Annotated in this window: 40 protein-coding genes (1 of these 40 running past the window's edge); 23 read left to right on the top strand and 17 right to left on the bottom strand. The window is 51.3% G+C overall.

What is annotated here, in order from left to right:
• A protein-coding gene (locus AQS70_RS17905) for an RHS repeat-associated core domain-containing protein (protein WP_055104091.1) crosses the window boundary here: on the bottom strand, window positions 1–4,349 show its 5' portion. The gene continues 640 nt to the left of window position 1, outside the view; only the first 4,349 of its 4,989 coding nucleotides appear in the window; the start codon lies at window positions 4,347–4,349; its stop codon lies off the left edge, out of view.
• Window positions 4,350–4,603: 254 nt separating this feature from the next.
• Here AQS70_RS17905 and AQS70_RS17900 point away from each other — a divergent pair, with 254 nt between their 5' ends.
• From AQS70_RS17900 to AQS70_RS17880, 5 genes are all read left to right on the top strand, one after another.
• Window positions 4,604–6,406 (top strand): molybdopterin-binding protein, encoded by a 1,803-nt coding sequence (locus AQS70_RS17900; RefSeq protein WP_055104090.1) that lies wholly within the window; start codon window positions 4,604–4,606, stop codon window positions 6,404–6,406.
• 53 nt (window positions 6,407–6,459) lie between these two features.
• On the top strand, window positions 6,460–8,814 hold the full coding sequence (locus AQS70_RS17895) for a hypothetical protein (RefSeq protein ID WP_055104089.1): 2,355 nt from the start codon (window positions 6,460–6,462) through the stop codon (window positions 8,812–8,814).
• A 73-nt stretch (window positions 8,815–8,887) separates the two neighbouring features.
• Entirely contained in the window at window positions 8,888–11,851 is a 2,964-nt protein-coding gene (locus AQS70_RS17890) for a hypothetical protein (RefSeq protein WP_055104088.1), read from the top strand.
• On the top strand, window positions 11,848–12,984 hold the full coding sequence (locus tag AQS70_RS17885) for a hypothetical protein (RefSeq protein ID WP_055104087.1): 1,137 nt from the start codon (window positions 11,848–11,850) through the stop codon (window positions 12,982–12,984). The genes AQS70_RS17890 and AQS70_RS17885 overlap by 4 nt, the downstream gene beginning before the upstream one ends.
• 86 nt (window positions 12,985–13,070) lie before the next feature.
• Window positions 13,071–16,757 carry an RHS repeat domain-containing protein gene (locus tag AQS70_RS17880; protein WP_055104086.1) on the top strand — a complete coding sequence of 1,229 codons (3,687 nt, stop codon included), beginning with the start codon at window positions 13,071–13,073 and terminating at the stop codon, window positions 16,755–16,757.
• A gap of 110 nt (window positions 16,758–16,867) precedes the next feature.
• On the opposite strand, the gene AQS70_RS23670 is transcribed toward AQS70_RS17880, so the two are convergent.
• The 4 genes from AQS70_RS23670 to AQS70_RS17865 form a co-directional block, all read right to left on the bottom strand.
• On the bottom strand, window positions 16,868–17,521 hold the full coding sequence (locus AQS70_RS23670; RefSeq protein WP_156355200.1) for a hypothetical protein: 654 nt from the start codon (window positions 17,519–17,521) through the stop codon (window positions 16,868–16,870).
• Between the two features lie 228 nt (window positions 17,522–17,749).
• Window positions 17,750–18,421, bottom strand: a complete 672-nt coding sequence (locus AQS70_RS17875; RefSeq protein ID WP_156355198.1) for a response regulator — start codon at window positions 18,419–18,421, stop codon at window positions 17,750–17,752.
• Between the two features lie 205 nt (window positions 18,422–18,626).
• A complete protein-coding gene (locus AQS70_RS17870; RefSeq protein WP_055104084.1) occupies window positions 18,627–19,415 on the bottom strand; it encodes an MlaA family lipoprotein in 789 nt (262 codons plus the stop codon).
• Window positions 19,408–20,706 carry an alpha/beta fold hydrolase gene (locus AQS70_RS17865; RefSeq protein WP_055104083.1) on the bottom strand — a complete coding sequence of 433 codons (1,299 nt, stop codon included), beginning with the start codon at window positions 20,704–20,706 and terminating at the stop codon, window positions 19,408–19,410. The genes AQS70_RS17870 and AQS70_RS17865 overlap by 8 nt, the downstream gene beginning before the upstream one ends.
• A 233-nt stretch (window positions 20,707–20,939) precedes the next feature.
• Here AQS70_RS17865 and AQS70_RS17860 point away from each other — a divergent pair, with 233 nt between their 5' ends.
• Window positions 20,940–21,308 carry a hypothetical protein gene (locus tag AQS70_RS17860; protein WP_055104082.1) on the top strand — a complete coding sequence of 123 codons (369 nt, stop codon included), beginning with the start codon at window positions 20,940–20,942 and terminating at the stop codon, window positions 21,306–21,308.
• 189 nt (window positions 21,309–21,497) lie between these two features.
• On the opposite strand, the gene AQS70_RS17855 is transcribed toward AQS70_RS17860, so the two are convergent.
• A complete protein-coding gene (locus AQS70_RS17855) occupies window positions 21,498–23,060 on the bottom strand; it encodes a glycoside hydrolase family 17 protein (RefSeq protein ID WP_055104081.1) in 1,563 nt (520 codons plus the stop codon).
• Window positions 23,061–23,342: 282 nt separating this feature from the next.
• Between AQS70_RS17855 and AQS70_RS17850 the strand changes: the two genes are divergently transcribed.
• The 3 genes from AQS70_RS17850 (at window position 23,343) to AQS70_RS17840 (ending at window position 26,386) form a co-directional block, all read left to right on the top strand.
• Complete coding sequence (locus AQS70_RS17850) at window positions 23,343–24,197, top strand: glycine betaine ABC transporter substrate-binding protein (RefSeq protein ID WP_055104080.1); 855 nt, start codon at window positions 23,343–23,345, stop codon at window positions 24,195–24,197.
• A gap of 222 nt (window positions 24,198–24,419) precedes the next feature.
• Complete coding sequence (locus AQS70_RS17845; protein ID WP_055104079.1) at window positions 24,420–24,731, top strand: DUF485 domain-containing protein; 312 nt, start codon at window positions 24,420–24,422, stop codon at window positions 24,729–24,731.
• Window positions 24,728–26,386, top strand: coding sequence for a cation acetate symporter (locus AQS70_RS17840; RefSeq protein WP_055104078.1), 1,659 nt, complete (start codon window positions 24,728–24,730; stop codon window positions 26,384–26,386). The genes AQS70_RS17845 and AQS70_RS17840 overlap by 4 nt, the downstream gene beginning before the upstream one ends.
• 305 nt (window positions 26,387–26,691) lie before the next feature.
• Here the strand turns inward: AQS70_RS17840 and gltA are convergent, their stop codons facing one another.
• Window positions 26,692–27,981: a citrate synthase gene (gene gltA, locus AQS70_RS17835; protein ID WP_055104077.1), complete on the bottom strand. Its 1,290-nt coding sequence runs from the start codon at window positions 27,979–27,981 to the stop codon at window positions 26,692–26,694.
• A 350-nt stretch (window positions 27,982–28,331) separates the two neighbouring features.
• On the opposite strand from gltA, the gene sdhC reads away from it, so the two are divergent.
• The 10 genes from sdhC (at window position 28,332) to brnQ (ending at window position 41,630) form a co-directional block, all read left to right on the top strand.
• Window positions 28,332–28,718 carry a succinate dehydrogenase, cytochrome b556 subunit gene (sdhC, locus tag AQS70_RS17830; RefSeq protein WP_019408939.1) on the top strand — a complete coding sequence of 129 codons (387 nt, stop codon included), beginning with the start codon at window positions 28,332–28,334 and terminating at the stop codon, window positions 28,716–28,718.
• Window positions 28,712–29,080, top strand: a complete 369-nt coding sequence (gene sdhD, locus AQS70_RS17825; protein ID WP_003446906.1) for a succinate dehydrogenase, hydrophobic membrane anchor protein — start codon at window positions 28,712–28,714, stop codon at window positions 29,078–29,080. Before sdhC ends, sdhD begins: the two co-directional genes overlap by 7 nt.
• Before the next feature lie 3 nt (window positions 29,081–29,083).
• A complete protein-coding gene (gene sdhA, locus AQS70_RS17820) occupies window positions 29,084–30,859 on the top strand; it encodes a succinate dehydrogenase flavoprotein subunit (RefSeq protein WP_055104076.1) in 1,776 nt (591 codons plus the stop codon).
• A gap of 11 nt (window positions 30,860–30,870) precedes the next feature.
• On the top strand, window positions 30,871–31,575 hold the full coding sequence (locus tag AQS70_RS17815; RefSeq protein ID WP_055104075.1) for a succinate dehydrogenase iron-sulfur subunit: 705 nt from the start codon (window positions 30,871–30,873) through the stop codon (window positions 31,573–31,575).
• 256 nt (window positions 31,576–31,831) lie between these two features.
• The gene (locus tag AQS70_RS17810; RefSeq protein WP_055104074.1) at window positions 31,832–34,663 is read left to right on the top strand and encodes a 2-oxoglutarate dehydrogenase E1 component; all 2,832 of its coding nucleotides are present in this window, start codon (window positions 31,832–31,834) and stop codon (window positions 34,661–34,663) included.
• A gap of 41 nt (window positions 34,664–34,704) precedes the next feature.
• Complete coding sequence (odhB, locus tag AQS70_RS17805; RefSeq protein ID WP_055104073.1) at window positions 34,705–35,922, top strand: 2-oxoglutarate dehydrogenase complex dihydrolipoyllysine-residue succinyltransferase; 1,218 nt, start codon at window positions 34,705–34,707, stop codon at window positions 35,920–35,922.
• 170 nt (window positions 35,923–36,092) lie between these two features.
• Window positions 36,093–37,529, top strand: a complete 1,437-nt coding sequence (lpdA, locus tag AQS70_RS17800) for a dihydrolipoyl dehydrogenase (RefSeq protein WP_055104072.1) — start codon at window positions 36,093–36,095, stop codon at window positions 37,527–37,529.
• Between the two features lie 227 nt (window positions 37,530–37,756).
• Window positions 37,757–38,923 carry an ADP-forming succinate--CoA ligase subunit beta gene (sucC, locus tag AQS70_RS17795; protein ID WP_055104071.1) on the top strand — a complete coding sequence of 389 codons (1,167 nt, stop codon included), beginning with the start codon at window positions 37,757–37,759 and terminating at the stop codon, window positions 38,921–38,923.
• Entirely contained in the window at window positions 38,923–39,804 is an 882-nt protein-coding gene (sucD, locus tag AQS70_RS17790) for a succinate--CoA ligase subunit alpha (RefSeq protein WP_055104070.1), read from the top strand. The genes sucC and sucD overlap by 1 nt, the downstream gene beginning before the upstream one ends.
• 512 nt (window positions 39,805–40,316) lie before the next feature.
• Window positions 40,317–41,630 carry a branched-chain amino acid transport system II carrier protein gene (gene brnQ / locus AQS70_RS17785; RefSeq protein WP_055104069.1) on the top strand — a complete coding sequence of 438 codons (1,314 nt, stop codon included), beginning with the start codon at window positions 40,317–40,319 and terminating at the stop codon, window positions 41,628–41,630.
• A 210-nt stretch (window positions 41,631–41,840) separates the two neighbouring features.
• On the opposite strand, the gene AQS70_RS17780 is transcribed toward brnQ, so the two are convergent.
• Window positions 41,841–42,095, bottom strand: a complete 255-nt coding sequence (locus AQS70_RS17780; RefSeq protein WP_055104068.1) for a hypothetical protein — start codon at window positions 42,093–42,095, stop codon at window positions 41,841–41,843.
• 221 nt (window positions 42,096–42,316) lie between these two features.
• Between AQS70_RS17780 and htpG the strand changes: the two genes are divergently transcribed.
• Both htpG and AQS70_RS17770 read left to right on the top strand, forming a co-directional pair.
• On the top strand, window positions 42,317–44,221 hold the full coding sequence (htpG, locus tag AQS70_RS17775; protein ID WP_055104067.1) for a molecular chaperone HtpG: 1,905 nt from the start codon (window positions 42,317–42,319) through the stop codon (window positions 44,219–44,221).
• 59 nt (window positions 44,222–44,280) lie between these two features.
• Window positions 44,281–45,009, top strand: a complete 729-nt coding sequence (locus AQS70_RS17770) for a dienelactone hydrolase family protein (protein ID WP_055104066.1) — start codon at window positions 44,281–44,283, stop codon at window positions 45,007–45,009.
• Between the two features lie 123 nt (window positions 45,010–45,132).
• On the opposite strand, the gene trhP is transcribed toward AQS70_RS17770, so the two are convergent.
• The 8 genes from trhP to AQS70_RS17730 all read right to left on the bottom strand — a co-directional run bounded on the left by trhP (window position 45,133) and on the right by AQS70_RS17730 (window position 53,740).
• Window positions 45,133–46,473, bottom strand: a complete 1,341-nt coding sequence (trhP, locus tag AQS70_RS17765) for a prephenate-dependent tRNA uridine(34) hydroxylase TrhP (protein ID WP_055104065.1) — start codon at window positions 46,471–46,473, stop codon at window positions 45,133–45,135.
• Window positions 46,474–46,567: 94 nt separating this feature from the next.
• The gene (locus tag AQS70_RS17760; protein ID WP_055104064.1) at window positions 46,568–47,485 is read right to left on the bottom strand and encodes an EamA family transporter; all 918 of its coding nucleotides are present in this window, start codon (window positions 47,483–47,485) and stop codon (window positions 46,568–46,570) included.
• 99 nt (window positions 47,486–47,584) lie between these two features.
• Window positions 47,585–48,865 carry a TRAP transporter large permease gene (locus AQS70_RS17755; protein ID WP_055104063.1) on the bottom strand — a complete coding sequence of 427 codons (1,281 nt, stop codon included), beginning with the start codon at window positions 48,863–48,865 and terminating at the stop codon, window positions 47,585–47,587.
• Window positions 48,866–49,393 (bottom strand): TRAP transporter small permease, encoded by a 528-nt coding sequence (locus AQS70_RS17750; protein WP_055104062.1) that lies wholly within the window; start codon window positions 49,391–49,393, stop codon window positions 48,866–48,868.
• 62 nt (window positions 49,394–49,455) lie between these two features.
• Window positions 49,456–50,439, bottom strand: a complete 984-nt coding sequence (locus AQS70_RS17745) for a TRAP transporter substrate-binding protein (RefSeq protein ID WP_055104061.1) — start codon at window positions 50,437–50,439, stop codon at window positions 49,456–49,458.
• 51 nt (window positions 50,440–50,490) lie between these two features.
• On the bottom strand, window positions 50,491–51,384 hold the full coding sequence (locus tag AQS70_RS17740; RefSeq protein WP_055104060.1) for a glucurono-1,5-lactonase: 894 nt from the start codon (window positions 51,382–51,384) through the stop codon (window positions 50,491–50,493).
• A gap of 46 nt (window positions 51,385–51,430) precedes the next feature.
• Window positions 51,431–52,258 (bottom strand): NAD-dependent epimerase/dehydratase family protein, encoded by an 828-nt coding sequence (locus tag AQS70_RS17735; protein ID WP_055104059.1) that lies wholly within the window; start codon window positions 52,256–52,258, stop codon window positions 51,431–51,433.
• A gap of 213 nt (window positions 52,259–52,471) precedes the next feature.
• On the bottom strand, window positions 52,472–53,740 hold the full coding sequence (locus AQS70_RS17730) for an OprD family porin (RefSeq protein ID WP_055104058.1): 1,269 nt from the start codon (window positions 53,738–53,740) through the stop codon (window positions 52,472–52,474).
• A 472-nt stretch (window positions 53,741–54,212) separates the two neighbouring features.
• Here AQS70_RS17730 and AQS70_RS17725 point away from each other — a divergent pair, with 472 nt between their 5' ends.
• Complete coding sequence (locus tag AQS70_RS17725; protein ID WP_055104057.1) at window positions 54,213–54,959, top strand: FadR/GntR family transcriptional regulator; 747 nt, start codon at window positions 54,213–54,215, stop codon at window positions 54,957–54,959.
• Between the two features lie 176 nt (window positions 54,960–55,135).
• A complete protein-coding gene (locus AQS70_RS17720) occupies window positions 55,136–56,215 on the top strand; it encodes an AI-2E family transporter (RefSeq protein ID WP_055104056.1) in 1,080 nt (359 codons plus the stop codon).
• 24 nt (window positions 56,216–56,239) lie between these two features.
• Here AQS70_RS17720 and AQS70_RS17715 read toward each other — a convergent pair.
• The coding region (locus AQS70_RS17715) for a TonB-dependent receptor (RefSeq protein WP_055104055.1) at window positions 56,240–57,671 on the bottom strand (1,432 nt) is incomplete at its 5' end.

Below are 57,671 nucleotides of genomic sequence, written 5' to 3'. Positions count from 1 at the left end.
CCGGCGGTAATGGCTGTACTAACAGCAATAACAAGTATGCCGATCCAGTTAAACCCCGCAATTGGCTCTGTGCGAGCATACATAGGGTTGCCCGGATCCAATTGCTGCCCATAAGAGTAATGCCCGGTCGGGTCGCGGAATCGAAGGGGGTTGCCCAAACAATAAACATAGGGATTAACCCCGCCTACACTAAACGGGCTATAAGAATCGGGGCTATGAAAACGCTTAAGCGAAGGGTTGTAAGCGCGATACCCTTTACCCAGCAGGTACCAACCACTGCCAGGTTCACGAGCCTCTCCGTTGAATGCTAACAAACTGTCCAACGGCCAGTCCCCTGTCTCACCATAGGCATTGTAATTCGCACTAGTGATTGTTTCTTGCTGACAGTGTGCAATGACGCTTCTGTTGGCATCGGTCATAAATAGTAATGTTTGATCAGCATTGTTTGAACGTTGCTGACCCAATGCCCGATCCGTGTTGCGAAAGAGTTGGGTGTGAATGCTGTCCTGTAGAGTGCCCGCCAGTTGCAGTCCCTCATACATACGTAGGCATTCAGTTTCAGTTGTTTGTTGAGAAGCGATTAATTGATTATGGCTGTCATAGCGATAACTCGAAACAAGGGCACCTGTGCTTTCATCCTCTGCGCACAGCAATCGACCGAGGCTATCGTACTTCAGTAGGTTGCCAAATTCATCATTCAACTGATGACCGTCTTCATCAAAAGTGAATTCACAAAATGCTCTACCATCTGCAACATAGCGCGGATGGCTGTGGCTTACAGATTTTAGTTGGCAAGGGTCATCAGGATGGTAACTGAATGAGCAAACATCTTGCGAGTCATCATCAAAGAGGGTTAAAGACATAGTGATGTTATCTAAACCATCGAAGTCAAATATTTGCATGACAATTGCTTGACCATAGTCATCTTTAGGCAAGGATTCGCCCTTGCAGTAGTACTCTGTTAAGCGATTTCTAGAATCATAAGCAAAAGTTTCTTTCAGTAGTGTTTTTCCATCGAGCTGTAGATGCCGTGATTCGAGTAACCCTTGTATATCCCAGGTTTGAGTAATGATACGCAAAGGTTGATCGTTAAGTGACATGCTGCGTTTGACCTCACGGCCCATAAAGTCATATTCCAGCGTCGTCTGTAATACACTTTCTTCTGTCGCGTGTGTGTCTTTAGTCGTCGTGGTGTGCAAACGTCCAAATGGGTCGTAAGTGAAATTGGCTTCAAGTACACCTTGTACCATACGGCTCATACGGCCTTTATCGTCATATTGATAGGTGGTATTAGAAATGGCACTTGTTATGTCGTTGATTTTTTCAACACGGCTGAGCTGCCGCCCAAGTAGACTACTGGTAAGTAGGGTATGGATGACGTTGCCGCTGCGATCATTCCACGTTTCTTCTTTTAATTGGCAGGCGTCGTTATAGATATATTCTCGAATACCTTCGCTGTTAGCAGAACGAGTGAGAAGAGCCGTCGTTTTGTCGTATTCGAATACCGCGTCTTCTTCAGCTGTCGTGCGGACCGGTGAGTCGGTAAGGTTGAAGTTGTATTCATAACTGATTGGGACGTTCTTTAGCGTTTTGCGTTCGCTGACATGGTACTGGCTATCCTTGTAAGCGCGCGTTTCGCGACGTCTTCCAACAAGGGATTCAGTGATGCGATCTATTCCGTCATATACCAGCGTACCGAGCACCACACGAGATTTGCCGTTAGTGTCTACTTCAATTTTTGCAAGCAGGGTGTCATTAGTGTGAGCTGCATAGGTATGTTGCACATGGGTTAAATCAGGCAATAGGTTAGCGGTGAGTCTACTCAAGGCATCATAAGTGAAGTGAGTTTCATGCCCACGCATATCAATTTCCGTCACACAATTGCCTGCACCGTCATAACGATACTCGTAGAGGCCGACGATATTTTCATCTGCGTCAAACTGCTCAATGGCCAGCGGTTTACTCATTGCAGACAACCGGCTGCGTGTAAGACCTTGTTTAATAGTTGGGATACTTTGTGCTTGGGTCCACTGAGTGACTGTACGCTCTCTTAAACCATCACTGTTTCTTAAACCTATGGGGTCCATGACCTCATAGTGTTGAACTCCGTCGGGCCCAATTGTGCCGATGAGTTGACTCCAGTCGTCGTAGATGAAAAGAGTGGTGAGGTCTAATGAGTTAGACTCGTCAATCCAGTCGTAGTGGGTTTCTTCAATCAGATGACCTAGGCAGTCATAGCGAGCTGAATAAGTTTTGCGAAAGTCACTGGATCGTGATGCGCTGTTGGTGTTTAGTCGTTCTTTGAATATGACTCGGTTCGAACCATCGAATAAGAGCCGAGTCATGACACCCTGCGCATTCGTAATGATCTGTTCTGTGACTAATCCTTCGGCCACTGCCAATGAGTATGAAATGTTCTGAGTGGCTGCGAATTCGGTATTAGGCGCTATACATTCATATGTTTTACGCCCCAGGGCATCATATAAATAGACGGACTCGACACCATGTTCATCGCACAAAAATATGGTTTGCCCAGAGAGATAAGACGCCCGCATTAGCCAATGGCGTGATGTCGCGTCGGAATTGTTGGTGGTTGTTTGTCGTGATTCTAAATATGGCTGACCCTGTTCGTCAGTGCCTTCTGCGTATTCGAAATGGATATAACGGGCGTGCTGATTCACGTGGGTTGTTTGGCAGTTTAGTCGCCCATGAGTTAACAGGTTTTCGGGTGTGTCGTAGTAACTGAGTTCAATCATTTGTAACGGTATATAGATTTCTGTTTGCCGTCCAAAGGGGTCTAGTTCAGTTGTAACGTGTAAGCGTCTCTCTGAGACCTGTACTATACTGTCCGGGATTTGCGGATTAAGGGATTTAATGGTGTTATAACAATATTGAAATAATAATGTAGGGGCGTTGCCATAATCAGAAGGTGCAGGAATTATTTTTTTAGTTTTGAGAGAGTGGGTAAATCCTTCAGGGTGAGCAGGGCAGAAGAGATCGTCAGTGGGTTGACCTTCGCCTTCGGCTAAATAATAAGTGCTGACTTCCGATATGCCGTCTGCGAAAAGCCTGTAAGTTACATTCCCATGCATGTCGAATTCAAGCCTTTCGGATTCTTCACGCATCGTATTACTGTCAGAGTTCAAGTACCATAATTTGCTGATGATGCGTGGGCTTTGAAAATTTCGGGGTTGATCAGAAAAATTTCGATCCGGCCTAAGATGATAGAGTGTGTTAACAACGGATACGTTATCGTTTTGTTGAGTCAGTTCTTGTGTCAGTAGATGAAAGCGGTTGTAGGTGCGTTCAATTGAAATAACAGGTTCGCGCGCCGACATAATTGTTTGAATGGAGCCATAATTGTATTCGCCAAACACTTGATAAAGGTTATCCAAGCCATTGTCGAACCAGATTATGCCAGGCCCTTGATAGCCAAGAAAATTATGTTTGTTTGATGCATTTGTAAGAACGTAGCTGTAGTGCGTGACAATATCCGGTTGGCTTGACCCGGGTGACACAGTATGAGTAGTGACTCTAGGTAAACGAAGGTTTACATCAGCAGGATGGCCATGCCCCTCATCACCATAAACAATGGTTTCTTTAGCGCCATTCGGAGTAGTAACCTCAGAAATACACATGAAGTCTCTGACCATTTTGTACCTAAAGTGCCATTGCGCTTTATCTTCAGTGGGCAGGGTTATAAACGTTTCAAGGCTGCCGGGTACGTAATCCCAAAGGTACGTACAATTATAGCCATCAAGATAGGGGTATAGTTTAAGTGTCAGTGTTGTGGAGCCAATATCATTAACTTCGAAAAGTACTTGGTTCTCAGCGTCATACACACAATTTAATACATCGACAACGCTAGAACCATTAGCCCATGAGTCATAGGTCAGGCTCAGGTCGTGGCCTTGGGGCGTATACTGCTTCACCGGCATAGCTTGCGAACTCTGCAGAACAAGTATTTCTGTGAGCCCTGAGTTATGGGCAACTCGGTATGATGTGGGCGACTCACGATAAAAGTTGAAGGTGATCAGTTTCTGCTCTTGAAAGATAGCTTTAGGGCCGTCCCAATCAATGACTTTTAATGTTTCGCCTGTGTTGAGTGTCAGGATACTGGTGCCAATATTATAGTGTGACAGTTGCCATGACCAACCAGGCCCAAAGCCCTGATTTAGGCTGCTTAATGGGTTAAAAGTCAGTGACAGTGGAAGTGTCGGGCCACACAACCGATTCGCATTGATTTCCGGGATGCTAATGGTCGCAGTGTATTGGCCAGTGCGCGGATCAACTTGATGTTGAAGGAAACTTAAGAAGTTGAACGCATTTGAATGAGGTGTGGTAGCCATATTAGAAAACTCTGAAAGATTGGTTTAAGTGCGCAGTCTTAACCCCACCCCCCCCTATAAATGTGAATAAGGGCCTATGGCAGTAACTCGGTGTCGGGCTGCATTTTACCTAGCGTAGCACCAAAAAAAAAATCAGAAACCTAGTAGTTCTGCTAGTACTCGTGCGCTCTATTAAAGCGTACAAAGGCACTACAACAAGCCTCACATAGCGGCTTCAACTTTGAGTTATCTGGGCCATTTATTGGAGAAAAATAATGCGTAATCCTCTTCCCATGCCAGTGATCCCGCAATGGTTGGGTGCTGATAACACGATTGACCTAGATGCGCTCGGCAGCTTGGCTTTGGAAACATTTGTAGATGTTGAGGATCTTAATCTAGCGGATGGAACGTTGATTTATCCCAATTGGCGTGGATGTGGCGCTCTAGGTGACGGCTATGATGACGTTGATTCCGAGGTAGTCTTCGAAAACAGTAAACTTACTCCCTACGGCTTCCCCATTACATTTTCCAACGCAGAGTTAAAAAAACTTGATCAAGGGACTGTCTTTTATTCCTTTTCTTACGAGCTAGGCTCTGGCAACACCCGTAGCGAGGAGTCTTTACGCCGTTTTTTTTACGTGGGCAAGCGTGCTGGTTGGGTGCCGCTAATGTCGGTTGTGCAGATGAGAGAAGGGCATGACCTGCATCTTGATCCAGACGGTATACCGGAAGTGGGCACAGATTATACCGCCGTTATTCCCCCCTACGAAAACATGAGGCCAGGTGATGTGGTGATGTTCACTTGGGCTGGTTATGAACAGAACGGTACTTCGCTGCCACCACGCAATTTTAAAATTACGTTGGAGGATAAACACTTAGGTCAGGCGCTAGAGTTTATTATCACCAAAGGGTGGTTACAATTTATAAGAAATGGCCGAGTTGAGCTTAGTTACACCGTCACGTATGCCAATAGCGGAAGACCGGTGACGCAATCCCCCATGCAAATTTTGAAAATATCTGCTCCCGCAACTGATAAGCTTCCGGCGATTGTTATTCCTGGGGTTTCTAATTATTTGGACCCTGGGCAATATTTAAATGGTTTGGAACTTTCAGTTGATAATTACCCGGCCATGCTGGCCGGTGATTCAATTGTAGTATCAGCGATTGCGACACGCTTTGGCAAAAATAAAATAATCACTATAAACGTTGATCAAGCGATGGTTGATCGCGGATTCTTTAATGTGTTCTATGACTATGAATGGTTACACAGCAATAGCACCGTGGATGTCAATTTTAGTTATCAGTTCTCAAGAGTAGGTGCGAATGGTTCAAGCGTCTCACTTAAAGTGAATATCAATAAGGAGCGTAAGCTAGAAGACTACCCCAACGTGCCTGAAGCGACAGACGAAGGTGTAGGCTCGGGGGAAATTAGCGCTAGACTGGCTGTTAATGGCGTGAAGGTGCTTATACCGGATATTGTTGAGTTATTTGCATCTGATAAGACTCAAGTACGCTGCAATCAAGAAGGTCAATTGGGGTACTACCTGGGCGCTAGCGACGGAGCGAGTCAGCGCCAATTGGCCCTACCAATGAGTGCGGTAGCGCCTAATGTCGGTAAATCTTTAGCGCTTTACTATCAAGTTATAGTCGATGGAGTCGATGTGCCGCTGGTATCACCTGCCTACACACTGAAGATTGGCGAGTTACTGCCTGCAGACATTAATCCCATTGTATGCACTCAACCTAAGACTTCTGTGAATTTAAGTAAGTCAGCAGTGTTAGCTGCAGGAGGGGCGGAGTTTACACAAAGCAAGTGGCCGTATTTCTTACAAGGCCAACTGGTTAAAGTGCTTGCTACTGCGAACGGGCAAACTCATTATTTGCGCGGAACCTCAGCTGTTGGTGAGGCAGTGAGTGAAAGCGAGTCTGTGGGCGGGTATGTAATAGCTAAACTATCATCAAATATAGTTCAAGCACTAGCAATCTCTAGCGAATTGAGTGTGCGGTCTCATATCAGTTTGGATGGTGGGGAAAACTATATAATTACTGAACCTATAGAGCTAAACATTGTGGCGTAATGGATAGATTTTTTGAGCTGGATTTAATTCGATTTAATTGACGAGGTGGTAGTATGAAATCGTTAGCGAATGCAAAGTCTAAAATTTTAGAAAAAATGAAAGAAGGTTCTGTGACCGCTGAATGGGATGCGGTGGTGTCATATAATCGTGAGATGGCTAATCATGTATTGATCCAGGATTATGTTGATCAGTTTTCTAACAGTGGGTGGTATGCCCCGATCAATTACACTGCCCACCTTAGAGGTACGCAGGATAGACTAGATTTTGTTGATGTTGTACTCTCTGAACCCTTAATTTCTTTTGTTTCACAAGAGGTTTATATTAAACCCACGTTGCGAGTTACCTGGTTTGCTAAGAGTGGAACTATTATTAGTAGTCATGGTGATGATGTTAGATATGAGAATGTACTTAACCCATTAATGGGGCCTACATTAGTCGCGATATTACCAGTGTCTTCTGGTGACGTAGAGGAAAGTAAAGTTTATTTAGATATATCAGGTTCCTCAGATTTTGTATTTAATTTTAGTGCGGTGGGTGATGAAAATGAGCAGGTGGGAAGTCAGCTGCAGGCGTATTTAATACAAAAGCTGAGTGATGAGCATCAAAGGATAGTGATCAGTGAAATAGTAAATACAGAGGGTTCAATATGGAAGCCGGAGTCCTTTAAAATTGATGTGCTAGTACCTCCCGCACTCAGAGAGACACGTATGTTGGACGATGCAGTCAATGATGGGGCTGTGGTTGTGTCTATTGCACTTGAGGGAAGCTCCCCTGGCGGTGTACCGGTGGAACCACTCTATATGATACCTTCCGAGGAGGGTTTTACATCGGCAATTGTAATTAGAAACAAAGCACTTATGGATAAAATTATTCAAAAAGGCTTTGCTAAAATGGGGAATGAAATATCTGGCGCATCCACACTAGAACCTATCGCCCTTGGGAATAAAGAGTTCTACCAGTTGAAGGCAATCGATGGAGCAATCAAGGGGCCTAAAGAAATTAAATTCCCAGTAGACGATTTAACGTTTAACATATCGTCTATGTATCTGGCTATGGAATCACCCGGATTCAATGGTAGGTCGAGATTCACGTGCTCGATCATTGATGACAGTTTGATGATTGAGTGGAACGGCTATAAAGAATTTTCGATACAGTATGGCCAAGCCACTTATTGGGGGGAACTGAATTGGAAAAAGGAACTTAAGGGCAAGTTTTTGATCGAAGGTGATACGGAGGTTAGTTTAAGTGTTGGGGATGATTCTACAGGAAGTGTATTGCTAGTCCCGGTGGGTTTTATAGAGAACCAACTGCCGTATACAGTCCTTGATTATTGGAACGACATTTCCGAATTATATATTGAAAATGGAATTGAAGTAGAAATTGATGATGCGCTGCAACGTTTCGCTGCACATGTGCCCGATTTTAATACGTTCGCCTTGAATAATATACTCTTCAAAAATCATGATGTTGTTAGTTTAAAAGAGGCATACACACCTGGTGATTTGGTAGTGTTTGGAAACATCCGGCCACAGCTGACAGCGATTCAAATAGATGATCCCCTGCCTAAAGTTATCAAAGGGCAGACGTATCAATTCACTATCACCCCCACTGCAAGCGCTCCGCAAATCAAATGGGCAGTTGAACCATTGGCTGATAGTAAAGGGTTATTGGTCGCCAACTTTGGCAGTATTGATGAGCGTACAGGTCTCTATACCGCACCCGCTGAACTAGGAGAGGATGGTTTTCTTCAAGTAAAAGTTACAGCAATTCATGAGCAATCGGAGGCCAAATGTTTTGCGTTGTTGACAGTTAGTAATCAATCCATACTGGTTAGCCCGGAGATGTTCAAAGTCAGTTTTAATGCTGAATTTCCAGTCCGGGCGATGGCACATGATAAATCCCCTTTAAAACCGGTATTGCCTACTGACACGGATGGCAAAATAGTAGCCAGCGAGACGGAGATGAATGTATGGATTTACTCACCTGGACCTAGGCCTGCTCCATCCGTAGGCTATAAGCTTGAAACGATAGAATTTAAATCAGAGAGTAATGGTTCTACAAATACCGTCGTTGCATTGTGCCTTGCCAGCGGTTTGATCTTAATGAAGTATGACGTGGGTGATAAACCTGGAACTTACGAGTTTTATGGAGAGTCGGCTACAGGTAATAGGAAAAAGGGTAAATGGACATTGTTGGAAGGCCCGGGGGTAATAGACTATGAGACAGGTATCTATACCGCTGATCCGGAAGTGAGCGAGCCGCTCATCATTGTTCATGGTCTTTTTAATGATGGGGAGGATATTGGTGTCGACGTTTTCAAACTTGATCCCACAGGTAAATCTTTAGCGACCCTGATTCGACATGGAAAGCATCCGGGCAATATAGGTACACCTGGTGATGAGTATTAATAACACTCTTTGATGTCTGAGTTTTTTGGATTTATTAAAAATCAATACTGAGCTGTTCAGTGGAGTCACTATTATGTCTATTAATTCCCGTGATGCCCTTTTAGATTCTATGAAGGATAAGGCTAGTACTTGGGGGTGGGGTGCAATTACGGCCTTTAGTCGGGCGCGTGTTAATAATCTCATTGAGCAACAATTCATCGAGAGTTACAGCGAAGGTCGCTATTTTCCTTTTTTCAATGCAGAGTTTCAATTAGATAAAGTATATCGGGATGTCAAGATAGTTAACCTTATTTTAGGTAAGCCGCTATTGTCGTTTGAAAGTGCCGACTTGAACAGATCCAAGGTGACAGTGACCCTGAATATAGTCGGTGGTAGCTACAGTGAAATAAAACGAATCCCAGGCGAACAACCCGTCTTGAGTTCGTGGCATAAAATCAAGGAAACACATGGTTTCTATGTGAGGTTTGAACTTGATCTTTCTGTTACTCGCGGTGATATAGATAGGGTTGGTCGTGTTACCATGAATCTCTCGGGCGCTGATAAATTCAGCACCAATCTTGGGAGTATTGGTGATATTAATGATCGTATCATTGACCTTCTTAAAGGGCATTTAAACGAGCTTCCACCCCATAAAAAAATCTATACTTTGGGTGTGCTGGATTTGTCAGGCTATAATCCATTGACGCCAGTCCGGTTTTATATACGTACACAAAGGTCGCCGGCGAGCACGTTAAATGAAGCTGTCGATAAGGGTGACGGAGCAGTATTAGTATTTATTGATTTGGCAGGTAGCATGCCTGGCATTTCATGGCCAGGGAATGACTCTGATTTTAATTATTTTATTCCTGATGATCAAACTGACCAAGGTGAACAGTATTCTGCAGCACTGGTGATTCATGAGTCTCTTGTGTCTTCTGCCAACGAAGACAATATGCAATTACTCACGACCTTACTGTTTCCAGGGCAACATCACTTTGAAGTTATCTCAGAACATACTCCTCATGATAGAGTATTTTTTGGTAATCTAGCAACTAGTACAACGTACTACAGTGTTGAGCCAACTTTTTCAACTATTAGAGCAGGCACTCAGCAAGCGTTTAGTTTTAGAAATTCAGTCGGTCAAGAGGTGCCGGCCAGTTGGGAAGTGCGAAGTCTTAATAGCGCTGGCAGTGCAGGTGCAGGCACAATCGATAAAAACGGAGTGTACACGGCAGGCACTAGACAATACGTAGGTCAGGAGACCTTGCGGGTTGTGGTGACTGGTCGTTATTCACACGCCGGGAAGGATTATAAAGCGTCTGCTTTGCTGCTTGTGGCTTATGAAGATGTGTCTATTTCACCTCGGCTCTCTGAGCGACAAGTGGGTCTCAACCCCGCTGATATTGTATCGGGTGCTAGCAAAACAGCACTGCCTGTTCAATGGTCGAACCCAGAGCCCATCGTATTAACGGCCTCGGCTGCACACGATGACAAGGTTACATGGACTTTGCTAGATACAAACTACGGGTCAATACAGCTGGAAGGTAATGTTGCGTTATATACACCCCCTCAACCTAGCGAACTCTTAGGTTTGGGCTTGGTGGAGCAACGTATTATGGCTTACAACCAAACAACTAAACAGCAAATGTTTACGTCTATTTTATTGTCTTGGTACCAAGACGTCGCCCTAGATCCTCCATTTAAAGATAATGTGGCGCCACTTCAGGCAGTTCAACTAACATCGTCTTACACTGGCCCACGCCAGCCAGTTTGGTCGGTTCTCAGTGGTGATGGCGCTGTTGATGAAAATGGTTTATTTACCGCCTCGGGTTCTGAAGAACCCGGCGTAACTGTGGTGCACTTTAGTGTTGATTTAGGCGATGGAGATTTTAAGTCCGGGTACAGCGTTATTGAAACGACTGGGTTTGAGCCCACAGAGATGTGGACTGGCATCACGATGACGGTTGTGGTGGCCGATGGTAAAGAGCCAGGCGACGGCGTAAATGAAGGCACTGCTTATGCTAATGGTTTTCAGCAAATTCACCTTGTGGTAACCCTTGTAACCACAAATGGAGAGTTGACTCCTGAGGAAAAAGACAGTTTATCTGTTGTCATGGACGGCGCTAACCATCCCTTGCTGTGTATGGACACGAATGATAACTATGGAATTCCTTTCGGTAATCCAGATATTGAATGGGCTTATTCAACACAAAACAATATTTTCAGGTTTGTAGGCGATAGGCCACCCGCACAGCCCGTTGCAGAGGGAGCCCAAATGTTAGCTACTGAAACTGTAGATCTCTATGTAGTGGCTCGCCCTCAAGACATTGAAACAAAAACGTTTTACTTACGTTTAATAGATCGTGATGGCTTTAAACATGATTCAAAACGAGATGGGGATGAGAATTTAGGGAAAGTAAGGCTCAGTCTTCTGTCTCCGCCCATACTGAATCCGGCCTCTTATACATTTGAGAAGAGCAGGGTTTATACTGAGGAGGGTGGTAATCAAGATGAAAACGGTGAATATCCTCATGAATTTAATTACGTCACCATCGATTATTGGTTGTTGTCTTATCCGCCCGCACCGTTTTTTATTAACGAAATGGTTGCTATCAAAAGAGGCCTCACGCAGGCGAATATCAGTTTGTCGACGCTGCAATTTGAAAGTAATGTCTTAGAAGAAACAATGGCTAGTTTCACGGGGCAAGCAATTTATTTAGTAAACCAGTCTGAGCCTAAACTGCTTGAATTTGACCCCCGGTTGACTGTGTTACGGCCGGAGTTGAAAGATCTGGCGATAGTGCCTGGGTATAAGCCTAGCCCTGGGCAAGCAGTCATCAGTTTGCACCGGGTTGATGATTTTGCCTATATCACACGTGATAAAATTAACAGAAAAGATATGTACGAACCCCTTAACTTTCACTTTACTGATTATGACGGTAATTTTCACGGCGTTACGATTATGTTTGACGTCGAAACGAATCCATATAGTCGAAATAAGTTGTTGCTAACTACGTTTCTTCAGGATCCAGTCACGGGCGAGGTGGTTAAGTCATGATTCGTTCAATCAACTATTTAAACCGTATGTGTCTAGGCATCTTTGTAGGCTGTACAAGTTATGTACTGCTGGGCTCAATGGCTTATGCCTCTACTGCCGTGACGAAGTTGCCGGAAGATACGCCGAAAATTATAATTTATAATGCTAGGGACGATGGCCAGGGAGATGAAAACTGTCAAATTCCAATTTTAAAGACAGAGGTGGATTTTAAAAATAACACCTATGGTTGTGACAATGATCAAGCGTATTCTTTCGAGCTGAAGAATGTGCCCTCTATGACTAAAATATCGTTCCTCTCTGAATCGAGTTGCGATCTAGATGATGCAGATGCGGATTGGATTTTCAATGTCATTACAAGGAACAAGAACACTTCTGTCCCTCAGTTATTTCTGCAAGGTTTTAAGGCGAGTCTGGACATAAAGCTTGCCAATCCTGAGCGGCATGTAATTCTAGCTCCAGGGTTAGAATTAAGCGGCGGGCTATTTAACCGATATAATATTGAGGGCAAGTTATCTTGTGTTCGAATTGAACCCTCTACACCGGATCTTTCAAGTAGTACTGGTGTTTCGACTCAGGTGGGTGCAGCTATTAAAACAGCTGAACCTACTGGCTCATCTATAAACACTGCTAATGCCTCATCGTATATTAACTTATGGGGCAAACACCCAGATCAAGGTGGAGATGGTATATTGGATTGTACGATTCCTACCTGGACTAAGTATACCCATCGCTTTCAAATATGGACGGATGAGAATGGTTATTCGATGAGTCCGACTAATCCGCAGAAGTGCCCGAATGATGATGTTTATGCGATGCAATTTGTTAATGTCGCTTCGGGAACCCTCATTTATTTGTCTTCAGAAGCCGCCTGCTACAAGAACCGTGAGGATAATCATACCCCTGACTGGACAGCATTACTGAAAGTCACCAACAAAACCACCACAATAGCGCGAGTTGAAATTACTGAGCTGTACGAAGCTGACGTAAAAATTGGTAAACCTCTACCGGTTGATATGAATGCGGCCGGTCTAGTACTGGTGGATAGAAAGTATGTTCAAGGCAATATAAAAGGAAAGCTCTCTTGTATTGAAATTACTCCTCCTACACCGGATCTGACAGCTTCAGTTAAATAGTCAGTCTATTCAATAAATCTTTACTAAATCTAATAGGGTATTCGGAGTGTTTGAATACCCTTCCTTTTTTATCTTGGTGAGCGCTCATGGCTACGTCAAATGCGGTACATTCAAATGCGTTTAATTTTATGAGTTATTTAACGGGAGGGGTTGATCCAAGAACCGGACAATACAGTGTTGCTATAAATTTGCCTGATCTAAACACCAATGATCTGATGGGGCCGATGGTGCCATTGTCTTTGGTATTCAGCGCGCTGAATATGCGTGATAGCGGCTTTGGCCCTGGGTGGAGTTTGCAACAAACCGAATATAACCTTGTTAATAAAGTCCTGTCATTGAGCTCCGGTGAAACCTATAGAGTTACCGGTGCGACTGATAATGGTCAGTTGGTGATGGATGAAAAAAAGCTCGATACTTTTCGCCTGTACAAGGAGGGTGAGCAGTATAGGGTTGTCTATAAGTCAGGTATCACGGAGATTTTGCGCGTCTATGGTTCTTTAGCATTGCCGGTCAAAATTTACAGTCGCGAAGGACGTCAGGTAAATTTAAGCTATCTACCGTACAAGGATTCATATTTACTCTCTGATATCAAAGATGGGCGAGGAGAGACTTTGCTCGATTTTGTCAGAGAGGATGGTACGCTGTTAGTGAGATTTTATCCTTACTCAGGAATAGACGGCTCGCCTTTGGCTGTCTATAAGATGGTCTATCTTGCCGGTGATTTGCAGACAACACTTTTGTTGCCGACTGAAGACAATGCGCACTGGTTATTCAGGTACATCAACGTACGTGGGTATTATTGTATTAGCGAAGTTGAGACTCCTACGGGTAGCCATGAAACGATTTACTATGAGGACGAGGGACATCAACATCCCGATGCTAATTCTCCGAACCTGCCGCGCGTAACCAGGCACCTTGCGGACCCTGGCTGTGGTCAGCCGGTTATCGAAACTGTCTATGGCTATGATTTACCAGCTCCAGAGCCTAAAACCCACCATAACTTTTTAGGTTTTGGTGCTCCAGGTTTAATATGGAACAACGAAGGTATTGATAATCTTTACCAAGTGACCGGTTATGATTACAGCACGGTCGAATACTTGATGTCTGAGGGGCGTGAGGTTCAGCGTACGGAGCGAACATTCAACTCCTTTCATTTACTGACGGAAGAGTCTACTACCCAAAATGGAGCTCTCAAGCGTGTCAGAACTACGTATCACGCGCGAGACGTTGACTTTGAATCTCAGCCCAATAATTTTCAATTACCTAAAACAGTTGAAACGTTCTGGTCGCTCAACGGGGCTGGTCGTTCAGAAGTAGTAGCGACTGATTACGATGAATACGGGAACCTGGTCCGGCAAGTCGATGCCAACGGTGTGGCTGAAATCAGTACGTACTATGGGCTTGAAGCAGAGGATGGATGTCCGGCTGACCCCGAACAATTTGTACGTAATTTAAAAGAAACCTTGGTAGTACCGGCAGACAGTGAGTATGCGGGTGCACCTACGCTGGCTACCCGTTATCGGTATATCCAATTTGCCGGGCTGGATCCCGCACATGCAGATTGGTTGAGCGTGGAGAGTGAAACATTGCTTGAAGTGTTTGGCAGTAATGAGCGCACTCTTCAAACGAGTCAGTACCATTATTATGATGATCTGGACACTCAGTACCTATATGGTCGTGTCAATTACCAAAATTTAAATTTCTCTGTGTCTTCAGAATCGCCTGAAAAAGATCGCTGCTTTTTAATCGACTTTGAATACTCATTGGCCACAAAGAGTTTTAGTCTGGCTGCTGAAACGGTATTGCACACCATCACAACGACAAGCAACAACTTTGACCAGGCAATAAAAGTTATCACCAGTGAAACCTCTCTGATACATGGTCAATCATTATTGGTGAGTGATGAGAATAACGTCACTGTCCGATACACCTATGATGTACTGATGCGAGTGGTGAGTGAGGTCGTATCGCCCGATGATCCTGAATATAGAGCTGAGCGGGTTTACGCTTATACTCTCTACACCCCAGGGTCTACTCTTTATCCGACTCAAACCACTACCAATGTCAAGGGTGTAAAAACTCAAACGTTACTGGATGGCTTCAATCGAGTAGTCGGCGAAAAAAGACAAAATGCTGATGCCGAAAATCGTAATTTATCCGATCTTTATCGGGATACCTATACTGCTGACTATGATGTTTTTGGACATGTAATTTCGGAAGTTGAGTTTGACTGGCTCGATGACACTCGTGCTCTCGAACTTAAGACTACATTCACTTATGACGATTGGGGGCAGCAGTTAACTGAAATTCGTCCTGATGGGGTACAGGTCAATGAGTCTACCAATCCAATTGGTACTGCTGATTGGAAAGGTAAAATTATAACATCCTGGAGTGCAGTGTCAGACTCATCGGTGTTTTATGACTATACTGTTACTAAAGTAAATGTTTTTGATAAGCCTGTAACCACTGACCGCTTTGACGGGACAGGTGAATTAATCTATAGCCGGGATGAAAGTTTTTACGATGGGTTGGGGCGTCTTGCTAAACAAGTGGATGCCAAGGCTCGTGAAACGCTGTACACATATGATGCTTACGATCGCGTACTCGAGACAACACTTCCTAATGGCGTAAAGGTCGTGAGGGAGTATGCGTTGCACAGCAGTGAGGATTTACCAACCCAAATTAGTGTGGCGGAGCGTATATTAGGTACGCAAAGCTTTGATGGTCTAGATCGTCTCTCATCCTCTGTTATCGGTGGCCGCAAAAAGGCGTTCACTTATAAACCGGGTGAACTTCAACCGTGCAGTGTTACTACTGCGCGTGGACAGACCATTGAATATAACTATCTCCCTCAGTTAGGGGAAGAGCCGATTGAGCGTCGATTCATCAACGAGGACGTTAATGCTTATTACGTCTATGACTCAAAAGACGCACGGTTGTGTGAGTGCAGTGAGGATGGACAGTTCTTGGCACGGGAGTATTTTAGTACTGGGGAAGTTAAAAAAGAATCGGTTTCTCACTCAGGTAATCCACCCTTAGAGATGAGCTATAAATACAGTTTGAAGTCGAGACTGCTCTCTTATACCGATGTGTTAGGTCAACTACAAACCTATACCTATAAACTTGAAGATGCTGGAAGAATGTCGCGTACGGAGTTAGGCGATACCGCTTCAGACTTTACCTACAATAGTTTGGGTTTGGTAAAAAGCATCTATACCGTTGATTGCTCATCGAGTCGTTATGTCAGTATAGCCCTTGAGTATGATGTGTATGGGCGTGAAATTTTACGAACATTCGATCTTAACGGTATCGAGCAAATCCTCAATCAACAATACGATGAGGTGGATAACCTTGTTTCAAGAGTCTTGAGCGAGGGCGATCAAATCATTAGAAGTGAAAAATACTTTTACGATACATGCAGTCGCCTAGACATGTATGAATGTACGGGCACTCAACCACCAATAGATCCATTTGGTAGGCCGATTGCTATGCAAATGTTCAGCTTCGATGACCTGGATAACATTACTGAAGTTAGGACTTCCTATGCTGATGGTGGCATGAGCGTTGCTGAGTACCATTTTAAGTCGATTGATCCGGTACAATTAACTAGTTTTTCATATTCAATTGACAATGGCACACCCACGGTTGTTGAGCTAGTTTATGATGCCGATGGAAATATGGTAAGGGATGAGGCAGGACGCATCATGGAGTACGACGAACTTAATCGCTTAAAGAGTGTCAGTGTGGGGGGGCTTAATTGTCTGTCGATATAATGCTATGACTTAAATCGAAAGTTTGAATAGTCCGAGAAAGGTCTTGCCTCTCTCGGATTATTTTGTTAATCATTAATTAATGGGGTCGACTAGTATAGTGTTATTGCTTGTTAATCGGTTCCGCGAACATAGCCGCATTGATAAATCGTATCTCGGTTTTCATCACAAGCACTGCCGGCGCCTCCTGTGCATAAATGTGCGCGTCTAATAAATGCTTGCCCATTCGTGCATACATAAGCATGATCTGACTCTTTAACTTTATGTTGAGTGCCGGGTGTTAATTTTTTAGCCTCGCCATTTATTTTCAATACGCTACAACGATAGGTTGTCCTGCCATTTTCATCGCCTGTATGTCCTATTCCGGTTAAAACTTCACCGTCCGGACATGTGTAATCGTGTCCTACATGGTTGCCATCTTCATCCTTTCCTTCGTACTGTTCTGGAGACCATACTCCATCGTGGTCAGGGGTATTCGCTATTCTTGCGGACAATGTGCCCACTTCCCCATATGAAATAAAAGGCATGCACCTCATATTTATACCTTCGTCTTCGTCCCCATAGTGTGCCCTGCCGGTCATTGCCATATTAGTTGGGCATTTATAGGTGTAGTCTTCAGCCCCTACCTCATCTGACCAGCCATTCTCACCAGGAGTAACAACTGGTCCAGCTGCAAACACAGAGGTTGATAAGCTCGCCGCCATGGCGGCGACAATTAAAAGGGATGCGGTGGGAAATACTGCTTTTGAAAAAAATCTATTAGCCATTTTTAATATCCTTGCAGTGACGTTAGGTGGGCAGCCGATAGATATCGGTTTCACGACCTTACGTCGAAAGCAAGCGATTCGATACTAGTAGTTCTGATAGGTTTTGGCTGTTTTTCGCGTGGTGTCTAGGAGGTTTGCCTTATGTTAGCAAGCCAGTTGATAAAAATAGCAGCCTATGTGCGATGTGTGCTGATTTGAAGTGTTTGCTGATAAGCGTGTTAAGACATGTTAGGGGTTAACTTTCTTTTCAGCATCTCTTGGTTCACTTTCACTGTAGATACCCTGTTTTTGCATAGCACTACGTTTCTGTCTACTGATCGTTTTTTCGCTGCGGTTGAGCCGTTTGGCTATTTCTCGGCCTGCAAGCCCTTCGCCAAGCAGTCGTATGACTTCATATTCTTTTGGTGTTAGTTTTAATTGCCTGGGTATGCCATTTTTTATGTTCTTAATGTTGCTTTCCAAGCTCGGGCTTAAATATTTTTCACCTTTTAGTACTGAAGTGACCGCTTGGCTGAGCTCATCAAGGGGACGATGTTTATCAAAAACCCCCCTAACACCTGTTGTGAGTAGGTGCTGCATCAGGAGATTGCTTCTTGCCATCGTCATCACCATAATTTTGGTGTTTTTATAATTGCGATGTATGTAGCTAATTAATGCAAGACCGTCGGGTTGCCGGCAGATGGGCATGGAGTAATCTGTGATCAGTAAATCGCAGGGTTCATGCTCTAATTGAAATATGAGTTCGGCAGGGGAGGATGCTTGCGCAACAACACTCAATGGCAACGTTGTAATAGCCTCCAGTGCCATGCGTGCTCCGAGTAATACCACTGGGTGATCATCAGCAAGGATAATACGTACAGGCACTTGGGTATGTGCCGACACGGATTGAATAAAAGTCACGATGTCGCTCTTTAGGTGGTTAAGAGAGGGCCGAACGTTAACAAGGCGTAGCCTGATCTGATGTAGGAAAGTTCCAAATATCTCGAGTTATAGGTTTTATAAAAGGTTCTTTTTAGCTTAAAGGTTGTAGGGTTTCCGGCAGTGTAGCAGGCAGGCTGGAGTAAGAAAGTTCAGAGCTGCTCAGCCTGCTGTGCTAGGTAGGTGTTTATTCTGCAATCTGTAACTTACGCGCCTCAGTATAGATATAGCGCAACTTGTCATACTCGAACGGCGAGTCGAACTGGCCATATTGGAAACTTGTGTTGTAGCGTTTATCAATGGCTTGTAAGAGCCAGATTTCCGGATGCTGGGTGCTTTCACGCGGCACGTGGAGGAAGTTGATTTCTCGGTTGGCGCCGTAGTCAACTACCAAACCGGTGGTGTCACGCAGGTTGGACGGGCCTAAGATTGGCAGCATTAGGTAGGCCCCGCCCGGCACACCGTAGAAGCCCAGTGTTTGGCCGAAGTCTTCGCTTTGGCGCGGCAGCCCCATGGCGGTGGCTGGGTCCCACAGCCCGCCAAGACCTAATGTGGTGTTAAACAGCAACCGTGCGGTGGTGGTCATTGAGCGCTCGCCCTTGAGTTGCAGCAAGCTGTTGAACAGGTTGGGCACATCGCCCAGGTTGTTAAAGAAATTTGTCACGCCGGTGCGTACAAAGCTGGGTGTGACGTAGCGGTAACCGTCCACCACAGGCAAAAATACCCACTGATCGAAGCGGTAGTTGAAGTGGTAAATGCGACGGTTGATTGATTCCAGCGGGTCATAGACGTTGAGTGCGTCCATGGTGGCGCGCTCAAACTCACGTTGGTCTAGGCCCGGGTTGAACTTGAGCAGCTTTAGCGGTTGGGTAAATCCGTCTTCGTCAAAGGTGCGCGGGTTAACCGACTTGCTGTCGTCGGCTTGGGCGTAGCCGGCGCTAAGTAAGGCAGCGAGAAGCACGAGATGTTTAGCCACGGAAAAACTCCAGCATGTCTTTAGCGTTGACGCGGTAGTTAAGGTTGCCGCAGTGACCGCCGTACGGGTAGACAGTCAAGCGGTTGCCGAAGGTTTGGCGTAGAAAACCTAGATCGCCAGGGCCAAGGATGATGTCGTCGGCATTGTGCATCACGGCAATTTTAGGGCTGTTCTTTAAGTAGTCCTTTAGCGCGTAGAGGCTGACCTGGTCAATCAGTTGCAGCAAGCTGCCGCCATCGGTGCGGGCACGCCACATCGGGATGACTTGTTCGGTGAGGTAGCAATCGAAGTCGCACTGCAGTGAACGCTTGAGGAACGGCGTCAGGCTGGTTCCTTCGGTGATGGGATAGTTGGGAGGGGTAATCAGGCCCCGGCGATTGATCAAGTCTGAAGTGAACACAATGTCGGCCGATGAGAACCGGAATATAGTGCCGATTAGCATCGCCATTTGTTCGTTGGTCAAGCGCTCCTTGGAGTTCTGCAAGTCGTAGACCAATGCGGCATTAAGGTCGACGTAGCCTTTTTGCTTGAAGTACTCAGTGAGTTTGTTCAGCACCAGTTCGTAGAAGGTGGTGCTGTTGTTGACGCCTTTCACTTCGGTTTGTACCAGCTTGTCCAAGTTGCTGATGGACGTATACAGGTTAACCGGGGGGTTGAGCATCAGCACTTTCTTGAAGTTGAAACTTTTGCGGGTTTCGTCCAAGTGGCTGACGAAGGCCGCGTCGAGTGCGCCGAGGCTATAGCCCGCGAGGTAATAATCGGTCACAGGCACGTCGGCCTGCTGTGCGCGAACGGCTTGCATCACGCGATACAAGTCTTCGGCATCGTATTGGCTGATGCCGGGTGTGGCGTAGCGTGATGCTGCGCTCATAAAGTCATAGCTGGTGGGCGATGACAGTTGCACAACATGGTAGCCCGCTTGATAAAACAGCTTTTTCAAGAACTCGTTGAGGCTGCTGTCATAAGGAGCACCGGTGCCAGCGATCAAAAAAATCAGCGGGGCAGGGCGGTCTTGAGTGGCTATTCGGTAGGTGAGTTTTTTTACCGCCCAAAAGTTGGCCGGTAAAGTGAACTCACGCTCTGGGCGCATCTGCAGGGTGTAATCCGACTGGTGAATGTCTTCTTCATTCGGAAGCAGCGGACGCATTTCCGGTGGAGTGGTTGCAATGGTGGCTTCAAACGGATTTTTGAGAGGGTAGCCGTAGGTTGCTGGGTCGACATCGACCGCCTGTGCGGACGCACTCAAAATAAGGCCGCACAGCAAGGCGGCAAAGGGTAGAGAACGAAGCATGACGACTATCCCTAATAAGGTGCGGAAAAAGATTCGCAGGCTATGACCGCAGGACTACAGCCGAAGTGCCATTTTCTGACACTAAATAAATCCCTTGGGCAGCGAAAATCAGGCAAATAACTACAAGAAGATACACGTTGGATGACTTTAGTGAACAGTTATCTGATTGCAAGGCTTGCATCGCTACAAAGGGCGATTAAGCTGGGCGCCGCTTTTACCTATTGGAGTTTTGTATGCGCATTGGTTTGCCGTGGGTCTTGCTGCTCATTGCTTTGGCTGTGTGGCTGGCAGCCAGTTATGGCTTGCGTTACGGCTTTATGGAGGACCCGCAATGGGTGGGCGCGTGTGCTGCGCAGGCTGAGCGCTGGGAGTGTGCGTTACGCTCGAACCTTGGATGGTTGATTCACTTCAGAGTGATGGGGTGGGCAGCGCTGATCACTTCGGTGATTGCTTTTTGTGTGCCGGCACGCTTAGGCGCTGCGCTGGCGGTGCTAGCTTTACTGTTTGGTCTGCCAGCATTGGCGTTATACAACGCCAGCCTAGCGGTGTTTGCTGTGGTGATAGCAGGGTTGCGCTTAGTACGAATGCGTAAGGTGAATTGAGCTGTAGGGGCGAGCTTGCTCGCGATCTTTTGATACTTTAAAGATCGCAGCCGTCGTACCTCGGCAGCTCCTACGGGGGGGGGTGTGGGTGGCGACCAACTCTGTCTGTTGGAGCTGCCGCAGGCTGCGGTCTTTTGATCTTTTGATCTTTTGATCTTTTGATCTTTTAAAAGATCGCTAACTCCTGCATTAAGATGATCGGCGGGGAGATAGGCGCACGCTGCGCCATAATGCAGCCACCATTAAAACGCTTACTAACGCCCAGGCCCATGCTTGTTGGTTGTTTAGACCCTCGCGGTACAGTTGTAGCGGTACTCCCACTGCGATAATCACAGCCAACAGGCTGAGTTCACGTCGCGGCCCGCTCACCGGTCGTAGCAGGTAGATCAAGGCTGGCAAGACCAAGGCCGCGCTTGGGAAGCTGCGATAGCGGGGCTCAAACACTAAGCCCAGCATCATGACTGCCCCAGCAAACCCCGCGGCCATGAGCCACCAGCCAGCGCGACGTTCGAGGGCGTTAAACAGGCGTTGACGCCAGCCCTCTTTCTGCCCCAATGCCAAAGCGCCTTGAGCAAGCACAATCAGGTTAAGCGCCAGCAGCAAGCCAGCCCATGTCCATTCCCCGGCGAAGCGGCTCGTCACCGCTGCCAGTTCGGCCCACGCCACCAGGCTGCATCCCGCCACGGCGCCAAGTGCTGGTAGTAATAAAGCTGTGCGCGTGTTGTGAACACGTCCACCGATGATCAAGGTGGCAGCAAACAGCGCTATCCCTATGCCTAGCCAAGCAGGCCAGTGGGGCAGGTTCGTCACGGGGCCTGCGAGAATGCCTTTATCCTGGCGGTCAGCATCGAATAGCCCCCAATACCCGCCCACGGCACCTTCACTGGCGCGCTTCCAAGGTTGATCAAAGGCTTCGATGAGGTTGTATTTCCAACCATTTTGCTCTGCCAATGAGACCACGCCGCGTATAAATTTGGCTTCGTTGACTCGGCTCGGTAAAGCCGTTTCGCGTTGGCGGCCTTCACTTGGCCAACCTGTTTCGCCGATCAAAATGTCTTTAGGGGCGAATTTTTCACCAAACTCTTGGCGAACCTGGGCGACATGCTTAACCGCTTGGTCGATACCCGCCGGGTCATCTTCCCAATAAGGCAGTAGATGAATAGTAATGAAGTCTACCGCCGGAGCTATTTCTGGATGTTGCTGCCAGAACTCCCAAACATCTGCGTAGGTGACAGGTTGTTTGATATGGCTTTTAACTTGATTGATCAACTCGACCAGTTGGGGCGCTGTGATTTCTTTGCGCAGTAAGGTTTCGTTGCCAACAATGACTGAGCTGACGACATCTGGGTTGGCATTGGCATTGGCGATAAGTGCAGTTATTTCTTTTTGTGTGTCGGTTTGGTTGCCGTTCACCCAAGCGCCACTCATGATTTTCAAGCCATGCTTACGAGCCAGCTCTGGGAGTGCTTCGAGCCCGGTTTGCGAGTATGTGCGAATACACTCAAAGCGAGTCGCGAGTAATGCCAGATCGGCATCCATACGGTCTACGCGGGGCACGAAAGGCTGATCGAAGGGGGATTGGTCTTTGTCGAAAGGTGTGTAAGACGCACATTGCAGCTTATGGGTGGGTGTTGCAGCATCGGGAAGTATGACGGGCTGGCCCAGGCCGTACCAATATCCGGCAACTGTAAATACGCCCAGCAAGCAGGCGAAGAGGTAGGGCAACACAGGAAATCGGGCAGTCGCAGACATGGTCAGGCCGTATGAAGACAAAGCCGCGCATATTACCTGCAATTAGAGGCGCTTAGCGGCTGCGTATAATTTTGTCATGCAAAGTTTGCAAACTTGTCTGGACAAAGTGCTTTCAGCTCTCGGTCGATGTCGCGGATGGATGCTTGGGCGTCGTCGTCAGAGCAGGCCGCTCAGTGGGTGAAGTCGATTATCAGGGGTGTGTTATGTCGTGGTGTTTGTAACCCCCCTGAAATTCTGATGTGGTCCGGCACTCGTCGGGCCCGGCACAGCGAGGAACCATAGATGAAGATGCGACGACTCTTGAGTACAGGAGCTGCCTTGGTGCTGGCGATGAGTGCGGGTTTAGCGGTTGCTGAGAGCAAACCGACCCTCAATATTGGCTATGTCGACGGTTGGTCCGACAGCGTGGCCACAACTTTTGTGGCAGCGGAGGTCATTAAGCAAAAGTTGGGTTATGAGGTAAAACTGATGCCGGTAGCCACGGGCATCATGTGGCAGGGCGTGGCCACTGGAAAGCTTGATGCGATGCTGTCTGCTTGGCTGCCTGTCACTCATGGCGAGTATTGGGCGAAGAATAAAGACAAAGTGGTTGATTTTGGTCCTAACTTTACCGATGCCAAAATTGGTTTGATTGTGCCGGAGTATGTGCAGGCCAAGTCGATTGCTGATTTAAAAGACGATAAAGGCTTTAAAAACAAAATTGTGGGTATTGATGCAGGCTCTGGTGTGATGTTGAAAGCGGATGAAGCCATCAAGGACTACGGCCTGGACTACAAGTTACAAGCCAGTTCTGGCGCTGCCATGACCTCTGAGCTTGGGCGCGCTTACGCTAAAAACGAACCGATAGTGGTGACAGGCTGGGTGCCGCATTGGATGTTCGCGAAATGGAAGTTGCGATTCCTCGACGATCCTAAAGGCGTATTTGGCGCTGCAGAAACAGTCAATAGCGTTGGTAGCAAGGAGCTTGAAAAGAAAGCGCCTGAAGTAGGGGCTTTCTTGAAGAGGTTTTCTTGGAACTCCAAAGACGAAATTGGTGAGGTTATGTTGGCGATCCAAGAGGGTGCCAAGCCTGAAGCGGCTGCTAAAGAATGGGTCGCTAAACACCCTGAACGAGTGGCTGAGTGGACGGCTGAATAAACGCAACGCGTCTAGCTCGCTGTACACAGAACCGCCCGAGTTTTTAATCGGGCGGTTTTTCTATTTTTGGTGCTGGCACAATGCTGTTGTTTTTCGCGAAAGCTAGAGGGCACGGGGGCTACAGGGGAGGTTGCTTCTACTACTAAAGTCGTCTGGCTTAGAAGTTCAAGCGCCCTAATAGTGAAACCGTTACATCTCTTCTGTGCTGCGAGGACAAAAATAATGAACGACAGCATTTACCTCTCGATTCAAAACAGCCCGCGTTTCAAGGAGCTGGTCAAAAAAAGGGAGCGGTTCGCCTGGATTCTATCCGCGATCATGCTCGGCTTATATGCTGGTTTTATTCTGTTGATTGCATACGGGTCGCACATCATGGGGACCAAGTTGTACGCCGGTTCCTCCATCACCTGGGGAATACCGATTGGAATAGGGTTGATTCTTTCTGCCTTTGTTCTAACGGCTATTTATATTCGCCGGGCCAATGGTGAGTTTGATGACCTGAACAATGCAATCCTGAAGGAGGCTCAGCAATGATCCGGCGTCTATTGGCAACACTGGGCATTGCTGCCTTGTCTCAGGGCGCCTGGGCGGCCGACGCCTTGACGGGCGAGGTTCAAAAACAACCGCTAAACGTAGCTGCAATCATCATGTTTCTGGCGTTTGTTGGCGCCACCCTCTGCATTACTTACTGGGCGTCCAAGCGCAATAAATCGGCAGCGGATTACTATGCCGCAGGCGGCAAAATCACCGGCTTTCAGAATGGTCTAGCGATTGCGGGCGACTATATGTCTGCCGCGTCTTTTCTGGGGATTTCCGCGCTGGTGTACACCTCTGGCTACGACGGCTTGATCTACTCGATTGGCTTCTTGGTGGGCTGGCCGATCATTCTGTTCTTGATCGCAGAGCGCCTGCGTAACTTGGGCAAATACACATTTGCGGATGTGGCTTCGTACCGTTTAGGGCAAACCCAGATCCGTTCGCTGTCAGCGTGCGGTTCGCTGGTGGTTGTAGCGTTTTATCTGATCGCGCAAATGGTGGGGGCGGGCAAGCTGATTCAGCTGCTGTTCGGCCTTGACTACCACATTGCAGTGATCTTGGTAGGGATCCTCATGTGTCTGTACGTGTTGTTCGGCGGCATGCTGGCAACCACATGGGTACAAATCATCAAAGCGGTGTTGCTGCTGTCCGGTGCCACGTTTATGGCTGTGATGGTGATGAAGCACGTTAACTTTGACTTCAACTCGCTGTTTGCTGAAGCCGTCAAGATTAACCCGAAAGGCGAAGCCATCATGAGCCCGGGCGGGCTGGTGAAGGATCCTATTTCGGCCTTCTCGCTGGGTCTGGCGTTGATGTTTGGTACGGCGGGTCTGCCGCACATCTTGATGCGCTTCTTCACTGTGAGTGATGCTAAAGAAGCGCGTAAAAGCGTGCTGTATGCGACTGGCTTTATTGGCTACTTCTACATCCTGACGTTCATTATCGGTTTCGGTGCAATCATTCTGGTTAGCACGAACCCTGCTTTCAAAGACGCAGCAGGCGGTTTGCTGGGCGGCAATAACATGGCCGCAGTGCATTTGGCTGACGCAGTGGGCGGAAGCATATTCTTGGGCTTTATATCTGCGGTGGCCTTCGCGACGATTCTTGCGGTGGTTGCAGGCTTGACGTTGGCGGGAGCTTCGGCGGTGTCTCACGACCTGTACGCCAGCGTGTTCAAGAAAGGCAAGGCTAACGACAAGGACGAAATTCGCGTTTCCAAGATTACGACGATCGCTTTGGGTGCACTGGCGATTGGCTTGGGTATTTTGTTCGAAAGCCAGAACATCGCGTTTATGGTCGGCTTGGCGTTCTCTATTGCGGCGAGCTGTAACTTCCCAGTACTGCTGCTTTCGATGTACTGGAAAAACCTCACTACGCGCGGCGCGATGATCGGGGGCTGGTTGGGATTGATCAGCGCGGTTGGCCTAATGATTCTGGGGCCAACCATCTGGGTGCAGATTCTGCATCATGAAAAAGCGATCTTCCCTTACGAGTATCCAGCCTTGTTCTCCATGATCATTGCGTTCGTGGGTATCTGGTTCTTCTCGGTGACTGACAAATCCAAGTCGGCTGCCAAAGAGCGTGCGTTGTTCTTCCCGCAGTTTGTGCGTTCGCAAACGGGTCTTGGGGCGAGCGGGGCAGTGGATCATTAAGGCGGCAAGTTTTTAGCTGCAAGTTGCACGTTAAATCAAATCCCCCTGTCGTAAGGCAGGGGGATTTTTTATGGCTGTGAGGTATGCCTCGTCAGCAACTACAGCACCGTCTGTAGCAACTATGATCTCAAGCCCACTGCGTGCCAGCATCGGTGAAGATCACAAAGATCGCAGCCTTCGGCAGCTCCAAAAGTAGATGGCATAAAGATCAAAAGATCGTGTTTGCTGCGCACAAAAAAATACGACCTCTATGCAATAGAGGCCGTATCAGTTGCAGCTAAGACGCTATCGTGGAATCAATGGTCTTATTTGCGATCTTCAAGCTTGGTGAGGTCACGCGACTCGTAGCCGGTGTACAACTGGCGTGGGCGGCCAATCTTGTACGGGCTGGAGAGCATTTCTTTCCAGTGCGAGATCCAGCCGACAGTCCGCGATAGCGCGAAGATGACGGTGAACATGCTGGTCGGAATGCCGATTGCCTTGAGGATGATCCCCGAGTAGAAGTCGACGTTCGGGTACAGCGAGCGCTCAATGAAGTACGGATCGGTGAGCGCGATCTCTTCCAGACGCATGGCCAGCTCAAGTTGTGGATCGTTTTTGATCCCCAGCTCTTTAAGCACTTCGTCGCAGGTCTGTTTCATGACTGTGGCGCGTGGATCGCGGTTTTTGTAAACGCGGTGACCAAAGCCCATCAGTTTGAAAGGATCGTTTTTGTCCTTGGCCTTGGCGATAAAAGTATCGATGTTGGAGACATCGCCAATTTCGTCGAGCATGGTCAGAACAGCTTCGTTGGCGCCGCCGTGGGCAGGGCCCCACAGTGCCGCGATGCCGGCAGCGATACAGGCGAACGGGTTGGCGCCTGAAGAGCCTGCCAGACGCACGGTGGACGTTGAAGCGTTTTGCTCATGGTCGGCGTGCAGGATAAAGATCTTATCCATGGCTTTAGCCAGCACCGGGCTGATCGGTTTGATCTCGCACGGCGTGTTGAACATCATGTGTAGGAAGTTTTCGGCGTAGTTCAGGTCGTTACGCGGGTACATCATGGGTTGACCCATGGAGTACTTGTAAACCATCGCGGCCAAAGTTGGCATCTTGGCAACCAAGCGGATCGCGGAGATTTCACGATGCTGCGGGTTATTGATGTCTAGGGAGTCGTGATAGAAGGCCGAGAGCGCGCCGACTACACCGCACATGACGGCCATCGGGTGGGCGTCACGACGGAAGCCGTTGAAGAAAGTCTTCAACTGCTCGTGAACCATGGTGTGGTTCTTGACGTTGCTGACAAACTTAGCTTTCTGTTCTACGGTCGGCAGCTCACCGTTTAACAGCAGGTAAGCAGTTTCGAGGTAGTCAGAGTGTTCAGCCAGTTGTTCAATCGGGTAGCCGCGGTGAAGCAGAATACCGTTGTCACCATCAATATAGGTGATCTTCGATTCGCAAGATGCGGTCGACATGAAGCCTGGGTCAAATGTGAATCGGCCCGTGGCGGTTAAGCCTCGCACATCGATTACATCGGGACCAACGGTGCCAGTTAAAATGGGCAGCTCGACGGGGGCAGCGCCCTCGATGATCAACTGCGCTTTTTTGTCAGCCATGTGGCCTCCTATTTATGCTTGAAATCATCAGACAGACCCCCCACGCAGGGCCCGCACCACTATAGTTAGATAAATTTGAATGTCAATTTGCCTAAAGTCTTGCTGTACAAGGCTTTCAGGAGTCATTTTTCTCGAATATCCCCGCCGTTTACGCCTTTTATGCCAAGAGTGCAATGCTCTATTAGAGGGAGGTGATTGCGTTGTCATTAGTAACCTAACTGTCTATACTCGGCAGCCGACCGCCAGAGGCTTTTGGGCCTGTTTAGATGGGGGTCGTCACTCCCGGGTGGTGGGTACCTGACCAGTGCGCATCCCAACAAACTTGCCCTGATTGTTAGGGGCTCTTCAGTGTGAAAAAAGCCGTGAATAGCCAACGACCTGTAAACCTAGACCTAAGGACCATCAAACTCCCCATCACCGGCGTTACGTCGTTTCTGCACCGCGTATCGGGCATCATTCTTTTTCTCGGCCTGGGCTTCATGCTTTACGCATTGAGCAAATCGCTGGGTTCAGAAGAAGGTTTTGCTGAGGTGAAGGCATGCTTGACCAGCCCGCTGGCCAAGTTTATTGCATGGGGCCTGCTATCTGCCTTGCTGTATCACTTGGTTGCCGGTGTGCGCCACTTGATCATGGATATGGGTATCGGTGAGACGCTCGAGGGCGGCAAGCTGGGCTCGAAAATCGTAATCGTCATTTCCGTAGTGATGATTGTTCTGGCAGGAGTTTGGATATGGTAACCAGCGTTACGAACCTATCGCGTTCGGGCCTCTATGACTGGATGGCACAACGTGTGTCTGCGGTCGTTCTAGCGGCTTACTTCATCTTCCTGATCGGATACCTCGTTGCGAACCCTGGCATTGGCTACGCCCAATGGCACGAACTGTTCGCAAGCAACTGGATGCGTATCTTCAGCCTGTTGGCCCTGGTTGCCCTTGGCGCTCACGCCTGGGTCGGCATGTGGACCATCGCGACTGACTACCTGACGCCAATGGCGCTGGGCAAGTCCGCGACAGCAGTACGTTTCCTCTTCCAGGCAGTCTGCGGCGTTGCAATGTTCGCTTACTTCGTCTGGGGTGTGCAGATTCTTTGGGGTATCTGATTCATGGCTAACACAGTTAATACACTTTCGTTCGACGCCATTATCATTGGCGGCGGCGGTGCTGGCATGCGCGCTGCTTTGCAGCTGGCACAAGGCGGTCACAAGACCGCGGTAATCACTAAAGTTTTCCCAACTCGTTCCCATACCGTATCGGCTCAAGGTGGTATCACCTGCGCGATCGCATCTGCGGATCCAAACGATGACTGGCGCTGGCACATGTACGATACCGTTAAAGGTTCCGACTACATCGGTGACCAAGACGCTATCGAGTACATGTGTTCTGTAGGCCCAGAGGCCGTTTTTGAACTCGAGCACATGGGTCTGCCGTTCTCGCGTACTGAGCAAGGCCGTATCTACCAGCGTCCTTTCGGCGGTCAGTCCAAGGACTTTGGTAAAGGTGGCCAGGCTGCTCGTACGTGCGCTGCTGCTGACCGTACAGGTCACGCGTTGCTGCACACGCTGTATCAAGCCAACCTAAAAGCTGGCACCGTATTCCTGAACGAATACTACGGTGTGGATTTGGTAAAGAATGAAGAGGGTGCCTTTGTAGGCATGATCGTCATCTGCATCGAAACAGGCGAAACCTCCTACGTTCGCGCCAACGCGACCGTACTGGCGACTGGCGGTGCAGGCCGTATCTACTCTTCGACTACCAACGCCCTGATCAACACAGGTGACGGTATCGGCATGGCCCTGCGTGCAGGCGTGCCCGTACAAGACATCGAAATGTGGCAGTTCCACCCAACGGGTATCGCGGGTGCCGGTGTACTGGTAACTGAAGGTTGCCGTGGTGAAGGTGGATACCTGATCAACAAGCACGGCGAGCGTTTCATGGAGCGTTACGCTCCGAACGCTAAAGACCTTGCTGGTCGTGACGTTGTTGCTCGCTCGATGGTTAAAGAAATCATCGCGGGTAATGGTTGCGGTCCAGATGGCGACCACGTAATGCTGAAACTTGATCACTTGGGTGAAGAAGTTCTGCACAGCCGTCTGCCTGGTATCTGCGAACTGTCCAAAACCTTCGCACACGTTGATCCGGTACTGGCTCCAGTTCCAGTGGTTCCGACTTGCCACTATATGATGGGCGGCGTTGCCACCAACATTCATGGCCAGGCGATTACTCAGGACGCTGACGGCAATGATGCAATCATCCCGGGTCTGTTCGCAGTAGGTGAAGTGGCGTGCGTATCGGTTCACGGTGCAAACCGTCTGGGCGGCAACTCGTTGCTCGACTTGGTAGTGTTCGGTCGTGCTGCCGGTCTGTTCCTTGAACAAACTCTGAAAGAAGGCGTTGATTACGCGCGTCCGCGCCAGTCCGACATTGATGCTGCTCTGTCGCGTCTGGACGGTTTGAACTCGCGTACTGATGGCGAAGACGTCGCGACCTTGCGTAAAGAACTGCAAAGCTGCATGCAGAACTACTTCGGTGTATTCCGCACTGGCGAATACATGCAGAAGGGTATTGCTCAGTTGCAAGACCTGCGCACGCGCATTGCCAACGTGAAAATCAACGATAAGAGCCAAGCGTTTAACACGGCTCGTATCGAGGCGCTCGAGCTGCAAAACCTGCTCGAAGTGGCTGAAGCAACTGCAATCGCTGCTGAAACCCGTAAGGAATCGCGCGGTGCTCACGCCCGTGAAGACTTCGAAGATCGTGACGACGTTAACTGGCTGTGTCACACCCTGTACTTCCCGGGTGAGAAACGCGTCGCTAAACGTGCGGTGAACTTCTCGCCGAAAACCGTTCCGACCTTCCAGCCAATGGTTCGTACTTACTAAGGGTGGCCGATATGTTGAAAGTCAGTGTTTATCGCTACAACCCGGATCAGGACGCTGCGCCGTTCATGCAAGAATTCCAGGTCAATACCCACGGTAAAGATCTGATGGTGCTGGACGTATTGGCCCTGATCAAAGAGCAGGACGAAGGTTTTTCCTATCGTCGCTCTTGCCGTGAGGGTGTTTGCGGCTCCGACGGCATGAACATCAACGGTAAAAACGCCTTGGCGTGCGTAACGCCATTGTCTTCCGTTGTTAAAGGTAACAAGTTAGTCGTTCGTCCTCTGCCAGGTTTGCCGGTTATCCGTGACTTGGTCGTCGATATGAGCATCTTCTACAAGCAATACGAGAAGGTGAAGCCGTTCTTGCAGAACGATACTCCGGCCCCGGCCATTGAGCGTCTGCAATCTCCAGAAGAGCGTGAAAAACTCGATGGTCTGTATGAGTGCATCCTGTGCGCTTGCTGCTCGACCTCGTGCCCGTCCTTCTGGTGGAACCCAGACAAGTTCTTGGGCCCTGCTGCACTGCTGCAAGCCTATCGTTTCTTGGCTGATAGCCGTGACACCAAGACCAGCGAGCGTCTGGCTTCACTGGATGACCCGTTCAGCGTATTCCGCTGCCGCGGGATCATGAACTGCGTAAACGTGTGTCCGAAGGGCCTGAACCCGACTAAGGCCATCGGTCACGTGCGTAGCATGCTGCTGCATAGCGGCGTGTGATTCAAAGCAGTACTGTTACAACGCTGTAACCGTAGATGCTACGGCGCAGGCTTCAACCGGCGCCGTAGTTATAACCTGAGCAACAGCTCATAAGCTGCGGCTCTTATTTTGAAGAAATGAGACCAGCAGGGGCATCCGGGCTGGTACCCGGACTGTCAGCGTGACTCAAGTGGCTTGTTTTAGTCGCTGTATTCGGACTTTCTCAAGTGCTTTGGTGTTTTCGCCGATGGTGTCCCCTAACCGAGGGTGACCAAGCATGCAAGAAAGCGTGATGCAGCGCATGTGGAACAGCGGCTATCTTTCAGGTGGTAACGCTGCCTATGTGGAAGAGCTCTATGAGCTCTACCTGCACGACCCTAACGCTGTGCCAGAAGAATGGCGCACCAAATTTCAGACGTTGCCTACTGAGGGCAACTCTGCCAACGATGTTTCGCACTCCACAATCCGCGATCATTTCGTGCTGCTGGCAAAGAACCAGCGCCGCGCCCAACCGGTGTCTGCCGGTAGCGTGAGCAGTGAGCACGAGAAGAAGCAGGTTGAAGTGCTGCGATTGATCCAGGCCTATCGGATGCGCGGCCACCAAGCAGCCCAGCTTGATCCGCTGGGGCTGTGGCAGCGTCCTGCACCTGCAGACCTGTCGATCAATCATTACGGCTTGACCAATGCCGATCTTGATACGACCTTCCGTGCCGGCGACCTGTCCATCGGCAAAGAGGAAGCGAGCCTACGCGAAATTCTCGAAGCGTTGCAGCAGACATATTGCCGCACCATTGGCGCCGAGTTCACGCACATCGTCGATTCCGAGCAACGTCACTGGTTCCAGCAGCGTCTCGAAAGCGTACGTGGCCGTCCGACCTACTCAGCTGAAATCAAAAGCCACTTGCTTGAGCGCGTGACTGCAGCTGAAGGTTTGGAGAAGTACCTGGGCACCAAATACCCGGGTACCAAACGTTTCGGTCTGGAAGGCGGCGAGAGCTTGATTCCGTTGCTAGACGAACTCATTCAACGTTCGGGTAACTACGGCACCAAAGAAATCGTTATCGGCATGGCCCACCGTGGTCGTCTGAACGTGCTGGTCAATACCTTTGGTAAAAATCCGCGCGATCTGTTCGACGAGTTCGAAGGCAAGAAGAAGATCGAGCTGGGCTCCGGTGACGTTAAATATCACCAAGGCTTCTCGTCCAACGTCATGACCTCGGGTGGCGAAGTTCACCTGGCGATGGCATTTAACCCTTCCCACTTGGAAATCGTTTCTCCAGTGGTTGAAGGTTCGGTGCGTGCGCGTCAAGACCGTCGTAACGACTTGACGGGCGAAAAGGTTCTGCCAATTTCCATCCACGGTGACGCTGCATTCGCAGGTCAAGGCGTGGTCATGGAAACCTTCCAGATGTCGCAGACTCGCGGCTTCAAGACTGGTGGTACGGTTCACTTGGTGATCAATAACCAAGTCGGCTTCACCATCAGCAACCCGGAAGACTCCCGCTCTACCGAATACTGCACTGACGTCGCGAAAATGATTCAGGCGCCGATCCTCCATGTCAATGGTGATGATCCAGAAGCCGTATTGTTCGTGACCCAGTTGGCAATCGACTACCGCATGCAGTTTAAGCGTGACGTCGTGATCGACCTGTTCTGCTACCGCCGTCGCGGTCACAACGAGGCCGATGAGCCAAACGGTACTCAGCCGTTGATGTATCAGCAAATCGCCAAGCAGCGCACTACGCGTGAGCTGTATGCCGAGCGTCTGACCCAAGAAGCCGTGGTTGATGCAGACCGCGTTCAGTCTAAGATCGACGAATACCGCAACGCGCTGGACAACGGTCTGCATGTGGTGAAAAGTCTGGTCAAAGAGCCGAACAAAGAACTGTTCGTTGACTGGCGTCCTTATCTGGGCCACGCCTGGACAGCGCGTCACGACACGCGTTTTGATCTGAAAACCCTGCAAGAGCTGTCGGCCAAGCTGCTGGAGATTCCAGAAGGCTTCGTCATGCAGCGTCAGGTGTCGAAGATCTACGAAGACCGTCAAAAAATGCAAGCCGGCGGCCTGCCGATCAACTGGGGTTATGCCGAAACCATGGCATACGCGACCCTAGCGTTCGAAGGTCACCCTATTCGCATGACCGGTCAAGACATCGGCCGCGGTACGTTCTCGCACCGTCACGCTGTGTTGCACAACCAAAAAGACGCCAGCACCTACATTCCTCTGCAGCATCTGTACGAAGGTCAGCCTCGCTTTGACCTGTATGACTCGCTGCTGTCGGAAGAAGCCGTTCTGGCGTTTGAATACGGTTACTCGACCACCACGCCCAATGGCCTAGTGATCTGGGAAGCCCAATTCGGTGACTTTGCCAACGGTGCACAGGTTGTTATCGACCAGTTCATCACCAGCGGCGAGCATAAGTGGGGCCGTCTGTGCGGTCTGACCATGTTGTTGCCACACGGCTACGAAGGTCAGGGCCCAGAGCACTCCTCTGCACGTCTTGAGCGTTACCTGCAGTTGTGTGCCGAGCACAACATCCAGGTGTGTGTACCAACGACTCCAGCGCAGATCTACCACCTGCTGCGCCGTCAGGTTATCCGTCCGCTGCGCAAGCCGCTGGTCGTCCTGACACCGAAGTCGTTGCTGCGTCACAAATTGGCAGTCTCGACACTGGAAGATCTGGCCGAAGGTTCGTTCCAGACCGTTATTCCAGAAATCGATGCGCAAGATCCGGCCAACGTCGGTCGTATCGTGCTGTGTAGCGGCAAGGTCTACTACGACCTGTTGGAAAAACGCCGTGCCGAAGGTCGTGATGACATCGCCATCGTGCGTCTTGAGCAGCTGTACCCGTTCCCTGAGGACGACTTGATTGAAGTCCTGGCTCCGTACAAAAACGCCAAACACATTGTCTGGTGTCAGGAAGAGCCGATGAACCAGGGCGCTTGGTACTGCAGCCAGCATCACATGCGTCGCATCATCAGCGGTCATAACAAGTCTCTCGTGCTTGAGTACGCGGGCCGTGACGCTTCTGCTGCACCTGCTTGTGGTTACGCATCGATGCACGCTGAGCAACAGGCCAAACTGTTGCAAGATGCGTTCACTGTTTAACGCCTTCGCGCACTGAAACCGAATTTAAGGAACCAAAGAACATGGCTATCGAGATCAAAGCCCCAACATTTCCGGAGTCGGTTGCCGATGGCACCGTTGCTACCTGGCACAAGCAACCAGGCGACGCTGTAAAGCGTGACGACCTGATCGTTGACATCGAAACTGACAAAGTGGTGCTGGAAGTACTGGCAACTGCTGACGGCGTTCTGGGCGATATCGTCAAGAACGAGGGCGACACCGTTCTGTCCGACGAAGTGCTGGGCTCCATCGTTGAAGGCGGTGCTGCTGCTCCGGCCGCTCCTGCTGCCGCTGCTCCTGCTCAAGCAGCCGCGCCTGCTGCTGACGGCGAAGACGATCCAGTTGCTGCGCCAGCAGCTCGTAAAATCGCTGAAGAAAACGGCATCAACATTGCTTCCGTTGCCGGCACTGGCAAAGGCGGTCGTGTCACTAAAGAAGACGTTGTCGCTGCTGTTGCCGCGAAAAAAGCGGCACCGGCCGCTGCACCGGCTAAGGCTGCTGCGCCTGCTGCCGCTGCTCCAGTGTTCGCTGCTGGCGATCGCGTAGAAAAACGCGTACCGATGACCCGTGTTCGCGCTACCGTGGCCAAGCGCTTGGTAGAAGCTCAATCGAATATGGCCATGCTGACCACGTTCAACGAAGTCGACATGACCGAAATCATGGCGCTGCGTTCGAAGTACAAAGACCTGTTCGAGAAGTCCCACAACGGCGTACGCCTGGGTTTCATGTCATTCTTCGTAAAAGCTGCCACCGAAGCCCTCAAGCGCTTCCCGGCTGTTAACGCGTCGATCGACGGCTCTGACATCGTTTACCACGGCTACGCCGATATCGGTGTTGCTGTATCCAGCGACCGTGGTCTGGTTGTACCTGTACTGCGTAACGCTGAGCTGATGAGCCTGGCTGAAATCGAAGGCGGTATCGCTGCCTACGGTAAGAAAGCCCGTGATGGCAAACTGTCGATCGACGAAATGACCGGCGGCACGTTCACCATCACTAACGGTGGTACTTTCGGTTCGATGATGTCGACCCCGATCGTTAACCCGCCACAAGCCGCGATCTTGGGCATGCACAACATCCTTCAGCGTCCAATGGCAGTCAACGGACAGGTTGTTATCCGTCCGATGATGTACTTGGCTCTGTCTTACGATCACCGCTTGATCGACGGCAAAGAAGCTGTAAGTTTCCTGGTAGCAATCAAAAACCTGCTGGAAGACCCAGCTCGTCTGCTTTTGGATATCTAAAAGCAGCTGCGAGCTTTAAGCCCCACGCTGCACGTTAAAGCAGTTTGGTTTGAAGCTCGTATCTTAGGTAACAGCGGCAAGCTGTGAGTTGAGTAGTGCCATGATCTGGTTTTGCTTTTAACTTGCGGCTTGCAGCTCAAAGCTTGTAGCTAACAGAGGATTCTTTTCCCATGTCTCAGAAATTTGACGTTGTAGTGATTGGTGCGGGCCCTGGTGGCTACGTTGCTGCGATCAAAGCCGCTCAACTGGGTCTTTCGACTGCATGCATCGAAAAGTACACCGACAAAGAAGGCAAACTGGCACTGGGCGGTACTTGCCTGAACGTTGGTTGCATTCCATCCAAGGCGCTGCTGGACAGCTCCTGGAAGTACCACGAAGCTAAGGATGCCTTTGCTATCCACGGCATCAGCACCGGTGAAGTGAACATGGACGTGCCTGCGATGGTTGGCCGTAAAGCCAACATCGTTAAAGGTCTGACTTCCGGCGTTGCGACCCTGTTCAAGGCCAATGGCGTTACCTCCCTGCAAGGCCACGGCAAACTGCTGGCCGGCAAGCGTGTTGAGCTGACCAAGCCAGACGGCAGCGTTGAAATCATCGAAGCTGAGAACGTGATCTTGGCTTCCGGCTCGCGTCCGATCGACATTCCGCCAGCTCCAGTTGATAACAACGTGATCGTTGATTCGACCGGCGCCCTCGAATTCCAATCCGTACCTAAGCGTCTGGGCGTTATCGGCGCTGGCGTTATCGGTCTAGAACTGGGTTCGGTATGGTCGCGTCTTGGCTCTGAAGTGACTGTTCTGGAAGCTCTGGATACGTTCCTGATGGCTGCTGATGCTGCTGTGTCTAAAGAAGCCTACAAAACCCTGACCAAACAAGGTCTGGACATCAAGCTGGGCGCTCGTGTGACCGGTTCTAAGGTTAACGGCGATGAAGTCGTTGTGACCTACACCGACGCCAACGGCGAACAAACCATCACGTTCGACAAACTGATCGTAGCGGTTGGTCGTCGTCCAGTGACCACTGAGCTGCTGGCAACTGATAGCGGTGTGAACATCGACGAGCGCGGCTTTGTGTTTGTTGACGATCACTGCGCAACCAGCGTACCGGGCGTTTACGCCATCGGTGACGTGGTACGTGGCATGATGCTGGCACACAAGGCTTCTGAAGAAGGCATCATGGTGGTTGAGCGCATCAAAGGTCACAAGACCGAGATGAACTACGACCTGATCCCGTCGGTTATTTACACTCACCCGGAGATCGCATGGGTCGGTAAAACCGAACAGACCTTGAAAGCTGAAGGCGTTGAAGTTAACGTCGGCACCTTTCCGTTCGCAGCCAGTGGCCGTGCCATGGCCGCTAACGATACCGGTGGCTTTGTAAAAGTCATTGCTGATGCCAAAACTGACCGCGTACTGGGTGTCCACGTGATTGGCCCAAGCGCAGCAGAACTGGTACAGCAGGGCGCAATCGGTATGGAATTCGGCACCAGTGCCGAGGACCTGGGCATGATGGTTTTCTCCCATCCAACCCTGTCCGAAGCGTTGCACGAAGCAGCGCTGGCGGTGAATGGCGGTGCTATTCACATTGCCAACCGTAAGAAGCGTTAAGACCAGACAATAAGAAACCACGGCGGTTTGCCCGTCGTGAGCCTTGCTTGCAAGCCTCACCGCGGAACTTCCGCCGGACGCAGTCTTGTCTTGTTTTAACAGAGCCCGATCCTCGCTCGCGCGGGGAGCGGGTTAGCTAAAGCAGGACAAGCAGCAGTCACAGGTGGTGCGGCACTAATTAAAGTGCAGCGCCGAATGCGCAGTACCTAACGAAGACGGTAAAAAGCATGAATCTTCACGAGTATCAGGGTAAGCAGCTGTTCGCTGAGTACGGCCTGCCAGTATCCAAGGGTTACGCAGTAGACACCCCGGAAGCGGCGGCAGAAGCTTGCGACAAAATTGGCGGAACCGAATGGGTTGTTAAAGCTCAAGTTCACGCAGGCGGTCGCGGTAAAGCGGGCGGCGTTAAGCTGGTTCGCAATAAAGAAGACGCTAAAGCATTCGCACAAGAGTGGCTGGGCAAGCGTCTGGTGACTTACCAGACTGATGCCAATGGTCAGCCGGTCACCAAGATCTTGGTTGAGTCGTGCACTGATATCGCTAAAGAGCTGTACCTGGGCGCTGTCGTAGACCGCTCCAGCCGTCGTATCGTGTTCATGGCTTCCACCGAAGGTGGCGTGGACATCGAGAAGATCGCACACGAAACTCCAGAAAAAATTCTGAAAGCAACCATCGACCCACTGGTTGGCGCACAGCCATTTCAAGGTCGCGAGCTGGCTTTCCAGTTGGGTCTGGAAGGCAAGCAAGTTGCTCAGTTCGCCAAGATCTTCGTAGGTCTGGCCAAACTGTTCCAGGACCACGATCTGGCCCTGCTGGAAGTTAACCCGCTGGTTATCAAGACTGACGGCGATCTGCACTGCCTCGATGCAAAAATCAACATCGACGCAAACGCCATGTACCGTCAGCCTAAGCTGAAAACTTTCCACGATCCGTCGCAAGACGATCCGCGCGAAGCGCACGCTGCTCAGTTCGAACTGAACTACGTAGCACTGGAAGGCAACATCGGTTGCATGGTCAACGGTGCTGGTCTGGCCATGGGCACCATGGACATCGTTAACCTGCACGGCGGCAAGCCAGCCAACTTCCTTGACGTGGGTGGCGGTGCAACCAAAGAACGCGTAACCGAAGCGTTCAAAATCATCCTGTCCGACAGCAATGTCGCTGCAGTATTGGTTAACATTTTCGGCGGCATCGTTCGTTGCGACATGATTGCCGAAGGCATCATCGGTGCAGTGAAAGAAGTCGGCGTGAAAATCCCGGTGGTTGTGCGCCTTGAAGGCAACAACGCTGAACTGGGCGCTAAAGTACTGGCAGAAAGCGGCTTGAACATCATCGCTGCTACCAGCTTGACCGACGCTGCTCAACAAGTTGTTAAAGCTGCGGAGGGCAAGTAATGAGCGTCCTGATCAATAAAGACACCAAAGTTATCTGCCAAGGCATCACCGGTTCGCAAGGTAGCTTCCACACCCAGCAAGCCATCGAATACGGCACCAAAATGGTGGGTGGCGTTACTCCGGGCAAAGGCGGCACTGAGCACCTGGGTCTGCCAGTGTTCAACACTGTGAAAGACGCTGTAGCTGCTACTGGCGCTACTGCCAGCGTGATCTACGTTCCGGCTCCTTTCTGCAAGGACTCCATCCTTGAAGCAGCGTTCGGCGGCATCAAGCTGATCGTTTGCATCACTGAAGGCATTCCTACCCTGGACATGCTGGACGCTAAAGTTAAGTGCGACGAGCTGGGTGTTACCCTGATCGGCCCTAACTGCCCAGGCGTTATCACTCCAGGCGAATGCAAGATCGGCATCATGCCAGGTCACATTCACTTGCCAGGCAAAGTAGGCATCGTGTCGCGTTCCGGCACCCTGACTTACGAAGCTGTTAAGCAAACAACTGACGCCGGTTTCGGTCAGTCGACTTGCGTAGGTATCGGTGGTGATCCGATTCCTGGTTCCAACTTCATCGACATCCTGAAGCTGTTCCAGGAAGACCCGAAGACCGAAGCGATCGTTATGATCGGTGAGATCGGCGGTTCGGCTGAAGAAGAAGCGGCTGCCTACATCAAGGCAAACGTAACTAAGCCAGTTGTTTCCTACATCGCTGGTGTGACTGCCCCTGCTGGCAAGCGCATGGGCCATGCTGGCGCAATCATCTCTGGCGGTAAGGGCACAGCAGACGAGAAGTTTGCTGCCCTGGAAGACGCAGGCGTTAAAACCGTGCGTTCGCTGGCAGACATCGGCAAGGCTCTGTCCGAGCTGACTGGCTGGGCCGTCAAATAAGCCTCGTGCTTAACTGATAGCAACACCAGGCAAAGGCCACCTTCGGGTGGCCTTTGTGCTTTCTGAGTAAAGCAAATCTCCCCCTGTAGGAGCTGCCGCAGGCTGCGATCTTTTGATTTTAACGATCAACAGATCGCAGCCTGCGGCAGCTCCTACAACAAACGGCCGCGCTTGAGTTTGAAACCGGGCCCAGCCCTTGCAGGAGCGAGCTCGCTCTTACAGTCTCTATTCCATGTAGGAAATCACGAACCTATAGCTAGGAAAAGCACACCAGTTCAATTTTCGATGTCATTTATGCGACAACTGCGTTTGTTAATCGGACAGGATGCCCTGTGACAGTGCGCTCTTCTTAAAATATAGGTAACCTTGCCGCCATTCTGCTTTTCTGCGTGTGCGTCCCACAAGGAAGCCTCGCGCTAGACGGGTCGGTCTTACTCAGGCTGGCAGCATTTCCCACATCCGTACGGGAAATTCCCCTCTAAATTCCGATTTGCTAGTGTGGTATTTCCGTAATGAAAGTGTTGAAAGGCCAGGACATCCTGGCACTTGGCTTTATGACTTTTGCCCTGTTTGTTGGGGCTGGCAACATCATTTTCCCACCGATCGTTGGTTTGCAAGCCGGGCCGAACGTCTGGATAGCCGCGCTGGGTTTCCTAATTACCGCTGTAGGCCTGCCGGTTGTCACTGTTGTCGCGTTGGCGAAAGTCGGCGGCGGCATGGATGCGCTGAGCAGCCCTATTGGTAAATTCGCTGGTGGTTTACTGGCAGCCGTGGCTTACCTCGCCGTGGGCCCACTGTTTGCTACCCCGCGTACAGCAACCGTGTCGTTTGAAGTAGGACTCGCGCCCCTGACCGGTGAAAGCCCTCTCGCATTGTTCTTGTACAGCGCGGTGTACTTCTTGGTGGTGTTCTTTGTTTCGCTGTATCCAGGTCGTTTGTTGGACACCGTAGGACGTTTCTTGGCGCCCCTCAAAATCATCGCCTTGGCCATTTTGGGCATCGCAGCCTTTGCCTTGCCTGCCGGTGATATTGGTACAGCAACGCCTGAGTACGTCGCTTCACCGTTCTCTCAAGGGTTCATCAATGGTTATCTGACCATGGATACTTTGGGCGCACTGGTATTCGGCATCGTGATCGTCAACGCGATTCGGTCCCGTGGCGTCGAATCGCCAAAACTGATTACCCGCTACGCGATCATCGCCGGTTTGATTGCCGGTGTCGGTCTGGCGCTGGTGTACATCAGTCTGTTCCGCTTGGGCTCAGGCAGCCATGAAGTGGCGGCGGGTGCGACCAACGGTGCAGCGGTGTTGCACGCCTATGTTCAGCACACCTTTGGCTCGCTGGGCAGCGGTTTTCTCGCGGTATTGATTGCCTTGGCGTGCTTGGTGACGGCTGTAGGTCTGACCTGTGCGTGTGCAGAGTACTTCAGCAAGATCTTGCCACTGTCCTACAAAACACTGGTTGTGATGCTGGCTGTGTTCTCGCTGGTGGTATCTAACTTGGGGCTGACCAAGCTGATCGCGTTCTCTATTCCGGTGCTGACCGCCATTTACCCGCCGTGCATCGTGCTGGTGGCGTTGAGCTTCTGCAAAGGTTTCTGGAACAGACAGACGCGTATCGTAGGTCCGGTCATGCTGATGTCGTTTATTTTTGGCATGGTCGACGCCCTTAAAGGCGCCGGTCTGGCTGATGGCCTGCCGAACTGGCTGACTCACATGCCATTCAGCGAGCAAGGCTTGGCTTGGCTGGTGCCTTCGCTGGTCGTGTTGGTGGGTGCATTTGTCTTTGATCGCCTGCTGGGCAAGCCGCGACACGCTGTGGCGTAAAGCGCTGCGCGGTAAAAGCGCGCGGGTCGTCCATAAAAAATGCCCTGCATCTATTAGATGCAGGGCATTTTTTATGGGTAACGATTGAGTTACGCCATTTTCAACACAGCACCCATCGACGCCATGCTGCTATCTGTAGGGGAGGGCTAGCCCGCGATCCTATGCCTGTGCAAAAGATCACGAGACAAGCCGGTGCCTACAAAGTCGCTATTACTTGCTTTCAGCTTGTGGAGCATCTTCAGCCGCTTCTTCAGCTGCGGCTTGGTTCGATTCAGCCTGAGCTTTAGCCGCTTCGGCGTTCTCTTTAGCAGCATCGTTTACCTTGTCTTGCGCTTCAGACATTTTTTCTTGAGCTTGTTCGGCATGCTGATTAGCGTCCTGAGCTTTATCTTCAGATTTCTTATCGCACGCAGCGAGGCCCAGGGAAGCAGCAAGCATCAAGGCAACAGCAACGGAATTACGCATGGGATGTTTCTCCTTATGAGTGAATCTACGTGGCGTTTGAGCAGACCCGATTCATTTAAGTTCCACGCGTGTGCAGATATATAAATAGCGCCGCATGGGCAGAATCTATTGGTAAAAAGTGTCAGGCCTTGAAATTTCAAGTTCAGGCCCCACCTTTCATCACATCCAGCCGCTAACCCATGTGGGCGTGGCACATGCCATCTAATCGGAGTTTGATAACAATGAGCGTGGAAACTCAAAAGGAAACCCTGGGCTTCCAGACCGAGGTTAAGCAACTGTTGCACCTCATGATCCATTCGCTGTATTCCAACAAGGAAATCTTCCTTCGCGAATTGATCTCGAACGCTTCTGATGCTGTCGATAAATTACGTTTTGAAGCGCTGTCTAAACCAGAGCTTCTGGAAGGCGGCGACGAACTTAAAATCCGTGTGAGCTTCGATAAGGACGCTAACACCGTTACTCTCGAAGACAACGGTATTGGTATGAACCGTGACGACGTGATTGCCCACTTGGGTACGATCGCCAAGTCCGGCACTGCCGACTTCATGAAAAACCTGACCGGCGATCAAAAGAAAGATTCGAACCTCATCGGCCAGTTCGGTGTGGGTTTCTACTCGGCCTTTATCGTCGCCGACAAAGTTGACGTGTACAGCCGCCGCGCTGGGACACCCGCTAGCGAAGGCGTGCACTGGTCTTCAAAAGGTGAAGGCGAGTTTGAAGTCGAGAACATCGAAAAAGCGTCTCGCGGCACCAAGATTGTTCTGCACCTTAAGTCTGGCGATGAAGAGTTCGCCGATGGCTGGCGCCTGCGCAACATCATCAAAAAATACTCCGACCACATCGCTTTGCCGATAGAGCTGCCTAAAGAGCAGACTCCAGCCGAAGGCGAAGAAGCTCCGGCGCTGGAGTGGGAAACCGTCAACCGCGCCAGCGCTTTGTGGACGCGTTCGCGCACTGAGGTGAGCGATGAGGAGTATCAAGAGTTCTATAAGCACATTGCCCACGACTTCGAGAACCCGTTGGCCTGGAGCCATAACAAGGTTGAAGGCAAGCTCGAATACAGCTCGCTGCTCTATGTGCCAGCACGTGCGCCGTTCGACCTGTACCAGCGTGAAGCGCCTAAAGGGCTGAAGCTGTACGTGCAGCGTGTCTTCGTGATGGATCAGGCTGAGTCTTTCCTGCCGCTGTACCTGCGTTTCATCAAAGGCGTGGTCGACTCCAACGATCTGTCGCTGAACGTGTCGCGTGAAATCCTGCAGAAAGACCCGATCATCGACTCCATGAAGTCAGCACTGACCAAGCGTGTGCTCGACATGCTGGAAAAACTGGCGAAGAACGAGCCTGAGAAGTACCAGGGCTTCTGGAAAAACTTCGGTCAGGTCATGAAAGAAGGCCCGGCTGAAGATTTCGCCAACAAAGAAAAAATCGCCGGTCTGCTGCGTTTTGCGTCGACCCACGGTGATGACGGCGAGCAAAATGTTTCTCTGGCCGAGTACTTGGCCCGTGCCAAAGAAGGCCAAGACAAGATCTACTACCTGTCTGGTGAAACCTACGCACAAGTCAAAAACAGCCCGCACCTTGAAGTCTTCCGTAAGAAAGGCATTGAAGTGCTGTTGCTTACCGACCGTATCGACGAATGGTTGATGAGCTACCTGACCGAGTTCGACACCAAGAGCTTTGTTGACGTGGCGCGTGGTGATCTTGATCTGGGCAACTTGGACTCCGAAGAGGACAAAAAAGCCGCAGAAGAGGTTGCTAAGGCAAAAGAAGGTCTGGTTGAGCGTATCAAGGCAACTTTGGGGGAAAGTGTCAGTGAAGTGCGTGTATCGCACCGTCTGACCGACTCGCCAGCCATTCTGGCTATTGGTGAGCAAGACCTCGGCCTGCAAATGCGCCAGATCCTTGAGGCCAGCGGCCAGAAAGTACCGGACTCCAAGCCGATCTTTGAATTCAACCCAGCTCACCCGCTGATTGAAAAACTCGATGCAGAGCAGAGCGAAGAACGGTTCAACGAGCTTTCGCACATCCTCTTTGACCAAGCTGCTTTGGCGGCGGGTGACAGCTTGAAAGATCCGGCGGCGTATGTTCGTCGACTAAATAAGTTGTTAGTTGAGTTGTCCGTGTAACAGGTCTATAAAAAACCCGCTTCGGCGGGTTTTTTTTGCTTTGAATTCAGGAGTTTTTAATGAAATCCATTACCGTCAGTTCAGTGGTCTACCACGTCGATGGCCAACCTTACGAAAGCCGCCTAGCTTTTGACCCTAGCCGCGAGGATTCGCTGCCGGGTTTGCTGATGGCGCCTAACTGGATGGGCATCAGCGCAGATGCAGAAGAGATTGCGAAGTCCGTGGCCGAGCAAGGCTATGTGGTATTGATTGCTGATCTGTATGGTCAAGGTATTCGCCCAGCCAATGGCGACGATGCGGGTGCCGCGATGATGCCGCTCAAAAATGACCGGCAATTGCTGCGCAAACGCATGTTGGCGGCCTATGACGAGCTTAAAAAGCAAAACCTCGCGGTGGTCGACAGCAGTAAGTTGGCGACCTTTGGTTTCTGCTTCGGCGGGTGCTGTTCACTGGAACTGGCGCGCAGTGGCGTCTACCTTAACGCCGCGATATCGTTCCATGGCACGTTAGACACGCCTAATCCGGCAGACGCTAAGAACATCAGCGGTTCGGTACTAGTGCTGCACGGTGCGGCTGACCCGATGGTACCGCATGAGCAATTACCAGCGTTTGAGGCTGAGATGAGCGCGGCCGGTGTGGACTGGCAATTGACCAGCTACGGCGGTGCCGTGCATTCCTTTACCGACGTACACGCTAACGTACCCGGCAAAACGATGTATGACGCCAAAACCGCCAGCCGTGCCTTCACCGCCATGCACAACTTGTTGGATGAAGTGTTCAAGGGCTGAATAATCCGCAGGCTGCGATCTTTTGATCGTTAAAGCAAAGCTAGCAGCCTGCGGCAGCTCCTACAGCTCATCTGAACGTTAGAATGGGCCGAGAACACAGTGGCTGTGGTTGGTTCCAGATCTTCAGGCTGACCTTTCTAGCGTTTCGCTCACGGTCAAATCGCGCATCAACAGCGCATAGTGCAAATCCACTTGCTCGGGGATAGGCAAGTAAACAGTGTGGCCATCACCCGGTGCGACTTCGATCGGTAAGCCGGTGGTGTTATGCAGTTGGTCCAGATCGAAGTGGTAATTGCCCTGTGGAGTCATTAACTCTAAGTGATCGCCCAAGGCAAACCGATTTTTGACGATGACCTCAGCCAGCCCTTTTCGGCGTTCCCCAGTCAATTCGCCGACAAACTGCTGGCGATGTGACAGTGAGCTGCCGTACACATAATTCTGGTATTCGTCATGCACATGCCGACGTAGAAAACCTTCGGTATATCCGCGTTGCGCCAGTGACTCCAGATCGTTCATCAGATTGCGATCGAATTCACGGCCCGCAACGGCGTCATCAATCGCCTTACGGTAGACCTGCGTGGCTCGCGCGCAATAAAAGTGCGACTTGGTGCGGCCTTCAATCTTGAGTGAGTGAACACCCATTTCCGTCAGACGCTCGACGTGTTGCACGGCTCGTAGGTCTTTGGAGTTCATGATGTAGGTGCCATGCTCATCCTCGAACGCCGCCATCGGCTCAGCTGGGCGATTGCTTTCGTGCAACACGAACACCTGATTTGTTGGTGCGCCTAGGCCGAGCGTGGGCTCAACGACCTTCACCACGTTACCTAATTCGTTTTCAATGGCGGGTTTGGCCTCGTACTTCCAACGGCAAGCGTTGGTACAACTGCCTTGGTTGGCATCACGTTTGTTCATATAGCCCGACAACAGGCAGCGGCCGGAGTAAGCCATACACAGCGCGCCATGGACGAAAATCTCAAGTTCCATGTCAGGCACTTGTTGACGAATTTCTTCTATTTCTTCAAGCGACAGTTCGCGGGACAAGATGATTCGGCTCAAGCCCTGCTGGCGCCAAAACTTTACGCTGGCCCAATTAACCGTATTGGCCTGTACCGACAAATGAATAGGCATGTGCGCGAAATGCTCGCGCACCAACATGATCAACCCTGGGTCAGACATGATCAGTGCGTCTGGGCCCATTGCTATCACCGGCTCTAAATCTTTAAGAAAGGTGCGCAACTTGGCGTTGTGCGGGGCGATGTTGACCACCACGTAAAAGCGTTTGCCCTGGGCTTGAGCTTCGCGGATACCAATGGCCAGATTGTCGTGGTCAAACTCGTTATTGCGCACCCGCAAGCTATAGCGCGGCTGGCCTGCATAGACCGCATCGGCGCCATAGGCGAAGGCATACCGCATGTTCTTCAGGGTGCCAGCAGGGGCAAGGAGTTCGGGCGGAGCAAAGCGCATAGTCGAGTCTTTCACAAAAAGGCGCGAGGGTAGTCGAATCTACCTTCGCGCCTATTGATCTGGATCTAAGAAACCACGCTTGGCCGCTGGTGGCCTATCTAAACGCCGCCTTCTGCAAGGCCAGCATCACGATACCGGCCACCACAATCAACCCGCCGATCACCTGACCATTGCTGAGGACTTGATCCAGAATCAGCCAGCCAAACAGTAGACTCGCCACGGGTTCGACGTTCATGACCGGTGCGTTTTGAGCCATGTTTAAGCGCGTCATGCAGATAAACAGTAAGCAGAATCCGAACCCATACAGCGTGACCAGACAGGCGAGGGCGGTCCAGCCGGTAGACGAACTGGGGAGCGACAGCCCACCTGGCAGCACACCGCTAACTCCGGCCAACGTGGCGGCGCTGAACACAATCAGCATCGTCAGCATGCTACGCACCGTGCCGCGCAGGCTCGACAGCTTGTGATCGGTGATCCATAGGGCACAGGCAAACACGGAGGCAGCACCAAAACCAAACAGAATGCCCTCCAGCCATTGCGCTTCAGTGCTGCCTTGGTTTGACAGACGCTCGGGCACGTCCAAGGCAAACACCAGGCCGCACATGATCAGGCCCATCAACAATGAGGCGCGCCGGGTGGGGCGCGAGCCGCCCAAGGCCCATGTCAGTAACACCAGCAGAATCGGCGCCATATTGCCGATCAGCAACGCCAACGCCACCGGAATCCGTGCCACTGCTGAGTACAAAAAGAAGCTTTGTGCCGCAATCAGCAGCCCCAGCAGTAACTGCCAGCGCCAATTGGCAGCGGTTAGCCGAGGCCGTTCACGTTGCCATAGCACCAAACCGGTGAGCACGATCAGCGTAACGCCAGCGCGGCACAGAATCGCCAGCAACAGCCCTGTGTCGTGATCGAAGGCAATACGCGCGGCGATGTGATTACCGGCGAATGCACAGGCCAACAGCACCAGAATCAATACCGCAATATGACGGGGAAACAGAGCAGGAGCTGACATAAGCAACCAGCCTCCTTGGCTGGATAAATGCACGCTGTAGATGCGAACTTGCTCGCGATCTTTTAAAGACCGCGAGCAAGTTCGTTACAGGGCTAGGGGTTACAACACGACGCTTGGTAGCCACAGTGAGATCGCTGGAACGTAGGTCACCAGCATCAATACGCAGAACAGTGCAACGTAGAACGGCAGCAAGGCTTTAACGGTGTTTTCGATGGTCACTTTGCCCACCGCAGCGCCGACAAACAGTACCGCACCGACCGGCGGCGTAATCAATCCGATCCCCAAGTTAACCAGCATGATCATGCCGAAGTGCACGGGGTCGACGCCGATACCGGTGATGACCGGCAGCAGAATCGGAGTCAGGATCAGAATCAGCGGCGCCATGTCCATCACCGTGCCCAACAGCAGCAACATTGCATTGATGCACATCAGAATCACGTAACGGTTATCTGACAACGTCAGGAACGCGGTAGTGATTTTCATCGGAATTTCCATCAGCGTCAGGATGTAACCGAAGCTGGCGGCAAAGCCGATCAGAATCATCACGATGGAAATAGTACGCACCGCCCGGTGCATCAGTTTGGGCAGGTCGCGCCATTTATAGTCGCGGTAGATGAACATGGTGACGAAGAACGACCACAGAACGGCAATCGCTGCGGATTCTGTGGCGGTGAAAACACCCGACAAAATACCGCCCAGGATGATGACCATAGCCATCAAGCCCCACAGCGCGTCACCGGCGATTTTCAGCGCCTTTTTCAGTGGGATCACTTCGCCCTTTGGGTAGTTGCGCTTGCGGGCAAAGATCATGCACATGCCCATCAGGACTGCGCTAAGTAACAACCCTGGCATAATCCCGGCGATAAACAGCGAAGCAATAGAGACCGAGCCGCCCGCAGCCAGTGAGTAGAGCACCGAGTTGTGGCTTGGCGGGGTTAACAGCGCCTGTACCGAACCGCTGACAGTCACCGCTGTCGAGAACTCACGTGGGTAGCCTGCGCGTTCCATTTCTGGAATCAGCACCGAACCGACAGAGGCCGTATCGGCCACCGACGAACCCGATATGGCGCCGAAGAACGTCGAGGCCACGATGTTCACCAACGACAGACCGCCACGCACAAAGCCTACCAGCACCCCGGCAAACGCCACCAGCCTGCGTGACATGCCGCCCTCGGCCATGATCGCGCCGGCTAGGACGAAGAAGGGGATCGCCAACAGCGAGAATTTGTTCACGCCTCCGGCCACTTGGATCATCAGCGCGTCCAACGGAATATCAATCCACCAGGCGCCGATCAAAGCTGATAGGCCGAGGGCGTAGGCCACCGGCATACCGATGAGGATCAGGGCAACAAAGCTGCCCAGCAGTACCAAAGCGTCCATTTATACGGCCTCTTCGCTGGCTTCTACGATGTCGAACCGCACAACACGGCGGTGGCTTTGGTCCCCTAGAAAGAGCTTTTCCAGGACGAAGATCAGGGTGATGAGGCCGCCGATAGGAATGGGTAAGTACGAAATCCCGACCCGCAGCGAAGGCATTTCCCCTAGAAACTGATTCCAGGTCGTTGCGCAGAGTTTGAAGCCCTTGACGGTCATAAACAGGCAGACGATGACCATCAGGATTTGCACCAGCAAAGCGGCGTGTTTGCGCACATTAGCTGGCATGCGTTCAACCGCCATCGCGACAGCCATGTGGGCTCCGGCGCGATAACTGGCGGCCGCGCCAAAAAAGGTAAACACCACCATCAGCAAAATGGCAGTGGGTTCCGGCCAGCTTGAGCCTGTGCCCAGCACATAGCGGGCGAAGACGCCCCAAGGAATAATCAGGGCCATCGTCAGCACCGATAACCCGGCGATCCCGATACAGACCCTGTACAGCAAGTCGTTGAAACGCAGCACGGTATTTTTCATGGGGCTCACCACATCAGCGGCAAACGGGCTTGCGCCCGCCGCCGCAGCGTTATCAGACAGGCTTATTGAACAGCTTCGATACGCGAGATCAGCTCTTTGTAGTTCGCGCCGTATTTGTCACGCACCGGCTGAGTGGCGTCGTAGAACGCTTTTTTCTGCTCTGGGGAGAGGGTGATGAACTCAACGCCAGCGGCCTTCAGTTTGGTTTCGCTCTCGGCTGATTTTTTGTCCCACAGCACGCGCTCTTCCATCTGTGCTTCGCGGGCGAGTTTTTGCACCAGCGCCTGTTGCTCAGGGTTGAGCTTGTTCCACGTGGATTTGGCGATCACGATAGGCTCAGGCAGGATCAAGTGATCGGTCCAAGTGAAGTATTTGGCGTTCTGGTAATGGTTGTGCTCAAGGAAGGTCGGTGGGTTGTTTTCGGCGCCGTCGATCACACCGGTTTGCAGGGCGCTGAAAATTTCACCGGTGGACATGGCAATGCCACTACCGCCCATGTCATTGATGGTGTCGATAAATACCGGGTTGCCTTGAACGCGAATCTTCATGCCTTTGAGGTCGGCCAATTCGCGTACGGGCTTTTTGGTGTAAATGTTGCGCGTGCCGCCATCCATCCACGCCAGTGCGACCATGTTGAAATCGGAGTTGGTGATTTTATCGAGCATCTCCTGGCCGATTTCGCCGTCAATGATTTTGCGCATGTGCGCTTGATCGCGGAACACGAAAGGTAGGTTAAACGCATTGGTTTCTGGCACCACAGGGCCAAGAATCCCAAGGCTTACGCGCGTCATCTGGATAGCGCCACTTTGTAACTGCTCGACCACTTCTTTCTCTGAACCCAGCACGCCACCGGCATACATCTTGAACGAGATATCGCCTTTGCTTTGCTCTTGGAGCTTTTTGCCCATTTCTTGCTCAGCCACTACCGGCGGATAACCCGTGGGGTGGACTTCTGCGAATTTAATTTTGACTTCGGCCTGGGCGACGCCAGAAAGGCAGAAAGCCAGCGGTAATGCAGCGATGAGTAAGGTGCGTTTGAAATCCATGGGTTACTCCACATTTTGTTTTTGTTTTTTAAGGTTTTGGATCAGCAAGGTTTAACAGTCAGCTTTAAAAACGGGCTCCGCTAACCCCTTTACGCCTGGGTTAAGGGCAAATACGCCGCCCGCGAGGGGTTGATCACTGAGATCGCCGCCCGGGCGAATGGAGGTGACGAACAGGGTGTCGAGATTCGGCCCGCCAAATGCGCACATCGCTGGCTTTTTGACGGGCACAGCCAAGGAGCGGTCGAGCGTGCCTTGGGGGGTAAAACGATGGATCAATCCAGCATCGTTGCCGCAAATCCAGTAACAGCCATCGGCGTCGACGGCGGCGCCATCGGGGCGGCCCAGATGCGCAGTCATGTCAACAAAGAGACGCCGGTTGTAAGGGGTGGCGGTGTCGATGTCGTAATCAAATGCCCAAATTTTTTGCACGCTGGGGTGCGAGTCTGAGAGGTACATCGTGAGGCCGTCAGGGCTGAAGGCCAGGCCGTTAGGCACGATAAGCCCGGTTAGTTGCGGGGTTAGAGGCTCTTTTTGCCCAGCGTTGTAACGATACATCGCGCCCACAACCCTACCCGCGGCCATGTCCAAGTGCATGGTTCCGGCCCAGAATCGGCCTTGCCTGTCACAGCGGCCATCATTGAAGCGCATGTCCGATTGTGCATGGGGCACGCTGCTCAACAGCTCAGTACTCAGGCTGCCATCGGCTTGTGGGCTGAGCGCAAACACGCCGCTTTGCATGCCGCCGATCCAGTTGCCGTCGCTGCTCCGGGCAATGCACGCGAGCATCTGCGGGGCTTCCCAGCTTTGGCTGTGGTTGTCGACTAAATGCCAGCGGTGCAGCCGTTTTGCCGGGATATCAACCCAGTACAACGCTTGCTCTGCAACGCTCCAGACCGGGCTTTCGCCTGTGGCATTTCGTGCATCGAGAATCAGTTCGGCATTCATGCGGCTTGATCCCTGTCGTTATTATTTTTATAGGAGGCGTGGGGGCTTACTTATCGCCAAATGGGCCCGCCGCCACAAAGGCGCCGCCCTGATACACCCTGTTCGGATCGTTGGCAGCGGGCATGGGTTGGGCTTCAACCTTGTCGCGGAACACTTCTGAGGTGTCTTTGGGTTCGAACCCTAAATGCGCTGCGAAGCGGTTATCCCACCACACGTTCAGATTGTTCGAGGCACCGTAAACCACGGTGTGACCCACATTGGGGGTGTAGAGCGAACGCTCGAGCAAGTGCGTGAGGTCGGCAAAACTGAGCCATGTGCTCATCATTCGGCGGTTCTGCGGCTCCGGGAAGGAAGAGCCGATTCGGATGCTGACGGTTTCGATGCCATAGCGGTCGAAATAAAAAGTCGCCATGTCTTCGCCGTAGGACTTGGACAACCCGTAATAACTGTCGGGGCGGCGAGGGGAGTGAGTGTCGATTCTCTGGTCTTGCTTATAAAAGCCGATCACGTGGTTGGAGCTGGCGAAAATGACGCGCTTAACCCCGTGTTGGCGAGCGGCTTCGTAAATATGAAATACGCCGCTGATGTTGGGGCCGAGGATTTCTTCGAAGGGGCGCTCAACAGAAACACCGCCAAAATGAAGGATGGCGTCAACGCCTTCGACCAATTGATGCACCGCCTGCTTGTCAGCCAGATCGCAGATGATGGTTTCTTCGCGGCTGTCAACGGCGGGCGCCATTGGTGCGATATCAGACAGGCGCAGAACGTTGGCATAAGGCTTCAGGCTTTCGCGCAATACCTTGCCTAAGCCACCCGCAGCCCCGGTGAGAAGAAGACGGTTGAAGGGAGTTTGGACATTAGGAGTGTGTGTCATCAAGGAGCCCTACATTTTTATTATTGTCATCTGTTGTCGTATGACTTGGCTTGAATTATTCACAGCCATTGCCGCTCTTGTCAATGCGCGATTCAATGAGCGCAAGCCAATTGCCATCATTGCGGATGAATAACCTGTAGAGGCGAAGTTGTTCGTGATCGTTTGACCTTTTCAAAAGATTTCGAACAAGCTCGCTTCTATAGGATTTAGGGTTTACAGCAGCGACAGCGGGTAGCTGATGAAGATACGGTTCTCGTCAAATTCATTGGTGCTGTAGTTGCGACGGATGCTCGCGTTACGCCAGCGCACGTTAAGGTTTTTAAGCGTGCCGGATTGCACGGTGTAGGCCAGTTCTGATTCGCGGCCCCATTCCTTACCGTCGGTGTACGCGCCGGTGTGCACGTTATCACCGCTGATGTAGCGGTTCATCATGGTCAAGCCCGGTACACCGAGCACTGCGAAATCAAGGTCGTGACGCAGTTGCCAAGAGCGTTCTTTGGCCTGGTCATAGCTGGAGTTGTAACTGTCGTTAGCCAGGGTGCCGCCACTGGTGCCGTTGACACGGAACCAGCCGTCGTCGCCGCCAACCCGTTGCAGGCCCACATAAAAGGTGTTGCCTTTGTATTTAGCTGAGAGCAGGGCGTAGGCGGTTTTGTTGTCCAGATCGCCTGCCCGCTTGCTGCCATCTTCCTTGCCCCAGAAATAACCCAGGTTCGCACCCAGCGTGACATCACCCACCGGTTGGGTGTGAATCACGTTGAGGAATTGTTGCTGGTAGATGTTTTCCAGCTCTGCGTACCAGGCGCCCACTTGAGTGCGCTTTTCATTGAAGGTGTAATCGCCACCTGCAAAGTTGAAGCGGTCGGAGGTGAACGCCCCTTTGCCATTGAGCGACATGTCTTCCATGCTCGCGTCGTTACGTGGGCTGTTGGCCCGGAACTGGCCGCCATAGAGGTTCAGCCCAGCGATTTCTTTAGAGGTGATCTGTGCGCCGCGAAAGGTTTGCGGCAGTGAGCGGCCGTCATCCGATCGCAAAATAGGCAGCACCGGCATCCATTCACCCACTTTCAGTTCGGTGTCGGAAAATTTTGCCTTGGCGGCCACGCCTAGGCGCCCGAAGTTCTTAGCGGGTTCGCCATCACTGCCTATCGGCAATAGTTGAGTGCCTGCGGTCCCTTTACCGCCATCAAGTTTCTGCGAGTACATGCCCAAAACATCCACCCCGAAACCGACAGTGCCTTGGGTATAGCCTGACTTGACGTCCAGAATGAAGTTTTGCGTCCACTCTTCAGCCTTGCTCTGCGGGGCGCGGCTGTTGGGGTAGTCAGGGTTGACGAAGTTACGATTGATGTAAGCGTTACGCAGCGTGAGTGTTGCTTTGGTGTCTTCGACAAACCCGTCAGCCACTGCGATCAGCGGCAGCGTGAAGGTCATACTGCCCAGCCCCATAAGAATCAATGAACGGGTGTTTTGAGATCTCATTATTGTTGTGCTCCCATTTTTGACAAAGCCGTCCCCACTTAGCCGACTAAAGCGGCCTGTTATGTGAAGGCGGTATGTGGTGCCCTAGTGGTAGGGCGCTGACTCAGTCCGCGCAGGCGGATGAGCCATTTGCTGTAAAGCAACGTTCAGCAAATACGGCAGGCAATCGACCCGTGGTGAATCGGGTTCGACAGGAATCTGTGGGGGGCGTGATAGCGTGCGCAACGCTTGAGAATGCGGTCATACGGAAAGTCCTTGATTATTATTGTTGTGTTATCCGTTGTCGTACAACTTTGGCGAATTATTTACACCTTCGCTACGCTTTGTCAATGCAGTCCCGAGCAAACAAGTTAGGGTTTTACCGGGGCAAGTGGCGGCGGTGATGACCGCCGATTGGTGATCGTACAACCCGCATGAGCTATGATGCGTGAACTTGCAGCTCGTGCCCCTGAATTCGAGAAAGATTTTGACCATGGAAAAACCGACCGACGTTCCACGCCTTCCTCGCAAACGCCGCAGCCTTGCGCAGGAATTGGTAACGGTGCTGTCCGAGCAAATTCGTGACGGCTTGCTCAAGCGGGGTGACAAATTGCCCACCGAGTCCGCGATCATGGAAGCGCATGGTGTTAGCCGTACCGTGGTCCGCGAAGCGATTTCCCGTTTGCAGGCGGCGGGGCAAGTGGAGACTCGGCATGGCATCGGCACTTTCGTGCTGGACACTCCAAGCCCGAGCGGCTTTCGCATCGACCCGGCAACAGTGGTTACGTTGCGCGATGTGCTAGCGATTTTGGAGTTTCGAATCAGCCTAGAAGTAGAGTCGGCGGGGCTGGCGGCGCAACGCCGTAGCCCTGAGCAATTAGCCTTGATGCGCTCAGCGCTAGACGCCCTGAGCGAAAATACTGCGCGTAACGGCGATGCTGTGGCTTCGGACTTTCAGTTCCACTTGCAGATTGCCTTGTCCACCGGCAATCGCTACTTCACCGACATCATGAACCACTTGGGCACCAGCATCATTCCGCGGACTCGCTTGAACTCGGCGAGCTTGGCCCATGATGATCAGGCGCACTACATGAACCGTTTAAGCCGTGAGCACGAAGAAATCTTCGCAGCCATTGCCCGTCAAGACTCAGACGCGGCCCGAGCGGCCATGCGTTTGCATCTGACCAACAGCCGCGAACGTTTGCGCCATGCACATGAAGAGGCTCAAGCGCAGGGTTAAAGAACTGCACTTGTAGTCGCTGCCAAAGGCTGCGATAAGGGCCGCACGACCTTCGCTTTTAATTCACTAGCAGAGGCCGCAGTGTGGCCTATAGCAGCCTGCGGCAGCGGCTACACGTATTGATGCGTGGTCTAAACTTTTGAATCGGCGCACTGTTTTATTGACATGGAAGGCGTATGAACGAAACGAGCCTGCAACGTAAAACGCTGCTCTTGCTACTGGCCTTTGTCACCATTGCCTTTATCTGGATATTGATACCGTTCTATGGCGCGATTTTTTGGGCAGTAGCGCTGGGTATTCTGTTCGCCCCCTTGCAGCGCAAGCTGCTCCTCAAGTTTAAAGGCCGACGTAATCTAGCCACCTTTATCACGCTGATCGCCTGCACCTTGATCGCGATTCTACCGGTGATCATCACCACGACTTTACTGGTGCAGGAAGTTGCCACGCTCTATAGCGATGTGCAGAGCGGCAAGATCAACGTGGCCCTCTACGTGGCGCAGTTGCAAAGCCTTCTGCCTCGTCAAGCAATGGAATGGCTCGATCAGTTTGGCTTGAGCAGTCTGGATGGCATCAGCGACAAAGTCGCCAAGGGGGCACTTGAGGGCAGTCAGTTCTTCGCCACTCAAGTGTTCAACTTTGGGCAGAGTACGTTTGATCTGGTGGTGGGCTTTTTCATCATGCTCTACCTGCTGTACTTCTTCATTCGTGATGGCCAATCCATGGTGCGCCTGATTCGCAACGCGGTGCCTATGGCTGAACAGCACAAACGTCTGCTGCAGATTAAGTTACGCCGGGTGGTCAGGGCTTCGGTGAAAGGCAATTTGGCCGTGGCGGTGGTTCAAGGTGCGCTGGGGGGGATCATCTTCTGGATACTGGGCATCCAAAGCTCGCTGTTCTGGGCAGTGCTGATGATGTTTTTGTCGCTGTTGCCAGCCGTGGGTGCAGGTATTGTCTGGGCACCGGTAGCGGTTTACTTTTTTGCCTCGGGGATGGTCTGGCAAGGTGTCGTGTTGTCGCTGTTCGGGGTGTTCGTCATCGGCATGGTCGATAACGTGCTGCGCCCGATTTTGGTGGGCAAAGACACGAAAATGCCAGACTTTCTAATCCTGATCTCAACCTTGGGCGGCATGGCGATTTTCGGCCTTAATGGCTTTGTAATCGGCCCATTGATTGCCGCGCTGTTCCTGTCGAGTTGGGGGCTGTTCAGCGGCACCCGGCGTAAGGTACGACTGCCAGCCGATAGAATCCAGCACTAGGCGCTGTACATAATCGTACTGAGCCTATCGAAAACTGTACGAGACGCCCACGTAGGCGCCTCGACCTTCCCCGGGGGTAGAGCGCGCCGCGTCTTGCCCTTTATCGTCGTAGCCCGGCGTCACCGTGGCGGCGTAGCGCTCGCCTGTCAGGTTGCGCAGGTCAATCCAGGTTTGCCAGTCTTGCTTGGGTGACGCATAACCCAAGGTCGCCCCCCAAAGCCTGTAAGACGATGCGTAATACGAGTTGGCATAATCCACCGCCATACGCGAAGCCACTTGGGTGTTGACCCCTGCGTAGAAACCTTGCGGGTGGTCGTAGCGGATTTCAGCTTGGTAGTAATGCTGTGGGATGCCCGGCAGGCGGTTGTCACCAAAGCGTGAGTCATCCCGATAGTGGAAGTCGTTGAAGGTATAGGCTTGGCGCAACGAAACTGTGCCCACGCCATCGCCTTCCCATAACGGGCTGTTCAGTCCGGCCTCAATCCCCTGATGGACGGTCGGGCTGGCGTTGGACTCGCCGACAATCGGCGCTAGATCTGTCGTTGCAGCTTGCAGTTCAACCGTCAGCAGTTCATGGCGGACCGCAGAGTAGTACCAAGCCACATCCCATTGGCCGATCCAGGCGTCACCGCGGGTGCCAAGTTCAAGGGTAGTCGCGGTTTGGTTCTTCATAGCGATCGGGCCGCTTTGTCGTCCTGTCGCCGCACCACTGCCCACCGGGAATACGTATGGCGAACTCCAGATCATCGACCATGGGTGTGGCGGCTCAACCGAGCGACTGAGGTTGCCGTACACCTGCAAGTGCGGGTTGAACTCGTAACGCAGACCTAAACGCGGCGCGTAGTCCCAATCATGCTGGCTCACTTTATCGCCGCTCTCGGGGTAGCTCACGTCGCTCTCGCGGCGGGTATAGATCAGCGCCATGCCAGTGGTAAGCCACAGGTCGGGGATCAGCTCCAGATCATTGCTGGCGTGCAGCACGGTATCTGAACCCTGATAACTGAAGTCGCGCATCTTGGTGCCGGGGGCGTAAGCGGCCGTATTGGCGCGGGGGATGCGTACATATTCTGAAGCCCCACTGTTGGGCAGGTGTTTGGTGCTGCGCAGCCCGACAGTGGTTTGGCTTTCAAGCCCGAACAAGGTGTCGCGGCGCTTGTAGTTCAGCGTGCCACTGACATCGGTATAGGCAACCTTGAGGCGGTTGGGGCCTTCGCGCAGATCCATCGGGTAGTCGTGGTAGACCAGACCCACTTCCAGTTGTGAATTGTCGTCCAAGTACATCGTGGTCTTGTTACCCAACCATGTACTGCCGGGTTGCGGACGGGTGTAGTCGCCGCTGACATAGGCCGGGTTGGCTGCGCGGGGGTGATGCTTGATCTGCTCTTTGGTTACGCGCCCGGCCAGTTCGTTATCGGTTTCGCGGTAGCGCAGGTAAAAGCGGGTTTCCAATTGTGGG

This window comes from Pseudomonas endophytica, from assembly GCF_001411475.1.
GTDB lineage: Bacteria > Pseudomonadota > Gammaproteobacteria > Pseudomonadales > Pseudomonadaceae > Aquipseudomonas > Aquipseudomonas endophytica.
Note: the sequence above shows the minus strand (reverse complement) of the source record. Positions and strands in the feature narration are given on the sequence as shown.

What these genes read in the sequence shown, in the direction of transcription:
- AQS70_RS17900 (WP_055104090.1), top strand. Translation starts at nt 4,604, where the DNA reads ATGCGTAATCCTCTTCCCATGCCAGTGATCCCGCAATGGTTGGGTGCT.
- AQS70_RS17895 (WP_055104089.1), top strand. Translation starts at nt 6,460, where the DNA reads ATGAAATCGTTAGCGAATGCAAAGTCTAAAATTTTAGAAAAAATGAAA.
- AQS70_RS17890 (WP_055104088.1), top strand. Translation starts at nt 8,888, where the DNA reads ATGTCTATTAATTCCCGTGATGCCCTTTTAGATTCTATGAAGGATAAG.
- AQS70_RS17885 (WP_055104087.1), top strand. Translation starts at nt 11,848, where the DNA reads ATGATTCGTTCAATCAACTATTTAAACCGTATGTGTCTAGGCATCTTT.
- AQS70_RS17880 (WP_055104086.1), top strand. Translation starts at nt 13,071, where the DNA reads ATGGCTACGTCAAATGCGGTACATTCAAATGCGTTTAATTTTATGAGT.
- AQS70_RS23670 (WP_156355200.1), bottom strand. Translation starts at nt 17,521, where the DNA reads ATGGCTAATAGATTTTTTTCAAAAGCAGTATTTCCCACCGCATCCCTT.
- AQS70_RS17865 (WP_055104083.1), bottom strand. Translation starts at nt 20,706, where the DNA reads ATGCTTCGTTCTCTACCCTTTGCCGCCTTGCTGTGCGGCCTTATTTTG.
- AQS70_RS17860 (WP_055104082.1), top strand. Translation starts at nt 20,940, where the DNA reads ATGCGCATTGGTTTGCCGTGGGTCTTGCTGCTCATTGCTTTGGCTGTG.
- AQS70_RS17855 (WP_055104081.1), bottom strand. Translation starts at nt 23,060, where the DNA reads ATGTCTGCGACTGCCCGATTTCCTGTGTTGCCCTACCTCTTCGCCTGC.
- AQS70_RS17850 (WP_055104080.1), top strand. Translation starts at nt 23,343, where the DNA reads ATGAAGATGCGACGACTCTTGAGTACAGGAGCTGCCTTGGTGCTGGCG.
- AQS70_RS17845 (WP_055104079.1), top strand. Translation starts at nt 24,420, where the DNA reads ATGAACGACAGCATTTACCTCTCGATTCAAAACAGCCCGCGTTTCAAG.
- AQS70_RS17840 (WP_055104078.1), top strand. Translation starts at nt 24,728, where the DNA reads ATGATCCGGCGTCTATTGGCAACACTGGGCATTGCTGCCTTGTCTCAG.
- gltA (WP_055104077.1), bottom strand. Translation starts at nt 27,981, where the DNA reads ATGGCTGACAAAAAAGCGCAGTTGATCATCGAGGGCGCTGCCCCCGTC.
- sdhD (WP_003446906.1), top strand. Translation starts at nt 28,712, where the DNA reads ATGGTAACCAGCGTTACGAACCTATCGCGTTCGGGCCTCTATGACTGG.
- sdhA (WP_055104076.1), top strand. Translation starts at nt 29,084, where the DNA reads ATGGCTAACACAGTTAATACACTTTCGTTCGACGCCATTATCATTGGC.
- AQS70_RS17815 (WP_055104075.1), top strand. Translation starts at nt 30,871, where the DNA reads ATGTTGAAAGTCAGTGTTTATCGCTACAACCCGGATCAGGACGCTGCG.
- AQS70_RS17810 (WP_055104074.1), top strand. Translation starts at nt 31,832, where the DNA reads ATGCAAGAAAGCGTGATGCAGCGCATGTGGAACAGCGGCTATCTTTCA.
- odhB (WP_055104073.1), top strand. Translation starts at nt 34,705, where the DNA reads ATGGCTATCGAGATCAAAGCCCCAACATTTCCGGAGTCGGTTGCCGAT.
- lpdA (WP_055104072.1), top strand. Translation starts at nt 36,093, where the DNA reads ATGTCTCAGAAATTTGACGTTGTAGTGATTGGTGCGGGCCCTGGTGGC.
- sucC (WP_055104071.1), top strand. Translation starts at nt 37,757, where the DNA reads ATGAATCTTCACGAGTATCAGGGTAAGCAGCTGTTCGCTGAGTACGGC.
- sucD (WP_055104070.1), top strand. Translation starts at nt 38,923, where the DNA reads ATGAGCGTCCTGATCAATAAAGACACCAAAGTTATCTGCCAAGGCATC.
- brnQ (WP_055104069.1), top strand. Translation starts at nt 40,317, where the DNA reads ATGAAAGTGTTGAAAGGCCAGGACATCCTGGCACTTGGCTTTATGACT.
- AQS70_RS17780 (WP_055104068.1), bottom strand. Translation starts at nt 42,095, where the DNA reads ATGCGTAATTCCGTTGCTGTTGCCTTGATGCTTGCTGCTTCCCTGGGC.
- htpG (WP_055104067.1), top strand. Translation starts at nt 42,317, where the DNA reads ATGAGCGTGGAAACTCAAAAGGAAACCCTGGGCTTCCAGACCGAGGTT.
- AQS70_RS17770 (WP_055104066.1), top strand. Translation starts at nt 44,281, where the DNA reads ATGAAATCCATTACCGTCAGTTCAGTGGTCTACCACGTCGATGGCCAA.
- trhP (WP_055104065.1), bottom strand. Translation starts at nt 46,473, where the DNA reads ATGCGCTTTGCTCCGCCCGAACTCCTTGCCCCTGCTGGCACCCTGAAG.
- AQS70_RS17760 (WP_055104064.1), bottom strand. Translation starts at nt 47,485, where the DNA reads ATGTCAGCTCCTGCTCTGTTTCCCCGTCATATTGCGGTATTGATTCTG.
- AQS70_RS17755 (WP_055104063.1), bottom strand. Translation starts at nt 48,865, where the DNA reads ATGGACGCTTTGGTACTGCTGGGCAGCTTTGTTGCCCTGATCCTCATC.
- AQS70_RS17750 (WP_055104062.1), bottom strand. Translation starts at nt 49,393, where the DNA reads ATGAAAAATACCGTGCTGCGTTTCAACGACTTGCTGTACAGGGTCTGT.
- AQS70_RS17745 (WP_055104061.1), bottom strand. Translation starts at nt 50,439, where the DNA reads ATGGATTTCAAACGCACCTTACTCATCGCTGCATTACCGCTGGCTTTC.
- AQS70_RS17740 (WP_055104060.1), bottom strand. Translation starts at nt 51,384, where the DNA reads ATGAATGCCGAACTGATTCTCGATGCACGAAATGCCACAGGCGAAAGC.
- AQS70_RS17735 (WP_055104059.1), bottom strand. Translation starts at nt 52,258, where the DNA reads ATGACACACACTCCTAATGTCCAAACTCCCTTCAACCGTCTTCTTCTC.
- AQS70_RS17730 (WP_055104058.1), bottom strand. Translation starts at nt 53,740, where the DNA reads ATGAGATCTCAAAACACCCGTTCATTGATTCTTATGGGGCTGGGCAGT.
- AQS70_RS17725 (WP_055104057.1), top strand. Translation starts at nt 54,213, where the DNA reads ATGGAAAAACCGACCGACGTTCCACGCCTTCCTCGCAAACGCCGCAGC.
- AQS70_RS17720 (WP_055104056.1), top strand. Translation starts at nt 55,136, where the DNA reads ATGAACGAAACGAGCCTGCAACGTAAAACGCTGCTCTTGCTACTGGCC.